The 57,671-nt window shown below is 38.8% G+C and carries 44 protein-coding genes (1 of these 44 running past the window's edge); 23 read left to right on the top strand and 21 right to left on the bottom strand.

What is annotated here, in order from left to right; translation table 11 throughout:
- Both ASE92_RS00220 and ASE92_RS00215 read right to left on the bottom strand, forming a co-directional pair.
- Positions 1 to 167, bottom strand: the start of a protein-coding gene (locus ASE92_RS00220; RefSeq protein WP_056848115.1) for a rhamnogalacturonan acetylesterase. The gene continues 616 nt to the left of window position 1, outside the view; the window shows 167 of its 783 coding nt (coding positions 1-167); the start codon lies at positions 165 to 167; its stop codon lies off the left edge, out of view.
- 352 nt (positions 168 to 519) lie between these two features.
- Entirely contained in the window at positions 520 to 2,151 is a 1,632-nt protein-coding gene (locus tag ASE92_RS00215; protein ID WP_056848114.1) for a glycoside hydrolase 43 family protein, read from the bottom strand.
- 291 nt (positions 2,152 to 2,442) lie between these two features.
- Between ASE92_RS00215 and ASE92_RS00210 the strand changes: the two genes are divergently transcribed.
- The 11 genes from ASE92_RS00210 (at position 2,443) to ASE92_RS00160 (ending at position 18,259) form a co-directional block, all read left to right on the top strand.
- On the top strand, positions 2,443 to 3,399 hold the full coding sequence (locus tag ASE92_RS00210; protein ID WP_056848113.1) for a pectinesterase family protein: 957 nt from the start codon (positions 2,443 to 2,445) through the stop codon (positions 3,397 to 3,399).
- A gap of 159 nt (positions 3,400 to 3,558) precedes the next feature.
- Complete coding sequence (locus tag ASE92_RS00205; protein ID WP_056848112.1) at positions 3,559 to 5,232, top strand: glycoside hydrolase family 28 protein; 1,674 nt, start codon at positions 3,559 to 3,561, stop codon at positions 5,230 to 5,232.
- Between the two features lie 5 nt (positions 5,233 to 5,237).
- Positions 5,238 to 7,169, top strand: coding sequence for a glycoside hydrolase family 88 protein (locus tag ASE92_RS00200; RefSeq protein WP_056848111.1), 1,932 nt, complete (start codon positions 5,238 to 5,240; stop codon positions 7,167 to 7,169).
- Between the two features lie 106 nt (positions 7,170 to 7,275).
- Positions 7,276 to 8,292, top strand: coding sequence for a pectate lyase (pelA, locus tag ASE92_RS00195; protein WP_056849225.1), 1,017 nt, complete (start codon positions 7,276 to 7,278; stop codon positions 8,290 to 8,292).
- A gap of 51 nt (positions 8,293 to 8,343) precedes the next feature.
- Positions 8,344 to 9,840, top strand: coding sequence for a tagaturonate reductase (locus ASE92_RS00190; RefSeq protein WP_056848110.1), 1,497 nt, complete (start codon positions 8,344 to 8,346; stop codon positions 9,838 to 9,840).
- 15 nt (positions 9,841 to 9,855) lie between these two features.
- Entirely contained in the window at positions 9,856 to 11,502 is a 1,647-nt protein-coding gene (locus ASE92_RS00185) for a UxaA family hydrolase (RefSeq protein WP_056848109.1), read from the top strand.
- Positions 11,503 to 11,758: 256 nt separating this feature from the next.
- Positions 11,759 to 13,159 (top strand): glucuronate isomerase, encoded by a 1,401-nt coding sequence (gene uxaC, locus ASE92_RS00180; RefSeq protein WP_056848108.1) that lies wholly within the window; start codon positions 11,759 to 11,761, stop codon positions 13,157 to 13,159.
- Between the two features lie 184 nt (positions 13,160 to 13,343).
- Positions 13,344 to 14,399 (top strand): sugar kinase, encoded by a 1,056-nt coding sequence (locus ASE92_RS00175; RefSeq protein ID WP_056848107.1) that lies wholly within the window; start codon positions 13,344 to 13,346, stop codon positions 14,397 to 14,399.
- The gene (locus ASE92_RS00170) at positions 14,392 to 15,054 is read left to right on the top strand and encodes a bifunctional 4-hydroxy-2-oxoglutarate aldolase/2-dehydro-3-deoxy-phosphogluconate aldolase (RefSeq protein WP_200926300.1); all 663 of its coding nucleotides are present in this window, start codon (positions 14,392 to 14,394) and stop codon (positions 15,052 to 15,054) included. The genes ASE92_RS00175 and ASE92_RS00170 overlap by 8 nt, the downstream gene beginning before the upstream one ends.
- A gap of 21 nt (positions 15,055 to 15,075) precedes the next feature.
- Positions 15,076 to 16,515 (top strand): MFS transporter, encoded by a 1,440-nt coding sequence (locus tag ASE92_RS00165; protein WP_056848106.1) that lies wholly within the window; start codon positions 15,076 to 15,078, stop codon positions 16,513 to 16,515.
- 118 nt (positions 16,516 to 16,633) lie between these two features.
- Entirely contained in the window at positions 16,634 to 18,259 is a 1,626-nt protein-coding gene (locus ASE92_RS00160; protein ID WP_056848105.1) for an NADP-dependent glyceraldehyde-3-phosphate dehydrogenase, read from the top strand.
- Positions 18,260 to 18,760: 501 nt separating this feature from the next.
- On the opposite strand, the gene ASE92_RS00155 is transcribed toward ASE92_RS00160, so the two are convergent.
- The 5 genes from ASE92_RS00155 to ASE92_RS00135 all read right to left on the bottom strand — a co-directional run bounded on the left by ASE92_RS00155 (position 18,761) and on the right by ASE92_RS00135 (position 27,178).
- Positions 18,761 to 19,504, bottom strand: a complete 744-nt coding sequence (locus ASE92_RS00155) for a rhamnogalacturonan acetylesterase (RefSeq protein WP_056848104.1) — start codon at positions 19,502 to 19,504, stop codon at positions 18,761 to 18,763.
- Positions 19,504 to 20,526, bottom strand: coding sequence for a pectinesterase family protein (locus ASE92_RS00150; protein WP_056848103.1), 1,023 nt, complete (start codon positions 20,524 to 20,526; stop codon positions 19,504 to 19,506). The genes ASE92_RS00155 and ASE92_RS00150 overlap by 1 nt, the downstream gene beginning before the upstream one ends.
- Before the next feature lie 79 nt (positions 20,527 to 20,605).
- Positions 20,606 to 22,171: a DUF4957 domain-containing protein gene (locus ASE92_RS00145; protein WP_056848102.1), complete on the bottom strand. Its 1,566-nt coding sequence runs from the start codon at positions 22,169 to 22,171 to the stop codon at positions 20,606 to 20,608.
- 10 nt (positions 22,172 to 22,181) lie between these two features.
- Positions 22,182 to 23,978, bottom strand: coding sequence for a RagB/SusD family nutrient uptake outer membrane protein (locus ASE92_RS00140; RefSeq protein ID WP_056848101.1), 1,797 nt, complete (start codon positions 23,976 to 23,978; stop codon positions 22,182 to 22,184).
- Positions 23,979 to 23,989: 11 nt separating this feature from the next.
- Positions 23,990 to 27,178, bottom strand: coding sequence for a TonB-dependent receptor (locus tag ASE92_RS00135; protein ID WP_056848100.1), 3,189 nt, complete (start codon positions 27,176 to 27,178; stop codon positions 23,990 to 23,992).
- Positions 27,179 to 27,443: 265 nt separating this feature from the next.
- Here ASE92_RS00135 and ASE92_RS00130 point away from each other — a divergent pair, with 265 nt between their 5' ends.
- Both ASE92_RS00130 and ASE92_RS00125 read left to right on the top strand, forming a co-directional pair.
- Positions 27,444 to 28,478, top strand: a complete 1,035-nt coding sequence (locus ASE92_RS00130; RefSeq protein ID WP_056848099.1) for a LacI family DNA-binding transcriptional regulator — start codon at positions 27,444 to 27,446, stop codon at positions 28,476 to 28,478.
- 149 nt (positions 28,479 to 28,627) lie between these two features.
- Positions 28,628 to 29,812 (top strand): class I SAM-dependent rRNA methyltransferase, encoded by a 1,185-nt coding sequence (locus ASE92_RS00125; RefSeq protein WP_056848098.1) that lies wholly within the window; start codon positions 28,628 to 28,630, stop codon positions 29,810 to 29,812.
- 227 nt (positions 29,813 to 30,039) lie between these two features.
- Here the strand turns inward: ASE92_RS00125 and ASE92_RS00120 are convergent, their stop codons facing one another.
- Both ASE92_RS00120 and ASE92_RS00115 read right to left on the bottom strand, forming a co-directional pair.
- Positions 30,040 to 30,291, bottom strand: a complete 252-nt coding sequence (locus tag ASE92_RS00120; RefSeq protein WP_056848097.1) for a DUF6814 family protein — start codon at positions 30,289 to 30,291, stop codon at positions 30,040 to 30,042.
- 11 nt (positions 30,292 to 30,302) lie between these two features.
- Positions 30,303 to 31,826 (bottom strand): MFS transporter, encoded by a 1,524-nt coding sequence (locus tag ASE92_RS00115; protein ID WP_056848096.1) that lies wholly within the window; start codon positions 31,824 to 31,826, stop codon positions 30,303 to 30,305.
- 138 nt (positions 31,827 to 31,964) lie between these two features.
- Between ASE92_RS00115 and ASE92_RS00110 the strand changes: the two genes are divergently transcribed.
- Positions 31,965 to 32,855, top strand: a complete 891-nt coding sequence (locus ASE92_RS00110; protein WP_056848095.1) for a bestrophin family protein — start codon at positions 31,965 to 31,967, stop codon at positions 32,853 to 32,855.
- Here the strand turns inward: ASE92_RS00110 and ASE92_RS00105 are convergent.
- The 5 genes from ASE92_RS00105 to ASE92_RS00085 all read right to left on the bottom strand — a co-directional run bounded on the left by ASE92_RS00105 (position 32,852) and on the right by ASE92_RS00085 (position 36,802).
- Positions 32,852 to 33,457, bottom strand: a complete 606-nt coding sequence (locus tag ASE92_RS00105) for a Pr6Pr family membrane protein (protein ID WP_162237733.1) — start codon at positions 33,455 to 33,457, stop codon at positions 32,852 to 32,854. The genes ASE92_RS00110 and ASE92_RS00105 overlap by 4 nt on opposite strands.
- Positions 33,458 to 33,568: 111 nt before the next feature.
- Positions 33,569 to 34,111, bottom strand: a complete 543-nt coding sequence (locus tag ASE92_RS00100; protein ID WP_056848093.1) for a peroxiredoxin family protein — start codon at positions 34,109 to 34,111, stop codon at positions 33,569 to 33,571.
- 162 nt (positions 34,112 to 34,273) lie between these two features.
- Complete coding sequence (locus ASE92_RS00095; RefSeq protein ID WP_235527248.1) at positions 34,274 to 35,560, bottom strand: hypothetical protein; 1,287 nt, start codon at positions 35,558 to 35,560, stop codon at positions 34,274 to 34,276.
- A gap of 146 nt (positions 35,561 to 35,706) precedes the next feature.
- A complete protein-coding gene (locus ASE92_RS00090) occupies positions 35,707 to 36,252 on the bottom strand; it encodes a hypothetical protein (RefSeq protein WP_235527247.1) in 546 nt (181 codons plus the stop codon).
- Positions 36,245 to 36,802, bottom strand: coding sequence for an RNA polymerase sigma factor (locus ASE92_RS00085; RefSeq protein ID WP_082454863.1), 558 nt, complete (start codon positions 36,800 to 36,802; stop codon positions 36,245 to 36,247). The genes ASE92_RS00090 and ASE92_RS00085 overlap by 8 nt, the downstream gene beginning before the upstream one ends.
- 220 nt (positions 36,803 to 37,022) lie before the next feature.
- On the opposite strand from ASE92_RS00085, the gene ASE92_RS00080 reads away from it, so the two are divergent.
- Positions 37,023 to 39,260 carry a S41 family peptidase gene (locus tag ASE92_RS00080; protein ID WP_056848091.1) on the top strand — a complete coding sequence of 746 codons (2,238 nt, stop codon included), beginning with the start codon at positions 37,023 to 37,025 and terminating at the stop codon, positions 39,258 to 39,260.
- 41 nt (positions 39,261 to 39,301) lie between these two features.
- Here the strand turns inward: ASE92_RS00080 and carB are convergent, their stop codons facing one another.
- Together carB and ASE92_RS00070 are read right to left on the bottom strand one after the other, a co-directional pair.
- Complete coding sequence (gene carB, locus ASE92_RS00075; protein ID WP_056848090.1) at positions 39,302 to 42,139, bottom strand: carbamoyl-phosphate synthase large subunit; 2,838 nt, start codon at positions 42,137 to 42,139, stop codon at positions 39,302 to 39,304.
- 214 nt (positions 42,140 to 42,353) lie between these two features.
- Positions 42,354 to 42,671: a hypothetical protein gene (locus tag ASE92_RS00070; protein WP_056848089.1), complete on the bottom strand. Its 318-nt coding sequence runs from the start codon at positions 42,669 to 42,671 to the stop codon at positions 42,354 to 42,356.
- A 470-nt stretch (positions 42,672 to 43,141) separates the two neighbouring features.
- On the opposite strand from ASE92_RS00070, the gene ASE92_RS00065 reads away from it, so the two are divergent.
- From ASE92_RS00065 to ASE92_RS00045, 5 genes are all read left to right on the top strand, one after another.
- Complete coding sequence (locus tag ASE92_RS00065) at positions 43,142 to 43,672, top strand: AAA family ATPase (RefSeq protein ID WP_056849221.1); 531 nt, start codon at positions 43,142 to 43,144, stop codon at positions 43,670 to 43,672.
- Positions 43,673 to 44,277: 605 nt separating this feature from the next.
- A complete protein-coding gene (locus ASE92_RS00060) occupies positions 44,278 to 46,617 on the top strand; it encodes a TonB-dependent receptor (protein ID WP_056848088.1) in 2,340 nt (779 codons plus the stop codon).
- A gap of 143 nt (positions 46,618 to 46,760) precedes the next feature.
- The gene (locus tag ASE92_RS00055) at positions 46,761 to 47,393 is read left to right on the top strand and encodes a thiamine phosphate synthase (RefSeq protein WP_082454928.1); all 633 of its coding nucleotides are present in this window, start codon (positions 46,761 to 46,763) and stop codon (positions 47,391 to 47,393) included.
- Between the two features lie 60 nt (positions 47,394 to 47,453).
- A complete protein-coding gene (locus tag ASE92_RS00050; protein WP_056848087.1) occupies positions 47,454 to 48,014 on the top strand; it encodes a hypothetical protein in 561 nt (186 codons plus the stop codon).
- The gene (locus ASE92_RS00045; protein ID WP_056848086.1) at positions 48,011 to 48,505 is read left to right on the top strand and encodes a GNAT family N-acetyltransferase; all 495 of its coding nucleotides are present in this window, start codon (positions 48,011 to 48,013) and stop codon (positions 48,503 to 48,505) included. The genes ASE92_RS00050 and ASE92_RS00045 overlap by 4 nt, the downstream gene beginning before the upstream one ends.
- Positions 48,506 to 48,620: 115 nt before the next feature.
- Here ASE92_RS00045 and ASE92_RS00040 read toward each other — a convergent pair whose 3' ends face one another.
- The 3 genes from ASE92_RS00040 to ASE92_RS00030 form a co-directional block, all read right to left on the bottom strand.
- Entirely contained in the window at positions 48,621 to 49,928 is a 1,308-nt protein-coding gene (locus ASE92_RS00040; protein WP_056848085.1) for a M20/M25/M40 family metallo-hydrolase, read from the bottom strand.
- 4 nt (positions 49,929 to 49,932) lie between these two features.
- Positions 49,933 to 51,771 carry a M61 family metallopeptidase gene (locus ASE92_RS00035; RefSeq protein WP_056848084.1) on the bottom strand — a complete coding sequence of 613 codons (1,839 nt, stop codon included), beginning with the start codon at positions 51,769 to 51,771 and terminating at the stop codon, positions 49,933 to 49,935.
- A 110-nt stretch (positions 51,772 to 51,881) separates the two neighbouring features.
- Positions 51,882 to 53,006, bottom strand: a complete 1,125-nt coding sequence (locus ASE92_RS00030) for a DUF4407 domain-containing protein (RefSeq protein WP_056848083.1) — start codon at positions 53,004 to 53,006, stop codon at positions 51,882 to 51,884.
- Between the two features lie 125 nt (positions 53,007 to 53,131).
- Between ASE92_RS00030 and ASE92_RS00025 the strand changes: the two genes are divergently transcribed.
- Positions 53,132 to 53,449, top strand: a complete 318-nt coding sequence (locus ASE92_RS00025) for a rhodanese-like domain-containing protein (RefSeq protein WP_056848082.1) — start codon at positions 53,132 to 53,134, stop codon at positions 53,447 to 53,449.
- A 79-nt stretch (positions 53,450 to 53,528) separates the two neighbouring features.
- Positions 53,529 to 53,774, top strand: coding sequence for a DUF6358 family protein (locus tag ASE92_RS00020; RefSeq protein WP_235527246.1), 246 nt, complete (start codon positions 53,529 to 53,531; stop codon positions 53,772 to 53,774).
- Here the strand turns inward: ASE92_RS00020 and ASE92_RS00015 are convergent.
- On the bottom strand, positions 53,752 to 54,783 hold the full coding sequence (locus tag ASE92_RS00015) for a dipeptide epimerase (RefSeq protein WP_056848081.1): 1,032 nt from the start codon (positions 54,781 to 54,783) through the stop codon (positions 53,752 to 53,754). The genes ASE92_RS00020 and ASE92_RS00015 overlap by 23 nt on opposite strands.
- 80 nt (positions 54,784 to 54,863) lie before the next feature.
- Here ASE92_RS00015 and ASE92_RS00010 point away from each other — a divergent pair, with 80 nt between their 5' ends.
- The gene (locus tag ASE92_RS00010) at positions 54,864 to 56,000 is read left to right on the top strand and encodes a hypothetical protein (RefSeq protein WP_056848080.1); all 1,137 of its coding nucleotides are present in this window, start codon (positions 54,864 to 54,866) and stop codon (positions 55,998 to 56,000) included.
- Positions 56,001 to 56,377: 377 nt separating this feature from the next.
- Here ASE92_RS00010 and ASE92_RS00005 read toward each other — a convergent pair whose 3' ends face one another.
- Entirely contained in the window at positions 56,378 to 57,385 is a 1,008-nt protein-coding gene (locus ASE92_RS00005; RefSeq protein WP_056848079.1) for an IS110 family transposase, read from the bottom strand.
- Positions 57,386 to 57,671 lie beyond the last annotated feature (286 nt).

Raw genomic sequence — 57,671 nt, 5'->3', positions numbered from 1 at the left:
CAACCCATCAAAGGGAAACGCTTTTGTGGATAATTATTTTCCAAAGAATAATCGGCAACGGTAGAATCGCCAATGAGGTAAACTTTTACAGGGTTTGGCTTGGAGCTAAATGATATCAACGTTATTGCAATGGCCGTTGCGGAAATTATAAATTTATATTTATTCATGCTTTCATAAATATGTGTGTGGATGAAAACTTTGTTATTTGCAGCGTTTATTAAATTTTATTCCGTGATCTATGTCCACACAGATCGCCTTACTATTTCAGTTGGTAAGAAAAAAAACAGCGTCAAGCCTATAATTTGCTCTGAATTTACAAAGATTTCTCGGCTGCGATCGAAATGACAACGAATCTATTCCGTGGTCCTTGTCCACACAGATCACTTTACTATTTCAGGTGGTGAAACAAACAAAATTTATCAAGCCCCCAATTTGCCTCTTGAAATGTAAAGATTTCTCGGCTGCGCTCGAAATGAGGACGAGTTTATTCCATGCTCTCTTTCCACATAGATCGCTTTACTATTTCTCTACTCTAAACCAATCGTATTCAGCAATTCCTGAATCATTAATCTGCGTGTCCCTTATGGCAAACAAACCCACTTTTGCGCCAATCCATTGCCCTGCAGTTGCCTGAAATTCATCGCCAACATTGCTGTAATTACTTCCATCTTCACTATAACTAAACTGGCATTTGGCGCCTTTTGAAACCTTAACTTTAAAATGAACAACACCAGATTTAAGCTTTGCAATTTCCTTTTCGTTCTCTGTTTTCCCTTTGTCGGCACTTTGGCAAACACAATAAACTAAATAAATACCATCTTTTTTACTTTTGATACTCAATTTAGCATAGCTTCTGCCCATTACAACCAGCCCGGTTTGCTCGTTTTCCAACTTCGGGTTTGGCTTAAAGTTTACTTTAGTGTTAACTGTAAATTCATCAGCCGGAAATTTTTGCATTAACAAGTTTGGCACATCCCATAAGTTTTTAGCTTCGTCTGGAATTTTTGCTGTGTAAAGCTTTAGAACACTTTTATTGGCATCTGTGAAAAGCCAGTTAGCTTGTGGATTTGCCTGCCATTGCCATTGCAAGCCCAATTGCCAGGAATTAAATTCATCGCTTTCGGCAGGTGTTTCTATGGGATAAACCTTGCCAACGTTCGGCTTTTTGTAGGTAAGCACAGGTTCGCCAATCCCATCACCATCTTTGTCTGCACCAATAACCGGCCAATTGTTTATCCATTTCATGGGTTGCAAATGAACTACCCTACCATAAGCATCTTTATCCTGAAAATGCAGAAACCAATCTTCGCCATTTTGAGTGTTCACCCAGGCGCCTTGATGTGGTCCATTTACCGTAGATTTTCCTTCGTCCATCGCCACCTTTCTTTCGTAAGGACCATAGATATTTTTGCTCCTCAATATCAATTGCCAACCTGTAGAAACTCCTCCTGCCGGTGAAAATAAATAATAATATCCATTGCGCTTATAAACCTTAGGCCCTTCAATGGTTGGATCTAATTCATGGCCATCGTAAACAATTCTTCCCAATTCGGTAGCTTTTAAGCCATCGGCAGTTAGGGGCATCACAGCCAAAACACTTTTAATTCCAGCCCTGCTTCCTGCATACGCATAAGCCAAATAAGCTTTCCCATCTTCATCCCAAAACGGACAAGGGTCGATCAAACCTTTGCCAGTTGCAACCAATTTTGGAGCAGACCATTCTCCAGTTATCGTTTTGGATTTAGTTACATAGATTCCGAAATCGGGATCAGGATAGTAGATATAAAATTCTCCGTTCCGGTACCGGATCGAAGGTGCCCAAACGCCATTTCCATGTTGGGTTTTTTCGAAATGTTCAAATGGGGGTTGGCGTTTTAGCGCATGACCAATGATTTTCCAGTTCACCAAATCTTTTGAATGTAAAATGGGAATACCTGGAACAGCATCAAAGCTGGAAGCAATCATGTAGAAATCATCTCCAACCCTAATGGCATCCGGATCAGAATAATCGGCATTGATCACCGGATTTTTATAGGTTCCATTTCCCCGATCCGAAACCCAAACTTTAGAAACATAAGTTGCCTTCGGAGCCTGTGAGAAACAATTCAGGCAAAAGTAAGAAGTAAAAATAAGGGTAAATAAGAATTTCATGATCAATTACATTTTGGTTAGAAAAGCAATCTCGTCTTCGGAAAGCACTAAATATTTGCCTTTAAATAACGACTGCTCAAGCGCTAAGAACAAGATTAAACCTTTTTTTACTTTATCGCAACCCTTTACTGTGCAATCGTTCCCGACATCGTTTGCGGCATTTATAGTTCAGATTAGTTCGTTCAGAAAGCGATTTAATGTTTAAACTTGTTCATCACATTATTTAAAAAACGGCACTTGGAAATTTTATCCCAGCAGTGCCCCATTATAATTTTAGCTAACCAAATCTTTATGAAAGTATTCATCTTATTTCTATTAAATGTGGTTTATTTAACAGCAGTTGCCACCGAGTTTAAGCCCGATTTCACAGTAGCGACTGATGGGAGCGGAAATTTCAAAACCGTGCAGGAAGCCATTAACGCAGTGCCTGACTTTAGAAATAAGCTTACTGTGATTTTTATTAAAAAAGGAATTTATAAAGAAAAATTAATTCTGGCAGCTTCGAAGAAAAATGTAAAGTTTATTGGCGAAAACTTGAACGAAACCATTTTGACTTACGATGATTATGCTCAAAAGAAAAATGCCTTTGGCGAAGATAAAGGAACATCAGGTTCATCGAGCTTTTATATTTACGGTGAAGGATTTTCAGCGGAGAATATCACATTTGAAAATTCATCCGGTCCGGTTGGACAAGCCGTAGCGGTTTGGGCTGGTGGAGATAAATCGACCTTTACGAATTGCAGGTTTTTGGGATTTCAGGATACGCTCTATACTTATGGAGCAAACAACCGCCAGTACTACAAAAATTGTTACATCGAAGGTACGGTTGATTATATTTTCGGTGCCGCAACTGCTTGGTTTGAAAACTGTACCCTTTATTGCAAAAAACAAGGTTATATTACCGCTGCATCTACATCCGATACCACAAAATATGGCTATGTTTTTAATAAATGTAAAATTACTGGCGATGCCGCAGCCAATAGCTTTTATCTTGGTCGCCCGTGGAGGCCTTACGCTAAAGTTGTTTTTCTAAGATGTGAACTTCCAGAAATTATTCGCCCCGAAGGTTGGAATAATTGGGGTAAAGAAAGCAATGAGCAAACAGCTTACTACGCCGAATACAAAAGTACAGGAAAAGGTGCAAACGCTAAAAAGCGGGTAAATTGGTCGCGCCAACTCACCGAAACCGAGTATAAAAGTTACATTTTGGAAAACGTTTTCCGAGGATGGAATCCGGAAGGGAAATAGCTAAGCTAAGTAGCTGATTTACAGCCTATAAATTGCCTTTTAAATATTCAATCTTGCTTTATTCTCCGGCAACGTTTGCATAGATTTCTCTTCGCTTTTAGCGGCAAACAACGTACACTTGTTATTACGATAACCAAGTATAATTTAACAGCATAAATAATGAAACATATTTCTGGTAGTTTATACCGTTTTAAAATCGCCCTCGCATGTATTTGTTTGTTTTCAGTAAGCGTATCTATGGCGCAACAGAAACCCAGCATGCCCGTTATCCAACAGGTAAATATTAAAGCTGACACCACCAGTATTGTAAGTTTTGGTGCCAAAGGCGATGGTGTTTCGTTAAATACAGAAAGCATTAACAAGGCCATTGCGGCGGTTAGTCAAAAAGGCGGCGGTGTGGTTTTAATTCCTGGGGGTTTATGGTTAACCGGCCCTATCGAACTTAAAAGCAACGTAAATTTACACCTCAAACGCGATGCTCTGCTTCAGTTTACTGATGATTTTAATCAATATAAATTAGTAGAAGGCAACTGGGAAGGACAGCCAGCATGGCGTAACCAAAGCCCTATTTCAGGTTTTGATTTAGAAAACATAGCCATCACAGGCTCTGGGATTATTGATGGAAACGGCGGCGCCTGGCGCATGGTTAAACGTGATAAACTGACCGAATCGCAGTGGAAAAAATTAGTGGCTTCTGGTGGCCTGGTTAGCGAAGACGGAAAAATGTGGTATCCTTCAGAAAAAACACTAAAAGGATCGAAAACCAAAAATGCAGGGGTAGTTGCCGCAGGCCAAAGCACTGCCGATTTGCAAAGCATAAAAGATTTTCTTCGCCCGAATTTGCTGGTACTAACCAATTGCAAAAAAATCCTTTTAGAAGGTGTTACTTTTCAAAACTCTCCGGCTTGGAACCTACATCCTTTGCTTTGCGAAGATTTAACCTTGAGAAATTTGCAGGTTAAAAACCCATGGTTCGCACAAAATGGCGATGGTGTTGATATTGAATCTTGTAAAAATGTATTAATAGAGGGCAGCACTTTTGACGTTGGTGATGATGGAATCTGCATTAAATCGGGTAGAGATGAAGCTGGCCGCAAACGTGGCAAACCGACCGAAAACGTAATTATCAGAAACAACGTGGTTTATCACGCACATGGCGGTTTCGTTGTGGGAAGCGAAATGAGCGGTGGCGCTAAAAATATTTGGGTTTATGATTGCTCATTCATTGGTACTGATATCGGCATTCGCTTTAAAACAACCCGCGGTAGAGGTGGTGTGGTAGAAAATATCTACATCAATAACATCAACATGATTGATATCCCTGGCGAAGCAATTTTGTTCGACATGTATTATGCTGCCGTTGATCCAATTGTTTTGGCTGGCGAAAAACGCGAAGCTATAAAAACAGTTGTGGTGCCGGTAACTGAAGCCACTCCTCAGTTTAAAAATATATATATTAAAGATGTAGTGGCCAATGGCGCTGAAAAGGCCATTTTCGTTCGTGGTTTGCCTGAGATGAACATTAAAGATATTTATATGGAAAATGTAACCATCCAGGCGAAAAAAGGTGTGGAAATTATTGAAGGTACCGGCATTTATTTAAAAAATGTAAACGTAATTACAGAAGATACTAATCCAGTAGTGAAAATTCAGAACGGCAACAACATCAACTTAGATGGTTTTAAATATAAAGAAGGTTCGGCCTTATTGTTCGATATTTCTGGTGAAAAAACCAAGGGCGTTAAAGTTTCTGGAACAAACGTTTCGCAAGCCAAAAAACAAGCAAATATTGGTGCTGAAGTAGCTAAAAAAGCTTTGGAAATCTCAAAATAACAAACATGAAGAAATCACTTTTATATATCGCCATTGCATTTTTAGGTTTTTCAATTCTATCTCAAAGTGCTTTTGCTCAAAAGAAACTTTCTGAGCAGTTAACCTTAACCGCAATGGAACAATTGTGGCAGGATACCACTATCTTAAAAGGCAAAAAAGGGCCAAAATGGTCGTACGACATGGGTGTTGTTTTGGAAGGTGCTGCTGCCGTTTGGCGCAATACCGGCGACGGAAAATATTTCAAATATATCCAAAGTTCGATGGATGCCTATTTGGATAAAGATGGAAACATCACTACCTATAAAGCAGAAGATTTTAATATCGATAACATCAAAAATGGCCGTGCCTTATTACTGTTGTACAAAGTTACTGGTCAGCAAAAGTATTTGCTAGCAGTTAATAAGTTATACGATCAAGTTAAAAAACAGCCGAGAACGAAAGAAGGCGGTTTCTGGCATAAAAAGATTTATCCTAACCAAATGTGGCTGGATGGACTTTACATGGCTCAACCTTTTTACGCAGAATACGCAAAGCTGATGAAAAAAGATGCTGATTTCGACGATATCGCAAATCAGTTTATCTGGATGGAGAAAAATGCCCGGGATGTAAAAACAGGTTTGCTTTACCATGGTTACGATGAAAGCAGAGAAGAAAAGTGGGCAGATAAAAAAACAGGTCTTTCGCCAAACTTCTGGGGCAGGGCAATGGGCTGGTATATTATGGCACTCGTTGATGTGTTAGATAATTTCCCTAAAGATCACCCAAAATACAAAGAATTGTTAGCCATTTTAAACCGCACAGCAACGGCAACCGTAAAATATCAGGATGCAAAATCTGGTGTTTGGTGGGATATTTTAGATATGCCTACCCGTAAAGGGAATTACCTGGAAAGTTCAGCATCGAGTATGTTTATTTATGGTTTAGCCAAAGGGGTGCGCAACGGCTGGTTGCCACAATCTTTTATGAATGCAGCCAATAAAGGTTATAATGGTTTAAAAAAAGAATTTGTTGAGAAAGCTGGTGAAGAGCGCATTAATCTCACCAAAACCGTTTCTGTTTCTGGTTTGGGTGGAAAACCACGTTACCGCGACGGAAGTTTTGAATATTACATCAGTGAAAAGGTAATTACAAATGACCCGAAAGGAATGGGTGCTTTCATTTGTGCTGCTGCAGAAATGGAAGTTGCTGCCTTGCCAAAACCTGGAAAAGGTTTAACGGTTACGGTAGATAATTTCTTCAACAATGAGTACATGACTGGCCCAACGGGCGATAAAATTCCGTTCCATTATTTATGGGAAGAGGATGATAACAATGGCTTCTCTCTATTTGGCAAAGTATTTAATGATGCAGGTGTAAAAACCGCGACATTGAAAACTGCCCCTACAATGGCAAACTTAAAAGGTAGCAACATCTATATCATTGTTGATCCGGATACGCAAAAGGAAACTGCCAACCCAAATTTTATGAATGCTGAGCATGCCAAACAAGTTGCAGAATGGGTAAAAGCGGGAGGCGTTTTAGTATTGCTTTTAAATGATGTGGGTAACTGTGAAATTACCAAATTCAACGCATTGCCAGAGCTGTTCGGAATCAAGTTTAATGAAGATAGCCGCAATAAAGTTCAGGGACAGAATTTTGAGCAAGGCGCAGTTAAAATTCCTGCAGGAAATTCGATTTTTAAAACAGCAAAGAAAGTTTACATCAAAGAGATTTCGACAATTGCGGCTAAAAGCCCTGCGGTTTCTGCATTGACGGACAATGGAGATGTACTCATCGCGACAGCAAAATATGGTAAGGGAACTGTTTTCGCAGTTGGCGATCCTTGGTTTTACAACGAATATATCGATGGAAGAAAATTGCCGGAGGATTTAGAGAACTATAAAGCCACTAACGATTTAGTGAACTGGCTGATCAAGCAAGTGCCTGGTAAGAAGTAAATAAACCACAGATAAATAGGATGAACGCAGATAACATAGGACTCAAATACCCTGGTTTCAATTTGTGTTGATCTATGTAAATGTGTTGTTGAATAACCAAACAAAAATGATAAAAATCAAAACATTATTCACCATTGCTTGCAGCATTCTATTGGCTTCTTGCTATGCGCAAATGCCCACAGATTCTACTGCAGAAAAAATGCTGGTTTACCAACTGGGTAATGGAGGCTGGCCGAAACAGCTGGAAGATAAAAGTGTGGTTAATTATGGCGCCACTTTAACACCAGAACTGTTAGCAAAAGTAAAAGCGACTACTGATAAACATGCTACATTTGATAATAAAGCAACAAGTAGAGAAGTTGTTTATTTAATTGGCGCTTATAAGAAAACACAGAATAAAGCCTACTTAAAGGCTGCAGAAAAAGGCCTCGATTATATTTTGGCAGCACAATACCCAAATGGAGGCTGGCCACAATATTATCCCGACCAATCTTTATATCGATCGCAAATTACTTTTAACGATGATGCGATGATCAATGTTTTGAACATCCTGCGGGATGTAGCGGAGAAAAAAAATGATTTTGATTTAGTGGATCAAAGGTATGTTGGCAGAGCTGAAAAGGCGATTGCGAAAGGTATCGATTGTATTCTAAAAACTCAGGTTAAACAAAAAGGAGAATTAAGCATTTGGGCGGCTCAATATGATAAGGATACCATGCTGCCTGCAAAAGCCAGAAACTTCGAACCCGCCTCATTAGCTACAAGCGAATCAGTTGGTATTATCCGCTTTTTAATGGGTATTAAAAGTCCATCAGCAGAAATTAAAAAATCTATTGCAGCTGCAGTAAAGTGGTTTGATACCTACAAAATATCGGGTTATCGTTTCGACAGAGAAAAAGGCAAAACCGCGGCATTGGTTCAAGATAATAGCAGCATGGCTTGGGCCCGGTTTTACGATCTGGATAAAAATGTTCCCATTTTCGGCGATCGCGATAACTCAATCAAGTTAAAGTTAGAAGAGTTGATTCCAGAGCGAAGAAATGGCTACGCCTGGTACGGTAGCTGGGGCCAGAAATTAATTGAAAAGGAATACCCGAAGTGGTTAGCCACTAAGGAAAAATAATAATTAAAATCACACTTCGTGCCTTGGCGCTTGGTGATTAAACAATAAAACATGCTTTTAAACAAAGAAAATCTAAAAAACATCAGCGGAGAAAAGGTGATTAAACCAACTGCTGAAATGTTGGAGTTACCAGAGAAGGTAATTCAGTTTGGCACTGGCGTTTTGTTACGCGGTTTACCTGATTATTTTATCGATAAAGCCAACCATCAAGGCATTTTTAACGGAAGAATTGTTGTGGTTAAAACTACTTCGAAAGCTGGAGTTGATGATTTTGCTGATCAGGATAATTTGTATACGCTAAGTGTTAAAGGTATTGAGGATGGCGTTGAGGTTGAAGAAAACATGATCAATTCATCAATTAGTCGTGTTTTATCTGCAACATCAGAGTGGGCAGAGATTTTAAAAACAGCACATCAGCCAGAATTGAAAGTGGTAATTTCGAATACCACAGAAGTTGGAATTGTGAAAAGCGAAGATAAAATTACTGATACCCCACCACAATCTTTTCCGGGGAAGTTATTGGCCTTTTTGCATGAAAGATATAAAGCCTTCAACGGATCGGAAGAAAGTGGAATGGTAATCGTACCAACTGAATTGATCAGCGATAACGCAGATAAGTTGAAAGAAATTGTGCTAGACTTAGCCATTCAAAACAAGTTGGGTTGGGATTTCGAAAACTGGTTAAGAACTGCTAATCATTTTTGCAAAACGCTAGTAGATAGAATTGTTCCGGGAAGATTGCCTGAAGCATCGCAAAAAGCATTGGAAGCAGAGTTGGGTTACACCGATGGCTTAATGATTATGGCAGAACCTTTCAGACTTTGGGCCATCGAATCGGCGAGCGAAAAAGTGAAAGAAGTATTGTCATTTGCTTCGGCTGATAAGGGTGTTTTCATCGTTCCTTCCATCGATAAATTTAAAGAACTTAAGCTTCGCTTGCTTAACGGTACACATACCATTAGTTGCGGATTAGCCATTTTAGCGGGTTTCCATACCGTTAAAGAGGCCATGGCAGATAAATCATTCTCTAATCATGTTTTAAAGTTGATGAAAGAGGAAATTGTTCCTGTGGTAGAAAGTGGCGACATTACCAAAGAAGAAGCATTAGCTTTTGCCGAAAGTGTTATCGATCGTTTCAGCAATCCATCATTAGCACACCAATGGCATGCCATTACCTTAAATTACACGCAAAAATTGCAGATGCGTAATATGCCTTTAATTAGAAGATATTATGCATTGAAAAATGAAGTACCTCAATTAACTGCACTCGGCGTTGCTGCTTACATCATTTATATGAATGCTGCCAAAGATGGCGATACTTATACGTCGACAATAAATGGAAAATCATTCCCGATACAAGATGAATTTGCAGAAGTATTACACAATTACTGGAAAAACCCAGAAACTGTAGTAGACAGTACGTTGGGTGATAGAAGGCTTTGGGATAAAAACCTGAACAACTATCCTGGTTTTAATGCTGCGGTAAAATCTTATGTAGATTTATTACAAAATAAAGGTGCAAAAGAAACTTTGAGTAACTTGCACTAAGAAAGAACAATTAAAATGGTTACTAGAATTTTAAAAATCCATCCTAACGATAACGTACTTGTTGCCCTGCAAGATCTTGCAAAAGGCGAAACCATTATACACGATGGGCAAGAATATACTTTACAGGATGATATTAAGGCCAAGCATAAATTTTTTATGCAGGATATGAATGCCGGAGATCACATCATTATGTATGGTGTTCTGGTTGGGAAGGCGCAACATTTTATCCTTAAAGGCGGCTTAATGGATACTGAAAATACTAAACATGCTTCAGATCCTTACGAGTTTAGACCTTACCACTATGAATGGCATGCGCCAGATGTATCCAAATTTGAAGGCAGAACTTTCAATGGTTATATCCGCAATGATGGTCGCGTAGGAACTGCCAACTACTGGTTATTTATTCCTACCGTTTTTTGCGAAAACCGCAATCTTGATGTAATTCGCGAAGCCTTACATAATGAATTGGGTTATGCCGTAACCGATAGGTACAAAACTTATGCGCATCACCTGGTAGAAGCTTACAAAGCTGGTGAAATTCTGGAAGAAGCAGATTCGAGCTCAATCGGACAAGCGAATCCTGAGGCTAACCGTATTTTCAAAAATGTTGATGGGATAAAGTTTTTGAACCATCAGGGTGGTTGTGGCGGTACACGTCAGGATGCTGCTGTGTTGAGTAAACTCTTAGCCGCTTATGCTGATCATCCAAATGTTGCAGGCGTTACCGTTTTAAGCTTGGGCTGCCAGAATTTGCAGGTAAAAGATTTTGTTGATGATTTGAAATTGCGTTCACCAAATTTTGATAAACCCTTATTCATTTTCGAACAACAACAATCGCAAAGTGAAGAACAATTAGTTAAAGAAGCCATTAGAAAAACCTTTATCGGTTTGACTGAAATTAATAAAATCGAGCGTCAGCCAGCGCCATTAAGCAAACTGGTTTTGGGTGTGAAATGTGGTGGTAGCGATGGTTTTAGTGGCATTAGCGCTAACCCTGCAGTTGGCTATACTTCTGATTTATTGGTAGGCCTGGGCGGAACTGTTCTTCTAGCCGAGTTTCCAGAACTTTGTGGCGCTGAACAACAATTGATTGATCGGACAAAGGATGAAACTGCAGCACGTAAATTTATTCAGTTAATGACGGCTTACAACCAGGCAGCAGAAAACGTTGGCTCTGGATTTTTTATGAATCCGTCTCCCGGTAATATCAAAGATGGTTTGATTACCGATGCCATAAAAAGTACTGGTGCCGCTAAAAAAGGCGGAACATCACCAGTGGAAGATGTGTTGGATTATACCGAACCTGCTACAAAACCCGGTTTAAATCTGGTTTGTACACCTGGAAACGATGTAGAAGCGACTACAGGAAAAGCGGCGTCAGGCGCAACATTGATTTTATTTACCACAGGCTTAGGTACACCAACAGGCAATCCGGTTTGCCCCACCATAAAAGTTTCTACCAATAATGCTTTAACTAAACGCATGGGCGATATTATCGATATCAACTGCGGGCCGGTAATTGAAGGTGAGAAAACCATTGAGCAAATGGGTGAAGACATTTTAGAATATTGCATTAAAGCAGCCAGTGGCGAAGTAATTCCGAAAGCTGTACTCTTAAATCAAGACGACTTTATTCCTTGGAAAAGAGGCGTTAGTCTTTAGTTGGGGTTTGGAGTCGGAAGTCTTTAGTCCGAATTCCAAAGTCCAGTTTTCACAAACTATTGTTGCTTGCCTGGCCGCAGGCAGGCGAGGCACGAAGTAATCTGATTCATAAGATTGCTTTGTTCCTTTGAATAACGAGGGATATAAAACAAAATCCGTGGTCTGTGTCCTCACAGGCCACATTAAAAAATACGATATAAAGATCGGCGTTTTGAAAATCTCAAATCTCGTATCTAATGTCTCAAATCTCAAAAGAATGAAACCTTTTTTAGACGAAAATTTCCTTTTGCAAAATGAAACAGCTGAAAAGCTTTACCATGATTTCGCAAAATCGTTACCTATTATTGATTATCACAATCACTTAATTCCGGAGCAAATTGCCAACGATAAGCAGTTTGAAAATATTACACAGGTTTGGTTAGCAGGCGATCACTACAAATGGAGAGCTATGAGAGCCAATGGGGTAGATGAAAAATACATCACCGGTGACGCATCTGACTTTGAAAAATTCGAAAAATGGGCTGAAACTGTACCTTACACTTTGCGCAATCCTTTATACCATTGGACTCATTTAGAGCTGCAAAGGTATTTTGGAATCACCGATATTTTATCAGGCAAAACCGCTCGTAAAATTTACGATGAATGTTCTGCAAAGTTGCAAACTCCAGAATATTCCGTTCGCGGCTTATTGGCTAAAATGAATGTAGAAGCGGTTTGTACAACTGATGATCCGCTGGATAGCTTAAACTTCCACCAGCAATTGGCCGCTGAAGGTGCAGCCTTAAAAATGTTGCCGGCTTTCCGTCCGGATAAGGCAATGAACAGTGATGATGTTGCCGGCTTAAACGATTATATTAACAAATTGGAAGGCGTTGTGGGTAAATCCATCTCCAGCTTGCAAGAATATATCGACGCTTTAAAAAGCCGCCACGATTATTTTGCCGAAAACGGTTGCTCGGTTTCAGATCACGGTCTAGAGCAAATTTATGCCGAAGATTATACGGATGAAGAAATCAGCTCAGTTTTTGACAAAATCCGTAGCAATCAGGAGATTTCCTACGAGGAAAACTTGAAATTCAAATCAGCTATGCTGATCTATTTTGCAGAATGGGATCATGAAAAAGGTTGGGTTCAGCAATATCACTTAGGCGCTTTGCGGAATAACAATGCCAGGATGTTGCGCCAGTTAGGTCCTGATACGGGATGGGATTCCATTGGCGATTTTAGTCAGGCGAGAATGCTTTCTAAATTTTTAAACCGTTTAGACAACCAGGATAAACTGGCGAAAACCATCATTTACAACTTAAATCCTGCAGATAATGAACTTATTGCTACAATGATTGGAAATTTTAATGATGGTTCTGTTGCGGGCAAAGTTCAGTTTGGTTCTGCCTGGTGGTTTTTAGATCAAAAAGATGGCATGATTAAACAATTAAATGCACTATCAAATATGGGACTTTTGAGCCGTTTGGTGGGGATGTTGACAGATTCGCGTAGTTTCTTGTCTTTCCCACGTCATGAATATTTCCGCCGGATTGTTTGCAATTTGTTTGGCGAAGATGTGGAGAATGGAGAATTGCCAAATGATATTGAGTGGGTAGGCAAGATAGTGCAGGATATTTCTTATTTTAACGCAAAAAATTACTTTACGTTTTAAATATAAATGGCCTGTGAGGACACAGACCATGGAGAGAGATTCAAATTAATAATTGTAGTCATACAGGCTGTGGAATGAATCCATAACGTTAGAAATTAGATTAACCTCGGTGTGTGGGTATTCAAGAATAAACCAAACATATTGATGAGCTGTGGCAACACAGACTACAATAAGAAATACAAAAATGAGTGACCAGATATCATCCTTGGTAAAAAAAGGAGAAAAAGTTTTAAGTTTCGGAGAGATCCTTTTGCGCATTTGCCCTGATATGGATGGGCAATGGTTAAAAGAAAGTAAGTTACCTTTTTACGTTGGTGGCGCTGAATTAAATGCGGCTACTGCATTGGCGTTGTGGAATGTTCCATCTGCTTATTTATCGGCTATGCCAGATAATTCTGTTACCCGAGAGATTGAAGAGTATTTAAAAGTTAGAAATATTGATACCTCGCCAATGGTTTTTGGCGGCGATAGATTGGGGCTATACTACCTTCCAAAAGGGAAAGATTTAAAAAATGCCGGAGTAATTTACGATAGGGCAAATTCTTCTTATGCAGAATTGAAAGTTGGTCAGATTGATTGGGATAAAGTTTTTCAGGGGATTACCTGGTTCCATTTCAGCGCTATATGTCCTGCTATTAATCAATCGATAGCTGATGTTTGCCTTGAGGCCTTAAAAGCAGCAAGTGAAAGAAATATTATTATTTCGTTAGACTTAAATTACAGAGCTAAGCTTTGGAAATATGGCAAAGATCCGATAGATGTTTTACCTGAACTGGCACAATATTGCACTTTAATCATGGGCAACGTTTGGGCAGCTAATAAAATGTTAGGTACTGCTCTTCACGAAGATTTAAAGCCAACAGAAGGTTATGCAAAGGAAACGTTACTGCAACAAGCAACGGATACCTCTAAAGAAATATTAAGTTTGTTTCCAGCTTGTAAGGCTGTAGCCAATACCTTCCGTTTCGATAACGGAAAAGGAATAAAATACTATACCGCGATATACACAGCAGACAAACTAACCGTATCTGAAGAATACGTTTCAGATGAAATTTTAGATAAAGTAGGCAGTGGCGATTGTTTTATGGCAGGATTAATTTATGGTTTTTATAACCAGTTACCTGTGGAAGAAACTTTAAATTTTGCAACCGCTGCAGCATACGATAAATTATACATTCCAAGTGATGCCACAACAAGTACCGTAGCAGACATTGAAAAAAGAATAATACGCCATGATTAGTAACAAACACAAAATTTTAGATGCCATTTTAGAACAAGGGATGCTTCCGCTTTTCTATCAGGATAGCGAAACCGGAAGTGTAGAAATTTTACGCACTTTGTATAATGCAGGTGTCCGCGTTTTTGAATACACTAATCGTGGTAAATCGGCTTTGCCTAACTTTAAAAAGTTAAAAGAAGTACGTGATGCTGAAATGCCTGATCTTTATTTGGGTATTGGCACCATCAAAACAGCTGCTGATGCAAATGCTTTTATTGATGCGGGAACAGACTTTATTGTGGCGCCAATCGTAAACCCCGAGGTAGCTGAAATAGCGAATAAAATCGGGATGCTTTGGATTCCTGGATGTATGACGCCGACGGAAATCAGTGTCGCGCAACAGCACAAAGCTATGTTAATCAAGATTTTTCCTGCTAATATTTTAGGCCCAGAGTTCGTATCATCAATAAAAGATTTATTCGCAGGGCAATTATTTATGCCTACAGGCGGCGTTGAAATTGATGCTGACAACTTAAAAACCTGGTTTAAGGCTGGCGTTTGTGCGGTAGGCATGGGCAGTAAGTTAATTAGCAAAGATGTAATGGCAAAAGGCCTGTATGAAGAACTGGCAGACAACACAAAACTCGCACTCGACTTAATTAAGCAAAGCAAGTAAAATTTAAATACCACTAACCAAATGAATCAACCAAAAATAGGCAAATACCGATGGACGATATGTTTACTCCTGTTTCTTGCCACCACAATAAACTACTTAGATAGACAGGTACTTTCGTTAACATGGACAGATTTTATTAAACCAGAGTTTCACTGGGATAATAATGATTATGGAAATATTACTGCATTGTTCTCGATATTTTATGCCATTTCAATGCTTTTCGCTGGTCGTTTGGTTGATAAACTGGATACCAAAAAAGGCTTTTTATGGGCAATTGGTGTATGGTCGGTTGGTGCTTGTTTACACGCTTACTGTGGTATCGCTACTGCCGGAATTATCGAAGGCAATTGGTTTGTAGGTTTTGAAGGAGCAAAAGAAATTATTGGTAGAGTTAACGATACCGGAATGGTTGTTTCGGTAAGTGTTACTTTGTTCATCTTTGCAAGATTTGTTTTGGCAGTAGGTGAAGCCGGGAATTTCCCTGCGGCAATTAAAGCCACAGCAGAATATTTCCCTAAAAAAGACCGTGCTTTTGCAACCAGTATCTTTAACGCAGGTGCTACTGTGGGTGCTTTGGCTGCTCCGATTACCATTCCTTTTATTGCAAAAGCTTATGGCTGGGAAATGTCTTTCATCATCATCGGGGCTTTAGGTTTTGTATGGATGGGCCTTTGGGTTTTCGTTTATAATAAACCAGAATTGCATAAAAGAGTAACCGCCGAAGAGTTGGCTTACATTCAACAAGATTTAATTGCCGATAGAAAATTGGCCGATTATGTAGAAGAAACCAAAGAAAAAGTATCGTTTATCGATTGCTTCAAATACAAACAAACCTGGGCTTTTGCCTTTGGTAAATTTATGACAGACGGCGTATGGTGGTTCTTCTTATTCTGGACACCAGCCTACCTTAAATCGGTTTACGGAATGGACTCTACCCAGAGTGCTTTACCTTTATTTGTGCTTTACATGATTACGTTGCTGTCCATTATCGGCGGTTGGTTGCCAACTTATTTTGTTGATAAAAAAGGCATGAACCCTTACGAAGGCAGAATGAGAGCCATGTTGATTTTTGCTTTCTTCCCGCTTTTAGCTTTGGCAGCCCAACCTTTGGGTCATATCACTTATTGGATTCCAGTAATTATTATCGGTATTGCAGGGGCAGCACACCAGGCTTGGTCAGCAAATATTTTTTCTACCGTGGGCGATATGTTTCCTAAAAAAGCCATTGCAACTATTACCGGTATCGGTGGTATGGCAGGTGGTATCGGCTCTTTCATTATCAATAAAGGATCGGGTTTACTGTTCGATTATACGGGTAAAAATCAAATCGTTTTTATGGGCTTCAAAGGCGAAGAAGCAGGTTATTTCATTATCTTTTCTATCTGTGCGGTTTGTTACTTAATCGGCTGGACTGTAATGAAAACTTTGGTACCGAAGTATAAAGTTATCGAATTAGCATAATTATCAGGCTGAAGGTTTTGCGAACTAACTACGCTAAATCTTCAGCCTTAAAAATAAAATTAATCTATACTTAAACTATAGATTAACACAATTATAAACCCTAACAACCAAACCAAAATTGAGCACCACGCTAAACCTCGAAAGTATTTTCGTTGAAGAGAGCCAGATTCCAGATGAATTTAGGCTCAAAGAAGAAATCAATCAAAAAGAGTTTCTATCTAATGGAGAAATGAAACCGTGGAACGGACCTTTTAATGAGGTTTTTTCTCCAGTTTGCATCAAAACTCCCGAAGGATACAAAAGGAAGCGCATCGGAAGTTTTCCGGTATGTACCGAAAAAGAATCCACCGAGGCTTTAGATGCAGCCGTAGCAGCTTACGATAATGGTCGCGGGCAATGGCCAACCATGAGCGTAGCCGATCGCATTACCTGTGTAGAAAACTTTACGCACAAAATGCTGGAGCAAAAGGAGATTGTGGCTAAGCTCATTATGTGGGAAATAGGTAAATCTTACGCCGATTCTATCAAAGAATTCGATCGTACGGTTGAATATATTTATGCAACCATCGATGCCCTGAAAGACATCGATAGGCAATCATCACGTTTCGAAATTGAGCAGGGAATTGTAGCGCAGGTACGTCGTTCGCCCCTGGGCGTTGTGTTGTGCATGGGACCATTTAATTATCCCTTAAATGAAACTTTTACCACTTTAATTCCGGCTTTGATTATGGGCAATACGCTTTTATTTAAACCACCTAAACATGGAACGTTATTGCATTATCCCTTGCTTGAAGCTTTCCGTTCGAGCTTTCCAAAAGGAGTTGTAAATACCATTTACGGTCGAGGAAATACCATTGTTCCAGGCTTAATGAAATCAGGGAAAATCAACGTATTAACCCTGATCGGTTCGAGCAAGGTGGCGAACGAGCTTAAGAAGTTGCACCCAAAAGTAAATCGTTTAAGAGCTATTTTAGGCTTAGATGCTAAAAATGCAGCCATTATCACTAAAGATGCTGATTTGGATTTGGCAGTTTCTGAAACCGTTCTAGGCTCACTTTCCTTTAACGGCCAACGTTGTACGGCTTTGAAAATAGTTTACGTACACCGCAGCCTTGCACAAGAGTTTTTAAAACGCCTTTCAGCTGAAGTAGAAAAACTAAAGTTCGGAATGCCTTGGGAAAAGGGCGTAAACTTAACGCCGCTACCTGAATTAAATAAACCTGAATATTTAAAGGATTGCATTGATGATGCCATTGCCCATGGCGCTAAAGTGGTAAACAAGAATGGCGGTCAAACTTTTGAAACGTTCGTTTATCCTGCCATTGTGTATCCGGTAAATAGCAACATGAAACTGTATCGCGAAGAGCAGTTTGGACCAATTGTTCCTGTTGTTCCTTTTGATGACCTGGAAGAACCCATTGAATATTTAATCGGCTCACCTCATGGACAGCAAGTAAGTATTTTTAGCAGCAATGCGAATGTCATTTCATCATTAATTGATCCTTTGGTTAATCAGGTAAGCCGGGTAAACATCAATTGCCAATGCCAACGTGGACCAGATGTATTTCCTTTTACAGGTCGAAAAGACAGTGCCGAAGGAACACTTTCCGTTGTGGATGCTTTACGTTCATTTTCTATCCGCTCATTGGTGGCCACGAAATTTACTGATGACAATAAAAAACTATTAAATGAAATTGTGAATGGAAATGATTCTAATTTCTTAAGCACGAAGTATATTTTTTAGGAGATAATTAATAAAAAGTTAGCCGCAGATTCACAGATTAGTCTTGGGAATTTGCGGCTTTTGTTTGCCTTAACAATAAATGATCAACTTGATATGAATAGTCATCATGCTGAATTTATTTCAACACCTTTAATGATATTAACACTAGAAAAACCTTCATTCGTCTCGTAAGGACGTATCCTCGGTAGAAAAAAATAATAATTTCAATTTCGTTCCGTAAGAACGTTTATGATCTTCATTTTGAATTAATTAACACGCGTTAACCGCCCTATTTGTTACATCGTTTTCCTTCATAAAACGTTCCTACGGAACGATGGCATAACGATTATCATGTTCTACCGATGAATCGTTTCTACGGAACGAAATTTATACGGGTGGCAATTGGGTGTTTGGTAACTTAAAAGAATATTCCATATTAATAAAACCCAAACATGATTCCGATTAACAACTGAGCAAAGATATTAGCAAAGCAGTCTCAATCCCAAATAGCTGGAGCCACCTCTATTTCAATTTCTTCACCAAACTCAATTTGTTTTCCTTAATTCCTTGCACCACCAGGCCAGCTATTTGTTTTGCACCATCTGGACTTAAATGTGTATCATCTTTTTTCCCTTTAGGATAATTTACATGTCCGGAATCAACATGCAGAAACAATTTTATAGATGCCTGATCACCTAATTTGTTCAATAAATTTTCTGTTTTGGCAAGCATATCGATCAGTGGCACCTTCAACGAATCCGCAACCAATCTCGTGACTTTTGGATAATCGCCATGCGAATCTACCAGTACGCCATCCTTAAAGCTTCTCCTCGAAATTGGTGTAAGCAATACGGGAATGGCCTCTTTGCTTCTGGCTTCATTAACATAATTAACAAGGTTAATTTTAAAATCAGCCAAGGAAACGCCAACTGTTGGCTTATCAATTTTTTCATCATTGTGCCCAAACTCAATAAACACGTAATCCCCCGCTCTCAAATTATCCAAAACCGGTTGCCAACGCTTTTCAGCACGGAAAGATTTAGTACTTCTGCCATTTAAAGCCCTGTTGTCTACTTTTACTTCCTCCTTAAAGAAAGGCTGCAATTCCATGCCCCAACCGGTTTCCGGGAACTTATCTGCTGCTTTATTTGCCGCAGTAGAGTCGCCAATAATATATAGAACCGTTTGTTTCTGTTGAGATTTGAAGGCAAATAATAGCACAAGGAGGGCCATGCCAAAGCCGGCATAAAATTTTGGTTTATTCATTATAAATTGGTTAAAGGGTTCCATTGATCAGATCCACTGAGAATATTTTTAAGGATGTATTTTTTAACTTCTTTATCTGATAATTGTTTAGTCCATGGAAGTCGTGTTGATGGCGAAGCGCCCAAACCTGCGCTTTGATATTCGGCGTAAAGTGTGGTTTCTTCTTTATCGGGAAACATTTTGTCACCTTTCCAGGGATTCCATCCGACAGGTAAAATGTGCCTCCCTAATTCGCAGTGGATGAAAACCGTTTTGGCGTACGGCCGCCATGGGCGTCCTAAATAAGCTTTGGAAACGGAAGGATCTGCAATGATTTTGCAATTCAAAAACACAAAACCGAAAGTTTGATTTTGTGAGGTTGAGGCTGCTGTAATGTAAGAATCGCTTAAATTTTTGATGGTACAATTCTGAAAAACTACGGTCGATTTCCCGAAAATAAAATCGGTTGTTCCTTCAATAAAGCAATCCTGGTAAAACTGGCGACTGCTTTCTGTTGCTGCATACAACGTATCCTGATTGCCTGAAATGTTACAGTTCTTCGCTATAAAACGGTCGCCTTCTACATGTAATGCCACCGCCTGCCCAACACGACCAGCAGCGTTCACAATGCTTAGGTTTTCCAACGAAACATCACTGCCCTGAACTAAAATTGTGTAAGAAGTATAAGTAGACATTTTCTCCAAACCAAATGCATCTTTGCCTCCAGAAACCGGTTTCCCTGAATAATCATTGTTGGTGATGATGGTATGTTCTTTACTTTCTCCTATTAGTTTCAGGTTTATCTTCCAGGAGGGAATAACGATTTTTTCCTGATAGGTACCATTTTTAATTTTAATGATTACCTGTTTTTCTCCTAAATCACGAATGGAATTAATAGCTTCCTGAATGGTTTTGTAGTTTCCAGCGCCATCCTGAGCAACCGTAATTTCTGCTGGGTATTTAGGATCCTGAGCATTTGCCTGAATGAAAGTAAGTGCTAGAAAAAGAATAATGAAGTATTTAAAGAATGTGGGCTGACTCATGCTATAAATTTAAATGCTAGAATTTAAAATCCAATAAAAAAGGGCAGATAAAATCTGCCCTTGAATATAAATAGGGATATTAATTTCTCCACCTCGGATCTCCGACCCCGTTGGCTCTCAAATCTGACTGGCTAATGGTAAAGTTACCTGCAGCTGCATTGGTAAATCCAGGATTCAAGATTGTAAAGGTTCCTGTATCGTACTTCGCACCCGATGTTGCACTACCAGCCATATAAGTTGCTGCGTTAAAATAATTGTTTGCAGTAAAGTTTGCTGGCACAATAATAGTTGAAGCCTGGTTGGTTAAAATCCCTCCAGAATTAGCTAGAATATTTTTAGAAGAATAGATTTCATGCTTAGCCAAACGAACATAAAATAGTCTATTTGCAGCACCGTTGCATATTCCATTTAACGTGTTTGTTGCCACATTAATAATCGAGGTAAATGCTGGGAAGTTCGTAGAACCTGTTGGATCCATCCTGAAGAAATCTCTAGCGATAACAGAATTATAAACCGTATTATTTGAAAAATTTAGCGTTTTGGCCAAACCAGTTCTGAAATCGATAAAATCACCTCCGTTACATTCAATATTGCTGATTAAATTTCCTTTGATCGTTACTGATTCAATTAGCGCTTTAACATTTACATAAATAAATCCTTTCACGTAGTTTTTGATATTGCTATTTTCAATCGATAGGTTTCCGTAAGCTGCGTCAGATGCATCGGTATAAACAATGGTTTGATTACCATCCAATGCACCTGTTCCATCAATATCTAGGTCTTTTAACGATAAGCCTGCATTAGCCTTCATTCTAAATACAGCTCCTTTTATAATTGGCTTATCTGAAGGTTTTGCCCCTTTTATCGATATCGTTTTTGTGATCAACAAATCTGCATTGATATTGTAGCTACCCGGAAAAAGGGCAAAAACATCACCAACATTTGCGTTAGCAATTAGGGTAGCCAAGTTATCTGCAGGTGTTACGGCAATAGCGCCACCTAAATCAAGTGGAGTTGTAAAAGTAATGGTTCCACGAACTTTCGCACCATTCAGAAGTTTTGCAGTGTATAAATTTTCGCCTGTTAAACCGGTAATCATGGCTTCGCCAGCGGCAACTTCGGCGGCAGTGATGTTGCGGGTAATATTGCCTGGAGTTAAGGTGATGGTGGTAGCTGCTTGTCCGGCTGGCCAGTTAAGTGCTACTGATGTTGCCGTTAATTTAGCCGTATTTACAGTCTGAAAAATTTGTTCTGCATCAGTTTTGGCTGTAGCCGTAACATATTTTGAATCTGTTACCCCTTCGCCAACAGCCTTTACACGGATGGAATATTGCGTATCACCAGCCAAACCTGTTAACGTATACGGAACTTGCAGAAACGTAATGTTATCAACTGTTTTTGTTGGCGTTCCTGAGAAATCTGCAGTTTCAAAAACTTCTATTGTATACGTTTTTGCATTATTAACTGCCTTCCAGGTCAATCTAACGCCAGTTTTATCTACAATAGTAGCAGTTAAGCCTGTTGGCGAAAATGCCCTGTCTACTTGCAGCTTTGTAATTTCTTCTGTTACATCATCTTTACAACCCAATAAACTAATTGAGGTCAATACACAGAAAATGCTGGTATATAGTTTATTTCTATTCATAACCCTGTTCTTATAAGTTCAAGTTTTTGTTGTTCAACAATCCGTTAGATGAGTCTAAGAAAACCTGCCATATCGGCCAAACTTGTTGTGCGTTTGGATCTTTAACCGCTAGCGCATCCCAATAAGTAGAAGCATCACCGGTGGCCGCCATCGTCCAGGCTTTATTAGCAGTATAACCTAAAGCCACGCCCTGGGCATCGGTATCGCCAAAATTTAAACCATAAATCTCTACAGTTTCTCCATTGGCAGCTGTTCTATAATATATTTTAAGTGGAAGTGCTGCATATTTACCTTGCCTGTTTTCTAATTGTTGCAACTTCGTTTTTGCTTCAGCAATTTTTGTATTCAGCAAATTCCAGCGAATCAAATCGCCTTTCCTCAACATTTCGCCTGTAAATTCCAATGCTCTTTCGTTTACAATCGCATCAAAAAATGTTTGCTTAGATGCAGTTGCAGATGCCATAAATGAAGTTACTTTTGCTGCATTGCCAGGGAAAGCACGATCGCGGATCATTTTTAAATATGGAGCTGCAGCAGCTGGTCCATCCAATTCATTAATGGCTTCAGCGGCCATTAAAACTACATCGGCATAACGCATATACATCCAATTCAAGCCGTCATCGTTGGTTGAGGTTACGCGTCTTTTCATCCATTCGTAACGGTACTTACCAAAGTATAAACGGCCTAAACTCGAAGGAACCTGATATCCGCCTGTGTCGCCGGTGCCACCATCCCATTCGTAAGGCACCACGGTAACGTCTCTTCTAACATCACCCGTTTCATACTCATAAAGCATAATTGGGTTAGGCCCGTTGGTGCCACCTTTATTCTGACCGGTGTATTTATCTGTTTTTAAATGCTTCACTCCCAAATCAAAAATCACGCGGCCTCTACCTTCACTAAAAGGAATTTCCCAAATAGATTCCAATCCTGCTGCACCGGCCTCTTCATTAAGTTTTCTAAAAACTTCCTCGAAACCCAACAAGCGAAGTTTGCCGCTATTAATAATATCCACGCATTCTTTTTTGGCAATGGCATACATTTTATCTTTTGATAACTCGGCATCGGTGCTTAGGCGAACCGTACCATCCAAGCGTTGTGCATAACCTCCTGCGGCCAAGGCCAAACGTGCTCTTAAACCTTTAGCAAAAGCCTTGCTTACACGCTCTACTTTAGCAGTTGTAGCATTTTCATTTGGCCATGGCAGATAACCTGCTGCTTCATCCAAATCTTTTAAAAGTTGTTTATAAATTACATCTCTATCATTTCTGGCCAGATAAGTTGTGGCTGTTGTAATGGGTTCGAAACGGGCAGGAACATCGCCCCAACCTTTAATTAAATCATTATATAAAACGGCACGAAGCGTTAATATTTCGCCTAGAATTTGCGCCATTTGAGGACTACTTGAAATGTTACCATAAGTTCGGATACCTCTAATTGCTAAGTTTGCTCGTTCAATGCCTTCATAAAATTTCGCCCAGGCATTGTTATCTGTATTCATTTGCCCGTTATTTACATTGGCGTTGTAATTTGAAAGCCGCGATTTATCATCAGCCGTTGCTTTTAAACCATTATTTACTTCAGTATCGTTGTTGATGCCATAGAACACTAAAAAACGACCGCGATAAGAATTGGTTTCGCCAAAAGACTGGATAATTCCAGCAACTGCTCCTTCTGCTAAACCTGGCGTAGAAAAAATTACTGATTCATCCAAAGATGATTTAGTTGGTGCTTCCAGTGTCTTTTTACAACTATTTAAGGTAGTTATCCCTGCAATAACAAACAGGATATATATAATCTTTTTCATATTCTTAAAAATTAGAAATTAACATTTAAACCAAATACAAACGACTGGCTTTTAGGGTAAGCCGAGTAATCTACTCCCGGCGTAAGGTTGGTTCTACGGCGGGTAGAAACCTCTGGATCGAAACCTGTGTAATTTGTTAATAACCAAAGGTTATAGGCAGATGCATAAAGTCTCAATTTTTTCATTTTCAGCTTCTCAGATATTCTTGATGGCAAAGTATAACCCAATGTTAATGTAGATAAACGCAAGAAGGATCCATCTTCTACAGCCCAATCGCTTAAAACGAAAGTTTTCATATATGGCGACCATAAAGTAGTATTCGCATTCATCGCTGTAAGTTCCGCAGGGTCGTTACTGATGGTTCCATCTGCACGAAGATTATTCCAGCGGCTGCCGCTTTCCATAATGGAAATCATATTTCTGGAACTGTATTTACTTGTTGATGTATATTCAATTTTATTGGCATTATAAATATCATTACCGTAGCTCCAATTGAAGTAAGCACCAATATCAAAGCCATAAATTCTGGAATTAACAGAAAAACCTCCGGTATTTAATGGGTTTGCATTTCCAATAACCGTTCTGTCTGAAAGATCTATTTTGCCATCGCCAGAAAGGTCTTCAATTTTCATTGTACCTGGACGAATCGTTCCTAAAAATTCCTTGCCATCAACTACTCCTGGTTTTAAGGTCCAGGCACCCGTGGTTACATTGTATCCAGAGAAATCAGAAACTTCATATCTTCCTGCATTGCGATAACCATAAATTCTTCCAACTGATGATCCTTCTTCTACTAAATAATCGACATTAATTTCTGTTGATGCCCAATTGGATGTACCGTTGATGTTTTTAATTGCCCCTAATGAGATGATTTTGTTTCTGTTGAAGTTAATGTTGGCACTGAAACTCAAATCAAAATTTGTTTTTTTAATGGCATTCCAGTTCAATGAAAACTCCAGTCCTTTGTTCTGTGTTTCGCCAATATTACGGTATTGAAAATCGTAACCAGTACCAGCAACCGGAAATTGAAGCAATAAATCTTTCGTACGGTTTAAGTAAGCATCAATGGTACCGGTAAGTTGATAATTGAATAATGAAAAATCCAGTCCGATATTTTTAGTTACCGTAGTTTCCCATTTCAAATCGGGGTTAGCCATTGTTTTTGATGCTGCCCAGTAGTTATTAAAGCCATTAACCCATGTGGTTACAGAGTTTTGGAAAGTCTGGTTCATTTGGCCGGGAGGAATATTATTGTTACCAGCCGTACCATAACTTGCTCTTAATTTCAAATCTGTTAACCATGCTTTAGTTCCTTTCATAAAGTCTTCTTGCGAAATTCTCCAGGCACCAGAAACTGAAGGAAAATATCCCCATTGATTTTCCGGAGAAAATTTAGATGAACCATCTGCTCTAAATGTGGCGCTTAACAAGTATTTTCCTTGAAAATCATAGTTTGCCCTTCCAAAAAATGAAAGTAACTTATCATCTGGAGAAAAGTTATTGTCAATTGAGTTGGCTTTTCCTTGCGTTGATAATACTCTTGCTTCCTGGAAACCAAAAGATTTTGGAAATCCATGCACCACGTTGGTTAAAACACCTAATTCTGTTTTAATAAATTCCTGGCCCAATAACATATTCAGGTTATGATCTTTACCTAATATTTTACTGAAATTATAATTTAAGGTATTGGTGTTTCTGATGCTGTTTCTATTGGTATTGGTGAATATAATTGCCGGAAGATTCTGGTTCTCCGCTGACGGCACATTTCTAACGTAATAAGTTGTGGTGCCATAAAAGCGATCCATATCGTTTCTAAAACCATCATAGCCCACTTCAGACCTCAATCTTAAATTTTCAATGATATCATAACTAATTGCCCCATTAATGTTGTAGGTTTTACGGTGTACATACTGATCATTATCAGATATAGAAATCAATGGATTGTATAAATTAAATTCATCGTCCGTTTCGGTAGTAGTGGTTAATCCCGGCACTGGAAATGATGGATAAAGCATGGCATTTTTTAAGCGAGAATCGGCAGAAGAAACTTCATTTTGTTCATTTGCGCCACCACCTTTTGTTTTAGCATCTGCGTATCTCAAACCAAAATCAAGGGTTAGGCCTTTGTATAATTTGTGATTTAATTTGAAGTTAATATTCTGTCTTTCAAAGTCTGAAAGCTGCATAATGGCTTTGTCTTTCACAAAGCTATGACTTAAGCTGTACTTCGTTTTTTCGCCACCGCCGCTAATGTTTAGGTTTTGGTTAAACGTAGTTCCGGTGCGACCGAAGATGATTTCCTGCCAATCGTTAGCAGGTACATTTCTATACAAATCAATATCTTGATAGTTGCCAAAATACTGCGTGTAATCATTTGGCGTTTTGTCTAAAAGCGCCCTTTCATACTGCCAGGTAACATAGTCAATTGGCGTTAAAACATCCAGTTTATTAGCCAACTGCTTAACGCCGGTAAAAACATTGTAGCTTACCGATGTTTTGCCATCTTTACTATTTTTGGTAGTAACCAAAATTACTCCGTTTGCACCTCTCGACCCATAAATGGCGGTAGATGATGCGTCTTTTAATACATCAATAGTCTCGATATCTTGCGGCGCTATATCAGCGATCGAAGCAACCGGGAAACCATCAACAATATAAAGTGGAGAATTATCACCAGTGATTGAACCGCCACCGCGAACACGAACCACTAAATCTGCGTCAGGCGAACCTTCAGTAGTGGCAATGTTAATCCCGGCTACCCTACCTTGAATGGCTTCTAATGCTGAAGAAACGGGCGCCGCTGCAATTACATCTGCACCAACGGAAGAAACTGCTCCGGTTAAATCTTTCTTCCTAACCACGCCGTAACCAATATTAACGGTTACTTCTTGCAATGTATTGGCATCTTCTTCTAAAGTGATATCCAATTTGCTTTGGTCAGCAAGTGTGATGGTCCGGGTTTTATACCCAATGTAAGTAAACGTAAGCACACCGCCTTTTTGAGGTACGGTAACTTTAAATACGCCATTTGCATCGGTACTGGCACCGGTTTTCAAATCTTTTACAGTTACACTAACGCCCACTAAAGGTTGTCCGTCTGCCTTGTCTTTAACCGTTCCCGTAAACTGTTTGGTTTGTGCCCTGGATTCAGAAAACACAAAAACAGATAGAAATGATAAAACGAGTAGAAATTTGCTCATAATTATTAATTTTTATTGAATAGTTAATTGCTAAAGAATTGGGTAATTCATTGCAGAAAGAATATAATTCTACTGCAGCATGTTTTTGTTGGTTAATATTTGGTTAGATTGATGTAACAATTTTACAAACTTAAAATGGTTTGAAACCAGATTTAACTAAAAAAGTGTGCAAACGTTCCCAAAAACGTCGTTTTAACGGTTATTAATATAGCTTTCAAGAATGCCATAAAATATATTTTTTGTAACTTGTACGCATTACCATAAAATGAGATTTGAAACTTCTACCATAAAGGACATTGCCAAGGCGCTCGGACTATCAACCTCGACGGTTTCAAGAGCTTTGCGAGATCGTTATGAGATTAGTGAAGAAACCAAAAAGCTTGTTTTAGCTTATGCGGAAAAGGTAAATTATCGGGCCAATCCCATAGCCCTAAGTTTAAAGGAAAGGCGAAGTTATTCCATCGGCATTATTGTGAGTGAGATTGCCAACAACTTCTTTTCACAGGTAATAAACGGTATAGAATCCATCGCCTATGATCGCGGCTACCACGTAATTATTTCTCAAAGTCACGAGTCGCACAAACAGGAAAAACTTAACGTGGAGCATCTTGCATCAAGATCGATTGATGGTTTGCTCATCGCACTTTCTTCCGAAACACAAGACATCACGTATCTCCGGAATTTATATTCAAAAGGACTGCCGATCGTTTTTTTTGATCGCGTACCTGAAGATTTTGACACACACAAAGTGATTGCTAACAACTTCAAAGGTTCTTTTGACGCTACTGAACACCTGATTTTATCGGGGAAGAGAACGATTGCACATTTGACGAATTCTGAAAATTTATCCATCACCAAAGAGCGTTTAAAAGGCTATCAGGCGGCTTTGGCAAAATATCATATCGAATTTAAACCTGAATTAGTAAAATATTGCCAGCACGGAGGAATGCATTCTGCAGAACTGGAGCAAGCAGTAAAAGAACTTTTGCCTTATAAACCTGATGGTATTTTTATCTCCAGCGATAGACTAACCACCGGTTGTATCATGGCTTTGAAAAAAACCAATCCCGAGGTGGCCCATAAAATTGCCATTGCCGGTTTTACTAATTCCAACCTGGTCGAATTATTTTCTCCATCCCTAACATCGGTTAAACAGCCCGCTTTTGAAATGGGGCAAGTAGCTACTGAACTTTTAATTTCGATGATTGAGGCCAAGAGGGAAATCACTGAATTTGAGACTAAAATTCTTGATACTGAGCTGGTAAGAATGCAGAAAAACATCGGAAACAGATTTTTGTAAAGCGGATTGCTTTGGGCGTTTTGCGGTAAGCGATTCCAAAGTTCAATTTTTCCGGCTACACAACTTAAAGGCTTGCGTAATTCACGAATCGAGACTTATGACTCACGACACCGAACTCCCAACTCCAAACTAATTATTACCTTTGCTGCATGGTAGAAATCGTATTAAAAAAGGGGAAAGAAAAAGCTGCACTACAAAGACATCCATGGGTATTTTCGGGTGCACTTGAAAAAGTAAAAGGAAAGCCTGAAAATGGTGAAGTGGTTAAAGTTTCCGCCTTTGATCATGAATTTCTGGCCTATGGCTATTTCAACAGTAATTCTAGAGTTGCCGTTCGTTTATTAGAATGGGATGAAACACAAATCATCGACAAAAAATGGTATGAAAACCGTTTAAAGCAGGCCATTGCTTCCCGTCAATCTATCCTTAGCGAGGAAACCAATACCTGCCGTTTAGTATTCAGCGAAGCTGATTTTTTACCGGGTTTAATCGTCGATAAATATGCTGACTTTCTCTCTCTACAAATTTTGAGTTCCGGAATTGAGAGCGTTAAAAATGATATAGTAGAAATTTTAAAAGCGGAACTTCAACCTAAAGGAATTTTCGATAAAAGCGATGCTACTGCCCGTACTCATGAGGGTTTACCAGTTGAAAACGGTTTGCTCTGGGGTGAAAATCCACCAGAGTTTTTAGAAGTTAAAGAGAACGGTATTGCTTATCATATCAACATCGCCGAAGGTCAAAAATCTGGCTTTTATTGCGATCAACGCGATAACAGAAAAATATTAGCCAGTTATACCAAAGGCAAAAAAGTATTGGATTGTTTTAGCTATAGTGGCGGTTTCAGCTTAAATAGTTTAGCAAGTGAGGCAGCAAGTATTACCAGTGTAGACAGTTCTGGCTTAGCCGTAGATACCCTTAAACAAAATGTATCGCTTAACAAATTTGATCCCGCTAAAGTTACAGCCATCCAATCTGATGTAAATAAACAGTTGAGAGTTTTTAAAGAGTCGGGCGAATTATTTGATGTTATTGTACTCGATCCACCAAAGTATGCACCATCTCGTTCGGCCTTGGATAGAGCGGCAAGAGCCTACAAAGATTTGAATAGATTAGGTATGCTTTTGCTCGAGAAGGGTGGTTTACTAGCGACTTTCTCTTGTTCTGGCGCCGTAGATATCGAAACTTTCAAACAAATTATTGCCTGGGCAGCGCTTGATGCAGGTAAAGAAGTTCAAATCATTAAACAGTTTTGTCAACCTGAAGATCACCCAGTTAGAATTTCTTTTTCTGAAGGAGAATATCTGAAGGGCTTGTTGTTACGGGTTTTATAAAAGTTCACCTGTAAGTCAGGCGCTGTGCCGCCTGCGCTCGTTTTTAACGGGCGCAAAATAGTTTAGCGATTGCATCGCATAAAATACCTATAACAAAACAGCTATTAACACGCTCGTTAGAAACGAGCGTGGGCTGAATTGTAAAAAATTATTAGCCACTGAAACATAGAAATCACGGAGCTTGAATGTTATTTTTCCGTGTCAATCCGTGTTTTCGTGGCAAAATGCTATATATCCTCCGAATTTTCGGGCAATTGATCATACTCGCCCTTCCAGGCATAAAACCCGAAAATCATCAAACCCAAACTAATCGGCAGGAAGATAAAAAGAATAATCCCCCACTGTAACATGGTATTTGTTCGTTCAATATCAGTATGGGTTAAGCCCACTTTTTCTACCGCCTGAATAAACAAAAAAGTCATCGCAACCGGTCCTAAAATCATCCATACTAAACCTAAAAATTTCTTTAACGCGTTCATTTGTAAAATATTTAATCGTTAATACTTTCGTCCTTTTTGTTTGATAGATAAATTGTTCCTATGATCAAGCTTAATGTCGCAATTCCGATGGGATACCATAAACCAGATAATGGCGTTGAGCCAGCAAAACTGGCAATTAAAGTAGCAATAAAAGGTACTAATCCCCCGAAAACACCATTGCCAATGTGGTATGGAAGCGACATAGAAGTGTAGCGGATTTTTGTTGGGAAAAGCTCAACCAGAAATGCAGCAATTGGACCATAAACCATGGTTACCAGTAAAATCTGAAAGAAAATCAGGCCTACAAATTTCCAAAAAACAGGTGTTGGCAGCACCTTATCTTTTACCATTTCGCCTCCTGAAATGATGCCACGCTGGTTCGATACCGTATCCGTTTTTACCACGTTAAAGCTCGCTCCATTTTTCAGAATTACCTGAGTAGCCGAAGTTCTTAAGCTATCAGTGCTGTTGCCAATTAACAAGGCGCTTGAAGGGAGCGCTTTTGAGGTTAAAATATCGCTTTGTTCTACTTTGCTAAAATCAGTATCATCTAAAAATGTTTGATAGATTGGGCGATAAAAAACGATGCCTAAAAGCATTCCACTCAACATAATCCACTTCCGGCCAACTTTATCGCTCCAGGCTCCGAATATTACAAAAAATGGTGTTGCAAAAGCAATTCCCCAAAGTAAAATATAGCGTGAATCGTTAAAATCGAGCTTACAGGTGTTTTCTAAAAACGATTGCGCATAAAACTGACCCGTATACCAAATTACACCTTGCCCCATAGTGGCTCCAAAAAGGGCAAGAAGCACCATTTTAAAATTGGCTTTGTTGTTAAAACTTTCTTTCAAAGGATTTTTAGAGATGTTGCCTTCCGCCTTCAGCTTAGAAAACATGGGCGATTCGTGCATCTTCATCCGGATATAAATAGACACTACAACCAATAAAATAGAAAGGAGAAATGGGATTCTCCAGCCCCAGTCGCCAAAAGTTTCGGCGCCTAAAATGTTCTTGGTAATCACGATAACGCCGAGCGACAAAAACAGCCCTAATGTAGCCGTAGTTTGGATCCAGCTGGTAAAAAATCCGCGTTTATCTTTTGGGGCGTGCTCCGCTACATAGGTTGCGGCACCACCATATTCGCCACCTAGCGCCAGGCCTTGAATTAAGCGTAAAATCAGCACTAAAATAGGCGCTGCATAGCCGATGCTTTTGTAAGACGGTATTAAACCAATAAAAAAAGTAGATCCGCCCATTAATACCAGGGTTAACAGGAACGTATATTTTCGGCCAATCAAATCGCCCAGGCGCCCGAAAACCAAGGCCCCAAATGGGCGGACGATAAAACCAGCCGCAAAGATGGCTAATGTATTAATCAAAGCTGAAGCGCCTGCATCCTCCGGAAAAAGTTGATGGCCAATAATAACGGCTAAGCTGCCGAAAATATAAAAGTCGTACCATTCGATTAGTGTGCCGAGTGATGAGGCACCGATTACTTTAAAGATATTGTTCTTTGGTAAAGTTTCGCTCATAAGATGTTAGGAATATTTGGTTTCCCAATATAAACATTTGCATGACAATCGGCAACCTGCACTCTTTGTAACTATATTTGTTACACAAGCAAACATTTCAGCATTTGTTTTGTATTTTCAATCTCCATTAAACATAATATGCTTTTAATACAAAACATTAGACTTAGTAGAATTTTAAGAAATACCTGGCATGTTGATCTGATCATGATCGCTTCCTGCACCGCAGCATACTTCGTTAGAGAATATTTGATTGCACATCACTTCGTGATACCCACCATTATACCAACTGTTTTGGGTACCGCGATAGCTTTTTTTATCGGTTTTAATAATAACCAGGCTTACGACAGGTGGTGGGAAGCTCGCAAAATTTGGGGTGCACTGGTAAATGATTCACGGTCTTTTACAAGGGCTTTGCTTAATTATGTTGATGATGACCCGGCTACCGCAAAGCGGATGATTTGCAGGCATATTGCATTTTTATATGCTTTGAAGGCTAGCCTGAGAGGAACCATTGATGAGATATACATCAAGTACCTACCCGAAGAAGATCTGAAGGAAATTGAAAAGCATAACAATACGCACAATGCAATTTTAAATATTCAATCACGAGACCTGCAAAGGTTGTCCAAAGGAAACCATATTGATGGGTTTAGATTTATTGAGATTAACGAAATGTTAGTGCGTTTCTCGGATTCTATGGGCATGAGCGAAAGGATAAAAAACACCATTTTCCCAACTACCTATTCCTATTTAACAAAGGTTTTTATTTGGTTATTCGTGGTTACTTTTACTTTGGTAATCAGTCAGGATGCAGGACCGGCGTCAATATTTTTAGGTTGGTTAATTGGTTTTGTGTTTGTATCCACTCAAATCAATGGAATGAGCCTGGTTGATCCGTTTGAGAATAATTCTGCAGGAATTCCATTAAATCAGATTACCAGAACAATTGAAATTAATCTGCTGCAAATGATGGAGGAAAATGAAATTCCAGAGCCTATTAAACCAATTAATGAAGAATATGTACTTTAGCTTTTAGCTAGCTTCTTCCCAATCCAAATTAATAATAAGGAAAGTATCCAAAAAAGAAACAGGCAGCCAAAGGCATTCAATAGTGCTTTTGGATAGCCCAAATCAACCACATTAATAAATGGGTAAGGATATTGGTTGATTAAATATCCACGGATTACAATAAATACAATGTAAGCTAATGGATAAAGCAACCAAATGAAAGCATCTCTATATTGCAGCGTTTGCTTAATGACGAATAACATCCAAAATCCTAGAAATATTAGTGGGTTAACAACATGGAGCAACTCGTCAGCAACCCTGGCCCATCCCACAGGACTAAGTAAACCCCGTAACAACACGTTGTATATAATGCCTACTACAAAAATGTAAACTGTTATTGCTGTTTGGGTGGATGGCTTGGAAAAGAAAACTCCTAATTTAGTCTTGCTAAACAGAATTATTGTACCAAAGCAAATGGCAACAATAATATTTGTAGTGATGGTAAAAAAGGATAAGTATAATTTAGTAGTTGAAAGAAAATCATAGTCAGCAGCTTTTAGACTCACTATAAATTGCAAAATTAAAGCAAACCAAACCACGGCGGCGCCGAATGCTAAATACATTTTTATAGCAGGAGATGATTTCATATTAGGGATGTGTTAATGGTTAAGCAAGGTAAGTATTTACCCACAATGCTTGGCAATAAGGAACATCGAATTTTAAGTCATCACCGATTATTTACCGAGTGCTTGTAGCAGGCTCTGTTCAAATAGAACTGATTTTTCTTTGAATTCTTGATCAACATAAGAGATATTGGCCATTGCGGCGATGATTTTACCGTTTTTATCCACAAGAATATTTGAAGGAAAGCCGTGGTTAATATTAAGCTTTGCGATATCAACCTTGCTTAAACTTACAATTTCGTATTGATAATCGTTCTTCGTTTGAAAATGTTTTGCTGAAATTGGAGCATCGTGGGTAATGCCTATAAAACGAACGCCTTTCTTAGCATATTTCTCCACCAATTTATTGAGTTCTGGCATCTCTGCAATACACGGCGGGCAGTTTTCAAACCAGAAATTAATCACCACGATTTGATTGTTCAAACTTGTTTTTGAAAACATTTTACGATTTGTTCTCAAGCCTTTGAAATAGGGTAAATCTTTTCCTATCAATTCTTCGAAAAAAGTTTCCTGAGTAGCCCATTTTACTGAAGCCTCTTGTGCTTTCGTGGTGAAGCCAAGAAGGAGAATAAAACAGAAAAAATAGATTTTCATAATCACCAAAGATAAATCAAATATGCCAATGCAACTATACAAAAAAGTCTCGCCAGAAAATCCGGCAAGACTGATAGTTTGGTTGGTTATTATTTTTTGTTGTGCAAAGATTCTCCGCTTAGCCCGAAATCACCATAATTTTAATACAGGTAAGCTTTAAACCTATTTAAAAGTAATTGAACCGTATTCGGTTTTGACGTTAACATTTGCTCCACCGCCGCTGCCGATTTTGCCTGCATATTTTCTGGTTTCGTCATCTTTACTCACTAAACTGGAACTAACATTAGCGCCATATTTAAAGCCTGCGTACGAAGTTGAAACATTGAAATTTCCATTAAATCGATCGGCGAAACCAAGTCCTACCGAAACATATTCGCCACCGAAAGTGAAGCTTTTGCAGGCTGGAGTAATTTCGTTTACGTTTAACCTATTGTAATCCATATTGATATTGGCATCGCCGTTAAGCGTACCCAAATTTACGTTTGAATATTCTGCATTAACGGCTATTTTGCCCGCTGCAGCAATATTTAAATCGCCATAAGCCTGTTTAACTACAGTATTCCCTTTTACAGTGTTGATGTTTACTTTAGCATATTCGGCGCTTAGCAGCAGGTTTCCGCCAATGTTACCTACTGTTAAACCTTTACCATACTGAACTTTGATATCAGCCGATTTTCTAATGGTATTGATATTTACGCCTACATACTCTGCATCTAACTCTAAAGTTCCTACCGCACCGATCGTTACTGGGCCGTTGTACTCATGTTTAACTACAGCAGCATTCATATCCTGAATATCGCACTTGCCGTACTGAACATTAATGTAATTGTTGCTGTTACTTAGATTTCCTGCCACCAAATTTCCATATTGTAATTTTAATGAGGTTGGTCCGGAGAAATTCCCTACTTCAACATTACCATATTGTTGCAAAACAGATAGCGGGTTTGAGGCTGGCATGTATACCACATAATTAATTTTCACTTCTCGTCGCCAGGTTGTTACCCCGTTTCTTACACCTCTTCCCCAACGGCCACTTCTATCAGCCAAATTGGTTTTTATCGAAACCACATCACCACTTTTAGTAGCATCAATATTTACAGCATCCAGCAATTTTTGCACCTCACTATCCGAATTGCTAAACGCTTTTATGTCTATATCTACTTTAACTTCCTTCCTATCCCAGGTTTTTACCACGATAGAACCGTATTGATTGTTCAGGTTTACTTTATCACTATTATCAACGCTAAAGCTTTTTGAAAAACTTTTCGACCGTTCGGCATCCGCACCCGATTGAACATCGGCGTTCACAGTTACATTGGTGTTAAGAGATACCGAAGTTTTATTCACTGCATAGGTATTGTTTGACGCTGTTACCACTACAGTTTGTTGCGCATTCGCTTTTCCGGCAATGAAAGCCACTAAGGCTAAAAATATTTTAATTGTTTTCATGTTGTTAATTGTTAAACATTTATTTGGCTCAACCTGCCGACCGGTTCAGCCTTGAAATTGTGAGCGTATTTTATTAGTATCAAGTAGTTAGTATCAAGACTGGGTTCCAAAACTTTGAACTCTTTACTTTTTACTTTCTACTTTTTCTAAATCTGATTTACTTTTTTATAATCGTCTACCTGATTGATAATTAGCAATTGTTGTTTTAAAAGTTGTAGTTGGATTTCGCGGTTTTTAACCATTGCTTTAACTACAAAAGTTTGGTTTGGCGATGTTGGAAGCTCCAATCTTAATCGTTCATATTCTTCATCTAATTTGGCCAAATCAGCAGTAAATTTTTTATAAAGCTCTGGGTTTGCCGAAGCGAAAATGGCCAGGCTGTCTCTTTTTTCGGTGATTAATCCCGTAAAATGAACCTCTTTCTGTGCATAAGCTTCGTTAACATCAGCGATTTCTAAATCTTTGTTTTGCAACCTTCCGGCGTACAACCACACTAAACCGAAAACCACTACCAAACTTGCGGCTACACTCATCCATAAGTATAGCTTTACCGGCTTTTTTTTATCTTGTTTTACCTGATTTTGTTTTGAATCTAACTCTAGCTCTATTTTGGCCCAAAGCCCCACTGGCGGCTCCATTACATCAAAAGCCTTCCGGTTTTCTTTAACAAAAGTTTCTAATCTGTTATTCATCTCTCATCCCTTTCTGTTCTAAAATACTTTTTAACTTTTTCTTCGCCCTCATGTATTGTGTGCGACTTGTGTTTTCACTTATTTTTAAAATATGTGCAATTTCTTCGTGGTCGTAACCTTCTAATAAATACAAACTTAATACCACTCTATAACCATCTGGAAGTTCTGAAATGGCATTCCTAACTTCCTCGGCCTGCAATTTAACTTCATATTCATCTGCAGAAATTTCATCAGGTATTTCTGATAACTCTTCCGTTCCAACAAATTCGAATTTACGCTTGCGCAGATAATTGATCGATTTGTTGATTACAATCTGCTTTAGCCAAAGCCCGAAAGTAGTTTCCTGTCTAAAATCTACAATCCTGGTAAATGCATCTAAAAACGATTCTTGTAAAACATCTTCAGCTTCTTCTTCATAATTCAGAATTCGTAACGCCACATTATACATCGCCTTTGCATACAGTTTGTACAAATCAAACTGTGCTGCCCGGCTGCCCTGCATGCATGCTTTAACTAGCTCTAGGTTTTTATCTACGTAAACGGTTTCCAAAATTTTGAATATTCTGATTATAAGACAGGCGGGATTTTAAAACGTTGCATCAAGGTATAAAAAAAATTAACATCCCTTCACAAAGTGATATTTCATATCATTTTGATATCCAGGTTTTATAATAATATAACCGACTAAAAAATAACGAGAATGGTTAAGCAATTATAAATTCAAGCGTTTATATTTACTTAATCATCCTAAAATTCAAGCATCTAAATTTATGAAACACTACTTACTTTTTGCGTTCTTGCTTATCTCTTGCAAAATTCATTCACAATATCAAATCAATGGCAGTTTCGAGAAACTGAACGATACTCATATTCCAGAAGGATGGTCTTTCTCCTTCTTTGCTTCACAAAAAACTGCCTATCCTGCACTGCTTGATAGCGTTACTAAACAGCATGGCAAGTTTAGCATCCTGTTGGAAAAAAAAGGAACTGGCGCTGATTTTGGTGTGATCGACTACCCGATTACTCAGAATTTCGAAGGTAAAAACATAGAATTGAGAGGTTATATCAAGACAGAAAATGTTAGTAAAGGCTATGCAGGCTTATGGATGAGAATTGATGATAAAAACGTCCAATCTATTGGTTTTGATAATATGCAAGACAGAGGTGTGATTGGCACTAAAGATTGGCAACAATATACCATTAAGCTTGATTATAATAGCAAAGAGGTGAGGGCTTTACACATTGGCGGTTTACTGGTGGGCGAAGGAAAAGCCTGGTTTGATAATTTTGAGATTTTTATAGATAATAAACCTATAAAAAAGGCAGCGTTTAAAAAGATAATTGCAGTTAAGGCCGATCTTGACACCGCATTTGCAAACAGTTCGGGCATAAAAGAAATTAATTTAAGCGATCAGCTATCAACCAATTTAATAGTTGCCGGGCAGTTTTGGGGTTTTTTAAAATATCACCATCCGGCTATTGCTCAAGGAGATTATAATTGGGATGCAGAACTCTTCAGAATATTGCCTTCTGTTTTACAAGCTAAGAATAACAAAGAACTAAATGTTGTACTGGAGAATTATCTCGAAAAACTTCCAAAACCCGATGTTTGTAAAAGCTGCAAAAAAATAGCCGAAGAGCAATACCAGATTAAGCCCGATTACGGATCATTATTTGACAAGTTGATAATAGAGGAGCCGCTATTAACTAAACTTAGCTTTATAAGAGATAACCGAAACACTGGCGATAGTTATTACATTGGCATGGCTCCAGGAGTGGGCAATCCGATTTTCAAAAATGAAAAGCCTTATTCAAAAATGACTTACCCAGATGCGGGCTATCGCCTACTATCGCTTTTTCGTTACTGGTCAATGATTAACTATTTTTTTCCTTACAAAAACGTTATCGGCCAAGATTGGAATCAGGTATTAAAAACTTCGTTACCCGAGTTTGTAAATGCAAAAAACGAGCTCGACTATGGAAAAGCAGCCTTGAAATTAATTGCTTGTGTAAATGATACCCATGCCAATTTATGGGGCGGTAGCACAGCGATTACTAATTTTAAAGGCAAATATGCACCACCCTTGCAAACAACCTTTATAGAGAATAAACTGGTGATAACTGATTTATATAAAGATACACTTGATGTAAAAAGTAAATTAAAAGTAGGAGATGTAGTTACAGCAATCGACGGGAAAGATGTCGGTTTACTTATTAAAGAATTTCTTCCATTTACGCCTGCCTCAAATTATGATACGCAACTGCGTGATCTGCCAAACAATTACCTCTTGAGGGCAAATAAAATAAAAGTGAATTTAAATATAAACCGCGATGGAGAGCAGTTTAGTTACGATTTACCCATGAGAATATATGGCCGTGGAGGTAAGGATTCTGACTTTGAAAAAGCGGAACCATTTAAACTCATTAATGAAAATACGGGATATGTTTTCCCCGGGAAATATAAAAATGCAATGCTTCCCGATATCAAGAAACTTTTTGCCAATACCAAGGGAATCATTATAGACATGCGTTGTTATCCTTCAGAGTTTATGCCTTTCACTTTTGGCAACTATATTAAGGATGTATCTACACCTTTTGTAAAGTTTACAATGGGTAGCGTCGCTTATCCAGGCTCATTTGCATTTGGGGCAACAGTTCGCAATGGTAAAAAATCGTCTGATAATTATAAAGGGAAAATTGTCGTAATTGTAAATGCTATTTCTCAGAGCCAGGCAGAATATACAACTATGGCTTTCCAAAGTTCGCCCAACGTGAAAGTAATTGGCAGTTCCACTGCAGGTGCCGACGGAAATGTGAGTGATATTATTTTACCAGGCGGATTGAAAACCATGATTTCTGGCATTGGTGTTTTTTATCCTGATGGAAAACCTACACAAAGAGTGGGGGTAAAAATCGATGAGGTGATTTATCCTACTATCAATGGAATTAAACAAGGGAAGGATGAGTTGCTTGAGAAGGCAATGGAAATCTTGAGCAAAGGATGGTAGACAATTGAAAAAAGGGCGATGTTTCCATCGCCCTTTTGCTATTATTTACTCAAATACATTGATTTATCTTTGTAAAGCTTGCGGAAGTAAGGATCTTCCAAATCTTTAATGAAACGGATCGCTTCACCGGTAGATTTCATTTCCGGACCTAACTCTTTCGTCACCTCAGGGAATTTCTCGTAAGAGAAAACCGGTTCTTTAATTGCATAACCTTTAAGTTTACGCTCGATGGTGAAATCTTTCAGTTTCGCCACACCTAACATAATTTTAGCAGCGATATTAATGTAAGGAACATCGTAGGCTTTTGCGATGAAAGGAACCGTTCGTGAAGCTCTAGGATTTGCTTCGATTACATAAACTTTCTCATCTTTAATGGCGAACTGAATGTTTAACAATCCACGAACATCTAAAGCCTTCGCAATTTTGATCGAGTATTCTTCCATTGATTGCGTTACCTTTTCTGGTAAGCTGAAAGTTGGCAACACAGCGAATGAATCTCCGGAGTGAATACCTGCAGGCTCAATGTGTTCCATCATCCCTACAATGTGAACGTCATCACCATCAGAAATTGAATCTGACTCTGCTTCTTCTGCTCTATCTAAAAAGTGATCGATTAATACACGGTTGCCCGGTAAATCGCCCAATAATTTCACCACTGCTTTTTCAAGGTCTTCATCATTAATTACGATGCTCATGCCCTGTCCACCCAAAACATAACTCGGGCGAACCAAAACCGGATAGCCCACTTCGTTTGCAACAACGATGGCTTCTTCTGCATTTTCTGCTACACCGTATTTTGGATAAGGAATATCTAATTCTTTTAACAAGTCAGAGAAACGTCCACGATCTTCGGCGATATCCATATTCTCAAAAGAGGTTCCAATGATTTTGATACCTTTTTCAGTTAGTTTTTCAGCCATTTTCAGAGCGGTTTGTCCACCTAACTGAACGATAACACCCTCTGGTTTTTCTAATTCGATAATCTCGCGAACATGTTCCCAGAAAACCGGCTCGAAGTATAATTTATCGGCCATGTTGAAATCGGTAGAAACCGTTTCAGGGTTACAGTTAACCATGATGGCTTCAAAACCTGATTCTTTGGCTGCCAATAAACCATGTACACAAGAGTAATCGAACTCAATACCCTGGCCAATACGATTTGGACCTGAGCCTAAAACGATTACTTTTTTGCGATCTGATGAAATAGACTCATTTTCTTCATCGAAAGATGAATAATAGTATGGCGTCTTTGCCGGGAATTCTGCCGCACAAGTATCCACCATTTTATATACCCTGTTTATACCCAAAGCTTTACGGCGGTCGTAAACTTCATCTTCGGTAACGTTGCCCAATAACCATGCAATCTGAATATCAGAGAAGCCTTTGGTTTTAAGCGTGAAGAAGAAATCTTGAGGGATATTGTTTAGCGAGTAACGTTTCAATTCAACTTCTAAAGCAACAAGCTCCTGAATTTGATTTAAGAACCACTTATCAATTTTCGTTACCTTACGGATAGATTCCAAAGGCACGCCCATTGTCATGGCATCTTTTATTAAGAACAAACGGTTCCATGAAGCATGCTCCAAACCGTCCATAATTTCATTAATGTTGCGGTTCTGGCGACCATCGGCACCTAAACCTGCACGGCCAATTTCTAAACTCTGACAAGCTTTTTGCAAAGCTTCGATGAAGGTACGACCGATAGCCATTACCTCACCAACAGATTTCATTTGTAAACCTAATTCTTTGTTAGCGCCCTTAAACTTGTCGAAATTCCAACGAGGGATTTTAACAATTACGTAATCTAAGGTAGGTTCGAAATAAGCTGAAGTTGTTTTTGTAATCTGATTTTCGATTTCATCCAAGTTGTAACCAATGGCTAATTTTGCCGCAATTTTAGCGATTGGATAACCGGTGGCCTTACTTGCTAACGCTGATGAGCGGGATACACGTGGGTTAATTTCGATGGCAATAATATCATCATTTGCAGGATTGACCGAGAACTGAACGTTACAACCGCCAGCAAAAGTTCCGATGGCTCGCATCATTTTAATCGCCTGGTTACGCATATCCTGGTAACAACGATCAGACAATGTCATGGCTGGCGCAACCGTAATAGAGTCGCCGGTATGAATACCCATTGGGTCAAAGTTCTCAATCGAACAGATGATAATTACGTTATCGTTGCTGTCTCTTAGTAACTCCAATTCGTATTCTTTCCAACCTAAAACAGCTTGTTCTACTAAAACTTCGTGAGTTGGAGAAGCCTCTAAACCGCGTTTTAGTGCGGCATCAAATTCTTCCTTTTTATGAACAAAACCACCACCAGAACCCCCCAAAGTGTATGATGGGCGAATTACCAATGGAAAACCGATTTCCTGAGCCGCTTCTTTACCTTCTAAAAATGAATTTGCAATTTTAGATGGCGCTACCCCTACACCTATATCAACCATTAACTGGCGGAAGGCTTCACGATTTTCTGTTTTTTCGATGGCTGCAACATCAACACCGATCACTTTAACGCCATATTTTTCCCAAACACCACGCTCAGAAGCTTCTACACATAAGTTCAATGCAGTTTGACCCCCCATAGTTGGCAATACTGCATCAATTCTTGGTAAATCTGGCGAATCAATGTGTTCTTGAAGAATAACTTCAATTGAATCAACAGATAAAGGGCGAAGATAAACGTGGTCGCCGATAACTTTATCCGTCATGATAGTTGCCGGATTTGAGTTGATGATTGAAACGGTGATTCCTTCTTCTTTCAAAGAAAGTGCCGCTTGAGAACCCGAGTAATCAAATTCACAGGCCTGGCCAATAATAATTGGTCCCGATCCGATAATTAATACTGAGCTTATGGAAGTGTCTTTAGGCATGATAAAGTTTAATACAATAATTAAAATTCTAAAGTTTTTAACCTGTTAAGGCTGAAGAAGCAAGGAGGTGTTTTGCTTTTTGAGGAGGAAAATCCCAACTGTTCTGTCGGGATGCAAAGATAGGTTTTTCGTATCGTTTTTAAATTACTTTTTTAAAATAAAAAAGAGGAGTTTGTAAGCTCCTCTTTTTAAAATTATTCTTCCGAAATATTCATTATTGTTGCAATTTAATTTCGCCTAAATCAGTTGTTGCACTATCTTTCACGGCAACCTTTTCTATCAAAAAATCCTTGTAAGGAGCATTAGCCTTAACAGCTATAGTATAAACTCCTTCTTTTAAATTAGTAAAAGTAAAAGCACCTTGACTCAATTGCGCCTTAACTGTATCTGTTCCAGCAATAAGCGAAATGCCTGCAACCGCATCGGTTGGATTAATCCGCCCAACTATCCCTCCTTGTCTAATCAGTACAAAAGCAAAAAAGAAAACAGTTGATACCATTAATGCGATTAAAAAAACTCCTAGCTTTTTCATTTTGATACATTTTAATAGTTAGAATCCAATTTTCCTCAACAAACGTATGACACGCAACAATTGTTTGTCGCAGAATTAGCACAGTAGACAAATACTGCGCTAATTCCTTGTCTGAATTTTTGTACAACATTTAAGAATTTACCGCTTACAGAAGTTAACAAAGCGTTAAAACCTGATTAGAATGTAACATATCTATAGTGTTAAATACACACGAAGTCATGTTTTCGTCATGAAAGCATAGTATCGAAAAAATTGGCAATAATGTTGTAATAAGCAGAACATATATGCGTTTTGTATATACTTTAGAAAAAGATCTAAAGCTTCCTCCGCGGAGTAGTTAACCGCAATGAGGATTTCTTCATAAATAGTTTGTTTGGTTTATTATCCGGTTAGAGGAGCCCTCCTCAACCGGATTTTTTCTTTTTCAGCCATTTTCCTTTACATTTGATTTGATTGTAAAAAATTTTAATGTGAGTCGATCCATAAGAAAAATTGCCATTGTAGGCCCTGAAAGCACAGGAAAATCAACCATGTCGCAACTGCTTGCAAAATATTATAAAGTATCATGGGTACCAGAATATGCCCGCTACTACTGCGAAAATTTAACTGCGCCTTACACTTTACAAGATGAGGTAAATATGTATTATGGTCAGGTAGCCTTGGAAGATGCGATTTTAGTGACAACAGAAAGTGGGTTCATTATCTGTGATACCACATTTGTAACGGTAAAAATTTGGAGCGATGAAATGCTTGGCGAAACGCCACAATTGGTTCTGGATGCTTTACCGAAAAGACCATATGATCTTTATCTGCTGATGGATATCGATTTACCCTGGCAGGATGACCCCCTGCGTGATTTCCCGAATCAACGGGAATATTTCATGGAGGTTTGGCATAAGGAACTGCAGGCTCTAAACGCTAACTATAAAGTGATTAGTGGTTTGGGTGATGTTAGGATACAGCATGCTATTGCAGCAGTAGATCAATTTTTAGCTTTATAATTTGGAAAGCAATGGTAGCGGTTCTAGGGCAAATTGTTCCCGCCCCCGCTTCTGCCACAATGAAAAATTGTGGGCATCTCGCTAGGGTCGGGTTTAGGTGGCAACCTAGCAGCACAACTTGAGGTTAACTAAACCCGATTAAAATGAAAATCCTTTTTATATTTTTCAAGTTACTAACTCTTCTAGCGAAATTTAAATAGGGTTAGTAACTTGAAGTAAAAAGATTGAAGTGTAAGCGGGACTGCAAATTCCGATGAAGCACTGAAATTGCTTTTCTAAAAAAGTAAAAAAGATAAATCTTTGAATATATTTTCTACATTTGCCCCATCATTAGGGGTGCCTTGTTTGTTATAAACACAAAAACGGGCTGAGATCATACCCATTTTAAGTAGAAAGTGAAAAGTAAAGAGTGAAAAGTTTGGTCAACCATCGAACTTTCAACTTTTAACCCTAAACTTTAAACTTGAATGCACCTGATCCGGGTAATGCCGGCGTAGGGATTGGAGTTATGGAAGTTTAACTGAAATCGGGAGTACCCCTATTTCCGATGGGTTTAACTAAAAACAAAAACATTGAAAAATTTACTTTTTGCAGCCCTTGTTGCAATGTTGCCTTTATTTTCATCGGCACAAAATTCGGTTACCGGAAAAGTTACCGATAACAATCAAAACGCCTTGCCTGGCGCAACCATTAAAATCAAAAATCAGCGAACAGCGGTACTGAGCGATGCCAATGGAAATTACACATTGGCAAATTTAGCTGGCGGCAATTACGCCATTGTGGTCAGTTATGTAGGCTACAGAACGCAGGAAAAAGCGGTAAATTTAAATGGCAATGCTAACTTAAACTTTGCGCTGGTTCAACAAAACTTTCTGGCCGATGACGTTGTGGTTAGCGCCACCCGTGCATCAAAAAACTCTGCTACAACTTTTAGAAACTTGGACAAAGCGGAGCTGGCAAAAAATAATCTGGGCCAGGATTTACCTTATTTATTAAACCAGACACCTTCAGTTGTGGTAACTTCCGATGCCGGCGCTGGCGTAGGTTATACAGGCCTTCGCATCAGGGGTAGTGATGCTACACGGATCAACGTTACGCTTAACGGCATCCCTTTAAACGATGCAGAAAGTCAGGGAAGTTTTTTTATCAACCTCCCAGATTTAGCTTCATCAGTTGATAACATTCAAATTCAACGTGGTGTGGGCACTTCTACAAATGGTGCAGGCGCTTTTGGCGGGAGTTTGAATATTCAAACCACTACCCGCCGAGATTCTGCTTATGCCGAACTGAACAATACCTACGGTTCTTACAATACCTGGAAAAACACGGTGAGTGTAGGCTCTGGCTTAATTGCAAATAAGTTTACGTTTGATGGTCGCTTATCACGGATTAAATCTGACGGTTATGTAGATCGTGCATCGTCCAACCTAAAATCATTTTTCGTTTCTGGCGCTTATTACGGTAAAAAAGATATCCTTCGTGCCAACGTGTTCAGCGGTACAGAAAAAACCTACCAGGCCTGGAATGGGATAAGCGAAGAAATGCTGCTTACCAACCGCAGACATAACGATTTTACGTACGACAATCAAACCGATAATTATCAGCAAGATCATTATCAGTTATTTTATACCAGAAATATAACAAACCAGCTGGTAGCCAATGCCGCCCTGCATTATACTTACGGACGAGGTTATTATGAAGAATATAAAGAAGATCGAAACCTCGAAGATTATGGAATTCCTCCTGTGGTTTTAGGTGGTGTTACACAAAACACATCCGATTTAGTTCGCCGCTTGTGGTTGGATAATGATTTTTATGGCGTAACCTACTCCCTAAATTATACACCAAAAAACGACCTGAATTTTGTTTTAGGTGGCGCTTACAACGAATATAAAGGCCGCCATTTTGACGAGGTAATTTGGGCACAATTTGCCAATTACGACGGAAGTGGATCCATCCGCCACCGATATAATGATAATGACGCCTTTAAAACAGATTTCAATATTTTCGGCAGAGCGAATTATCAGATTGGAAAATTCAATCTTTTTGGCGATCTGCAATATAGAAGAGTCTATTATTCTTATTTTGGTATAGATCCAAATGGCGATCCAGCTCAGCAAAATGCAACATTAGATTTTTTCAATCCGAAGGCCGGAATAACTTATAATTTCAACGACAAGAGCAATGTTTATGCATCAGTTGCTGTTGGGAACAAGGAGCCAAACCGGAGAGACTTTACCGATTCTAATATTAACAGTCGCCCGAAACCAGAAAACCTAACAGATATTGAAGCGGGTTACCGTACGCAATTTTCTAATTTCAATATTGGCATAAACGGTTTTGCCATGTTCTATAAAGATCAGCTAATCAACACAGGAAAATTAAATGATGTTGGAGGACAAACCCGTCAAAATGTTCCCGATAGCTACAGAGCAGGGATTGAAGTAGATGGCAAATGGCAGATTTTCAAGAATTTATCGTGGGCTGCAACGGCAACTTTTAGTCGGAACAAAATTAAGGAGTTTACAGAATTTATTTATGATGACGCCAACGGCGCTTTAACTACTTTTAGTTATAACAATACCAATATCGCTTTCTCACCTTCAATTATTGCATCAAGCGAGATTAATTATACTGTTTTACCAAATGCAAGCATTGCGTTTTTAAGCAAATACGTGGGCAAGCAAAATCTGGATAACACCTCTGCCGATTCACGCATTCTTTCTAGTTTTTTTGTGAATGATGTTCGTTTAATGTACAATACGCCTTTGGCCGGAATAAAAAATGTAGGCCTAAGTTTACTCATCAACAATGTGTTCAGCACTTTATATGAAAGTAACGGCGGCACTTATCCTTATTTATATGCCAGTGCTTTAAGCAGATCAAATTATTATTATCCGCAAGCTACCCGCAACTTTTTATTGAGTTTAAACGTGAAGTTTTAAAAATATAGGGCATAAGGATGGGCTTAAAATTAAAAGTAACACGGCAACCAGTCGCAAAACTTTAGTACATTCGTCATTGCGAGGCACGAAGCAATCTCTATTATCAGATTGCTTCATGCCTCTCAATGACGATTTTTTTGATCATGAAATACATCGAGAAGCTTCAATATATTACCCACGACATTCCTGATTTATCTCATATCGAGCAGGTGCAACTAGCTTGCGAAGCCGGGGCAAAATGGATCCAATACCGTTGTTTTAGTAAAAACGAGGAGGAACTTCTAAACGACATCAATTCGGTTACAGAAATTTGCGATGATTGGGGAACCACACTCATCGTTACCAATCACATTCACCTCAATGGAAAGGCAGACCTTCAGGGTTTTCACATCGAAGATAGCAAAGCTGATTTCCTCGCTTTGCGAAAATTAGTAGGTGATGATATCACCTTAGGAGGCTCAGTAAATAACGTGGAGGATGTAATTCGTTTGGCAGAGCAAGGCGTTGATTACGTTTTCTTAGGTCCATCCTCGGCAGTTCAAACCAACATAAATAGTTCTCCGTTTTTAGGAATTGATGGCTATTTAAATTCAATAAATCTACTTAAAGATTCAAACATCAGTATCCCTGTTTTGGCCGCTGGCGGGATTAAAATTTATGATGTAGAACCGCTAATGCAAACTGGAATTTTTGGCATCGCAGTTTCTGAAGCCATTTATTCCGCTGATGATTTCATTCAGGCTTATCAAGATTTTTATGATTTGGTGAAAGGATAGCATAGCTCAAAAAATCTAAAATCGTCATTCTAAAACCTTAAATTACTTTATCTTCGCAACATGTCTTCACACCACATTGTAAAAGAAAAACAAGAGCCTGCCTTATATATTGATGAGCTTGGCAATTTTAATGAAGAACTTTTAGGTCAGCTTTTAGAATGGAGCCCGACGCTTTTGGTCAACGGCGAAAATTATGATAAAATCGTTTCGTTGGGGCTGAAAGTAGATGTTTTGGTTAATGGAAGCAATCAGGAAGTACAGGAAGATACCAGGATTGTACAAGGCCCTGTTGATGCGCTAATGGTCGCTATTAATTTTCTTTATGAACAAAGATACCCGGCAGTAAATGTAATTACCAGAAAGTTCGATCTGGAGAAATTTGCTGGTTTTGAAGATAAGATTAACATTGTCGTTTTTACTGAAAGAGCAAAACATTACCCCATTAAATCTGGCTTTTCTGTTTGGAAACCGGCCGGAAGTCAGTTTCTCATCCATGGAAACCGATATCTGGAAGTTACTAATCTCATGCAGAATGAAGAAGAAGTTTTCGAAGTGGTGAATGATGGATTTGTGGAGTTTTCTTTTTCAGGACAACCTATTTTTATTAGTGAGCCGATATGATTACGCTAAGAAAAGCCAAAGAACAGGATATTGAGGTGATCAGAGCTATTGCCGCTGCAACCTGGCCATCAACCTATCTTGACATTATAGGCCAGGAACAAATTGATTACATGCTCGATAAAATGTATAGTAAAGGGGAGCTACTCGGACAATTATTGGAGGGCCATATTTTCATCATTGCCGAAGATAACGAGAATCAATTTGGTTTTGCAGGCTACTCGATTATCGATCATGAAGAACGAATTTACAAATTACACAAGTTGTATGTTTTGCCTTCGGCACATGGAAAGGGTGTTGGTAAAATCTTAATTAACGAAGTTTTTAATCAGGTAAAAGATGCCGGCGCAACTGCCTTGCAACTTAATGTAAACAAACACAATAAGGCAAAAGACTTCTATTTAAAATGCGGGTTTAGCATCAAAGAATCTGTAAAACTGGATATCGGTGAAGGATATTTTATGGATGATTATGTGATGGAGTATCGGTTTTAGATTTCCTTGATATAAAAAAAATAGGCCACAGATTTGCAGATCATTAATCTTCAAATCTGTGGCCTTCCTTTTTTCAAAGATTTCTCTACTTCTGTCGAAATGCCGGTTTTATATCCTACTGCTTCAACTTCGGAATCCTTGTCGGTGCATCCGTTCCGTTTACAATGGAAGTTGCACTCTTGGCGATTGCTTTAATAGTTGAAAGAATATTTTCTACGTCCAAAGTGCTGTATTCATCCTTAACCGTGTGGTAAAATTTATCTACATCAATTTGATCGGTACTGATGGTATGCGCCGGAACCCCTAAAGCAGCTAATGTTGCGTTATCACTTCTGTAAAATAAATTTTGTTCCGTATATGGATCAGGGTGAAAAGTAAATTCTGTTCCTGCTAAGTTCTTTTGCAAAATTTTTCCAAAATCAGATTTATCGTAACCGGTAATGAATGCTGTATTTTTCCCGAATTTAGAGTCTTTACCGATCATTTCGATGTTGAACATGGCTACAACTTCATCAGGATTTAATTTGCTTGAAAAATACTTGGCACCAAAACCTCCGATTTCTTCTGCTGTAAAAGCCACAAAAATCAACGTACGCTCATTATTTTTTTGTGCTTTGTAATATTTAGCCAAGGCAATCATCGCTGTTGTTCCTGATGCATCATCATCGGCACCATTCGCTATACTATCGCCGTTTACCGTTTTGATCACGCCTAAATGGTCATAGTGACCAGAGAAAACAACCAGCTCTTTGCCTTTTGATTTGCCTGGAATCATACCGGCTACATTAAACAAAGCCATTTTATTAACTTTTCCTTTCAAATCTACAGTAAACTCATCGGCTTTTTTAGCGCCTAATACAAAAACCTGAACAGCAGATTTGCCGGCTCCCATATCTTTTTCATCCAAAGTTGTCGGTTTATCAAAGTAAGTTTTATAGCGTTTGAAGTTTTCGGCAAACTTATCATCAACTAAAATAATTTGATTCTTGCCTGCTGCCAACATAGTTCTAAACTGATTTACGAAAGGCTTCTCTGGATCCAAAACCACAACTGTAGCATTTGATTTATTAAGCGTGATATTTTCTTCATTGGCGCCGGCCAGAATTACATTCTCAGGAGATATTTCGCTGCCATCTATTTTGATGCTTTTGCTCGCATTGGCTACCTGGTATTTATAAAAAGTCTGACGGAAACCTTTCTCACTAGCTAAAGGTTGTAAGCCTATTTTCTTAAATTCTGATTCGATAAACGTGGCTGCTTTATCTATTCCCGGCGTAAACGTACCGCGACCCTGCATTTCATCGCCACTTAAAGTTTTGATTAAATGATCAGTGTATTCTCTGGTAATTATTTTATCAATGTTTTGCGCCTTAAGCTGCAAACCTGCCATAGCAGCAAGGGTAAAAAGGAATATTTTCTTCATTTTATTATTTCTGTTTAGAATCTACCTGCGAGTTTAACCAATTATCTCTGAAATTTTGCATTGCGGGAGTTAATGTTCCACCCATTTTCTCTATCGAAACAATTTCCAAAGCTGGGTTTTCGGCAAATGTTAGTTTTGTTGTTTTATTTTCGCCGCGATATTGATATTTAATTTCTACCACATCGCCTGGCTTATGCGATTTGGTAATGTTGTCAACAACAGATGCATCCGTTACATTTTGTCCGTCGATGCTCAAAATGACGTCACCCACATCTAAACCTGCCTGATAAGCCGGTGTTCCCTGCAATGTTTGCATTAGCGTTACTTTGCTATCTGCCTGATTAAAGTTGCCGAAACCTGTGAAAGCATGCCCGGGCTTTGCTTTGCGCAAAACAAAGCCAGCATTTAACAGCAACTTTGAATAGTCGTTTTTCTCTTTGCCATAAATGTATCTGCCAAAAAAATCCTTTGCAAAAGCTTCATTTTTGGTTAAAGAAGCCAAGGTTTTTTCCAAATCGGGAATGGTGTATGGAATTTCTGGTTTGCCATAAGCTTTCCATAAAGCCCGCATATAATCATCAAGCGTAAGTTTAAACTCTGAACGCAAGCGAAGATCTAGTGCCAAAGCCGTAGCGGCGCCATAAGTGTAATAGGAAAGGAAAATGTTTCCCTTGTTGGTTTGATCAATCGCCACACCGGCGTCAGCAAAAACAGCATATCTGCTAGCTTCTATGGGTGAAAAGTTTTTGGCTCCAGGCGAAGTGAGTACAGCGTTTACCATCCCATTAAAAGCCTGGACAGCATTATCAACCGTTTTTAAACCAGCCCGGGTTAAAAGCAAGCCACCATAATACTGCGTAAAACCTTCTGCAAGCCATAATTCATCACTGATATTTGAATGCTCAAAGTTAAATGGTTCTAATGTTTTGGGGCGCAACCGCTCTACATTCCAGCTGTGAAAATATTCATGAGAAAAAGTGCCTAATAAGTTGGATTCGTAACCCTCAATTTTTTCAGTGCGCTGCACAATGGACGTAGAGTTTCTATGCTCCATTCCATCGCCGGCATTGGTAGGATACACATCTTCCAAAAAGTAATAGTTGCCGTAATCATAAGTTGGAAAATCCCGCCAAACGGCGTAATGTTCATCAACCATTTTTTTCAACATGCCAGCATAATTATCAATCGCCGCCTGTGTATCGTTTGAGTGGGCAATTAAATGGATGGTTTGCGTTTTGCCATCATGGTTTTTAACCTCCCATTTAGCCGTTTTATAATTAGCAATTTCTATGGGGCTATCCATAAAATATTGAAGATTGGCGGCATAAAAAGTATTTTGCTCTATTGGTTTGAGCTGAGTTGCTACTTTCCAACCTTGCTTTTTAGGGTATTTAAACTGCACTGTTCGGGGCCGTGTATCCATCCCAACAGGGAAAGCAAAAGTTGCAGGGATATTCATATGGGCATGGGTTTCATCAAAGCCTGCGTAAGTGCCATCAATCCAGTTTCCAAAAACCGTGTAAGTAATTTTAACCTGATTTCCATGTGAAGGAATTTCGTAAACATCGCCCGCTGTTTGATTAATCTTTAGCGGTTTTCCTCCATGATCAAAGGCTTTAAAATGATACACGTTTTTACCAAATTCGTGCGTGGCATATCTTCCAGGAGATGATCTGCTCATTCTAACCTTTAAATTTCCGGCAGGAACATTGGTGATGCTCATGGCAATTTCAGCTTCGTGGTGGATTGCATTTGGAAATGAAACCACATAACTTATTTCATTCTGAGCAAACGCAGAAAGCAACAACACACTAAACAAAGCGGCACCTAAAAATTTCTTCATAAAAAAGGGTTTTGTGGTGGAAAAATACAAAAAATGAAACAGGTAAGATGTAAAATGGTTGATGGGTTGCTTATTTTCCATTCCCAATTTCCTAGTCCCCATTTCCTAATCTAATCCTTATCCCAATCGTATTTTTCCAGATCGCGGTAGGCTTTACCCTTGATAATTTCTTTACGTTTTGATGCTTCTGCATCCACCCGGGTTTCATGAATATGATCCGCCACTTCGAAATGGAAATCTTTGTCTTTTTTAGATTGATAGATGGATACGTCATCGCCGTCGGCCGTAGCGAAATCATAAGGACCACGGGCACTCATTAGTTTCACAAACACAGGCAAACATTCGAAAAAGATAAACAGCAACCCAATAAAGGTAACTGCAATTGCCGTGTTATCATCTTTAGTACCATCAACGTTAAACTTCAGCTGACCTAAAGCCCAGTTTCGATCGGCAAAACCTGCAAGATCGGCCAAACTATCCAGCTGCTTTTTGGTGTATAATTTTTCATTAAACAAACCGTCAAATTCCTTTCGTTTATCAACAAAAGTTTCGGCTTTATTTATATTTGCTTTCAACGAATCGAGTTCAGCTTCCCTCTGTTTGATCTCCACCTCCTTGCGTTTTGCATACGGACCGTAACCCATAACGCCAGAAGTTTCGTTAGTTTTATTTCCAAAAATTTCGAAGTTAAGTTTCTGTCGATCGGCTTTGATTCCTTTCTCTAATGAATCTCTCGTGGCTTTTTGCTGGTTCAGTCTTCCAAACTCTACCTGGTATTTTTTTTCAAAAGCTTTGTTTAGGGTATCAATTTTTGAGCGTTGCCCGTTTAAATAACTTACTTTCAGCCGTTCTTTAATTTCCTTATCAAAAATTTTCAACTCAATCGGACGAGAAATGACCATACCAATCATTATGGCCAATAAAATCCTTGGGGTAGCTTGCAGAAGCTGTTTATTAGTGCTTGCGCTTTTATTGATGCTCGAAACAATGTACCTGTCCATATTAAAGATTGCGGCACCCCACAAGAAACCGAAAATGATGGCAAAAACAACAGCTAAATCATCGCCTTTAAAAACGAAATACATGGCATAACCACCAGATAAAGCGGCAAATAAACCTGTAAAGAAGATAGTGGCACCAATGCCAGTATATTTATTTTGTTCTGTAGGATACTTTTCCAGCGTAGGAATGTGAGCGCCAGAGCAAAACCAAAAGAAACGGTTCAGTTTGTCCATTTGTAATGTTTATAATTAAACGCCTAAGGGTTTGATATGTTACAGATTTTTGAGAAAATATATGACTCCACTTTGTTCATTCTACTCAAATCGATTTTCTTATATTTGCATAAATAATTTTCAAGATGAAAGAAATATCAGTACAAGAATTAAAAGAAAAAATCGATAATAAAGAAGATTTTCAATTGATTGATGTTCGCGAAACATTCGAATATGAGGTTTCTAACCTTAACGGTGAGAACATTCCTTTAGGCGGGATTTTAATTGAGGCTGATAAAGTTGAAAAAGATAAGCCTGTAATTATTCAGTGCCGCAGCGGAAAAAGAAGTGCAGCAGCAGTGATGCAACTTGAAGCGCAATATGGTTACGAAAACCTATACAATTTAAAAGGTGGGATTTTAGCTTGGCAAGAGGCTTATGATCCGAATATGCCAGTTTACTAAGAATCATTCGTCATTGCGAGGTACGAAGCAATCTCTATTAAAATCAGATTGCTTCAGCTCGCTTAAACCTGGCTTCGCAATGACGACTTCTTACATTCAAAATTCACTCATTTCAATCATTTCCACTATGGGTAAAAAATTTGCTTTAAATATCTTCTACAATCTGGCCATCATCCTTTCTATTTTTGGAATAGTTTGGTGTTACAACAACCACAAACCTTTACCAGGTGGTTTTTTAGTTGGTGTTGCGGCTTGCCTTGCCTATTTTAAATATCAGCTTGTGAAAGATCTGCGGAAGAACTTTAAAGAAAAAGATCAGAAGTAACACCTTCCAGTCCAAGCCCAGGTAAGTTTTTCAAGCTGTATTTTCCATTTTCAAAAGGCGGATCTGTAAAAGGATTATTTTTAGTTAACCAGGGGCCATCTAAATCTGCCCAGTTACATAAAGGCGCTAAAGCCGCTGCAGCAAGGGTTGCACAACTCGTTTCGCTCATGCAACCAATCAATACTTTCATACCGAAAGATTGCGCTTTCAAAATCATTTGATGACCTTCATACATTCCGCAACTTTTCATCAGTTTTACGTTAATGCCATGGTAAGCACCTTTCAGCTGATCCATATCGGCTAAACGCTGCACTGCCTCATCGGCTAGCAAAGGAACCGGACTACGTTCCGTTAGCCAGGCATTGCCCTCCAAATCGTTTTTATCCATAGGCTGTTCGATTAAAACCACCCCTTGGTTATGCAGCCAATAAATTAAATCGATGGCCTTAATTCGATCACTCCAACCTTGGTTAGCATCCACGTAAAGTGGCACATTTGTCAAACTACGGATGGTTTCAATAATCTCCCGGTCGTTATCTCTCCCCAGTTTAACTTTTATCACCTTGAAGTTCTCCGCGTCTTTCAGTTTTTCGCGGATCACTTCAGGGGTATCTATCCCAATAGTGTAAGAAGTTACCGGCATTTTTGCTGGGTCGGCACCGTAAATTTCGTAGCAAGGTTTGTTTAAAATTTTTCCATTGATGTCATTTAAGGCAATGTCTATCGCTGCCTTTATCGCCGGCTGACCAGGAGCAATACGATCGAGGTAACTAATAATCTCTTCGAAATTAAAAGGGTAGACGAATTGGCTCAAATCTACCTCTTTTAAAAAAGCAGCTGCAGTTTCAAAACTCTCTCCCATGTATGGCACCATGGATGCTTCTCCATAACCCATCACATCTTCGTACTGGATTTTTAAAAGCATTAACGGTGTGCTTGTGCGGGTAAATTTGGAGATCGAAAACGGGTGTTTTAATTCTAATTCGAATTGCTTGCAACTAATCTTCATTGTCTATCGTCTAATAAGTAAATAGGGCGGATATCGCTTTACAAAAGTATATTTGTTTATTAACGCAAACCACTCCTGCCATGAAAAACATTTCAAGATTACGGTATTTTATTTATTTATCCCTAATAATTTTAGGAGGATGTACCACAGGAAAAAATGCCTTACAAAAAGGCGATTACGATGCATCAGTTGCAAAGGCGGTAAGCAGATTGCAAAATTCGCCAAAAAACAGCGAGGCCATGCAGGTTTTAAAAACCGCTTATGATTTAGCCCTTCAAGATCATTTACGCAGAATCAACGAGGCAAAAATGTCGAACGATTTGTTTAGATGGGAATCTGTAATGTACGATTATCAGAAAATAAATCAGCTGGCAGATGAGATTAACAGTTGTCCGGCTTGTTTGGCAGTTGTTCCAACACCATCAAAATATATTAATGAAGTTGCAGAAAGCAAATATAATGCTGCAGTTGCGAGGTATAACTTGGGGATCGGTTATTTAAATGAGCGCAACCGCTTAGCTGCAAAAAAGGCATATTACGAATTTGAAAAAGTGCAAAATCTACAGCCAAATTATAAAGATGTAAAAGCAAAAATGGATGATGCCTATTGGACCGCCGTAACCCGTGTAGTTGTTCAACCTATTATTTTGAACGGAGGGCCGTATAAGTTGAGTGCTAATTATTTTCAGCAGCAAATTGATGAATATATTGCCAACTATTCGCGGAATAAGTTTGTGATATTTTATGGCGAAGAACAGGCAACTACTCAAAAAATTATACCCGACCAGGTTTTAACTTTAAATTTTGATGATTTCGTAGTTGGCCAAACTTATGTGAAAGAAAGGGTAGAAAAGCTTAAACGCGATAGTGTGGTAATCGGCGAAACCCGCGAACGTAAACCTATTTACGGAACGGTGAGCGCTACACTGAGTATTTTTGAAAAGAATATTTCTTCATCAGGTTTGCTAGACATGACGATTATGGATTGGCAAAGCAAAAAAATTGTTCGTCAGCAGAAGTTTCCCGGCACTTTCGTTTGGCGAGACAGTTGGGGAAATTACAAAGGAGACGACAGGGCGCTGAACAAAAATCAGTTAGCCATAACGAGAAAAAGGGAGGTTCTTCCGCCACCGCCAAGCACGATGTTTCTAGAGTTCACAAAGCCAATTTACAGCCAGCTAATTGATAATTTAAGCGGATTTTATAATAGTTATTAAAAAGCAAACGAGAACATTTGTCATCTCGAACGAAACTTATTTTTATTGGGTTGAGGAGAGATCTTTTTAACACAAGTACTGAATGAGATCTCTTCGACAGTAAGGATGTCGTTCAAGAAGACTACCTTGACGAGCAACCATCATCTCGAACGAAACCCATTTTTCTTGGTTTGAGGAGAGATCTTTTAAAAAGAATTACTGAATGAGATCTCTCCGACAGGAAGGATGTCGTTCGAGAAGATTGTTATGATCAAAACAACTTTTATGCTACTATTTTATAATTATTTTTAAAAGGCATTYGGCTTTTTACAACAGCAGCTACTCTAAGTATTATTTTGTTCCTGACTGCATTCAGTACAGCCATACTATGCTTGCCTTCATCTTTTTTTCTGTGGTAGTTGGCTTTTTACAACAGCAGCTACTCTAAGTATTATTTTGTTCCTGACTGCATTCAGTACAGCCATACTATGCTTGCCTTCATCTTTTTTTCTGTGGTAGTATGTTTTCAGTTCTTGATTGTATTGGATTGCCGACAAAGCGCACAGATGTAATAATTTTTTCAGTTCCTTGTTGGCCATTCTATGGATCCTGGTCTTACCTTTTATACTAATTCCGCTACTATGTTCAAAAGGAGCTACGCCTGCATAACAGGCCAATTGTTTTCCGCTTGGGCTACCTGCAAAATTAGCAGTGCACCCTATAAGGTAAATGGCAGTTATATGTCCTATCCCTGGTATGCTAACCAGTAGCCTATAATTGTTCTTAAAAGCTTGGTTTACTTCTATTATTTTCTTGATCTCCGTCTCAATGTTCCTGATGGACTTGGCTATCCCATCAATCGCTGATTTTAGTGTTTTCTMAATCAGCTTCTGATGTGGTTTCTCATTTACATTTCCCAGTTCTTTAATGGAAACCCTCAGGCCTGTAATCTGTTTTAGGAGCTTTGTTCTGGTAGAGATAAAGTCTTTCAAGTGCAGCAGAACAGGGTCTAGAGGGGCTGTGGCTTTTAAAGAATCTGATTCTTTGAAAGCATAATTACATAAACGGATACTGTCTATTTTATCATTCTTCCCACGGGCTATACCAAAGCTCCACTTGATGTGGGCTGCATTTCCAATGTGGATCGGCAGGTGTTTTTTGCTACAGAAGGACCAGATCAGACGATGATAGATACCCGTGTTCTCGATCACAACAAGGGAGTTTTCATCAAAGCTCACACTATGGGATTTAAGCCACTTCTCGAATACCTTTATGCCGGGAGCGGTGTTTTCGAAGCGGGCAGTTTCAATCGCCTGTTTTACATGGCTAATCACGCCCATCAGCGAAACATCAAAGTAAGGTTTTGAAACATCGATACCGATGAAGAATTTTGTACTACCAATCATCCTGTTATTTTTTAAGTTTGTAACGGTTACCTAATTTCCAACCCATCGATCCAAGTCCTTAATAATGKGGAATGCCCTAATTGTTATCTGGTCACTAAGGGAGAAAATCGGTAGCGGATTGCATCATCTCATAGGCATAAAAACCTTGACGAACCATTAATGTGCCGCTACCGATTAGGTAATCTTTTAAATATATTATTCTAAACCAAACTAATTGTAATATCAATTAATCCCTAAATAAAATACTGATACAAATCTAAAGGACGGATACAAATCTAAAGGACGG

Origin of the sequence: Pedobacter sp. Leaf41 (genome assembly GCF_001422545.1) — a bacterium.
Classification (GTDB): Bacteria; Bacteroidota; Bacteroidia; order Sphingobacteriales; family Sphingobacteriaceae; genus Pedobacter.
This window is presented reverse-complemented; position numbering and strand designations above follow the sequence as displayed.

What these genes read in the sequence shown, in the direction of transcription:
- ASE92_RS00200 (WP_056848111.1), top strand. Translation starts at nt 5,238, where the DNA reads ATGAAGAAATCACTTTTATATATCGCCATTGCATTTTTAGGTTTTTCA.
- ASE92_RS00040 (WP_056848085.1), bottom strand. Translation starts at nt 49,928, where the DNA reads ATGAAGAAAATATTCCTTTTTACCCTTGCTGCTATGGCAGGTTTGCAG.
- ASE92_RS00025 (WP_056848082.1), top strand. Translation starts at nt 53,132, where the DNA reads ATGAAAGAAATATCAGTACAAGAATTAAAAGAAAAAATCGATAATAAA.
- ASE92_RS00165 (WP_056848106.1), top strand. Translation starts at nt 15,076, where the DNA reads ATGAATCAACCAAAAATAGGCAAATACCGATGGACGATATGTTTACTC.
- ASE92_RS00210 (WP_056848113.1), top strand. Translation starts at nt 2,443, where the DNA reads ATGAAAGTATTCATCTTATTTCTATTAAATGTGGTTTATTTAACAGCA.
- carB (WP_056848090.1), bottom strand. Translation starts at nt 42,139, where the DNA reads ATGCCTAAAGACACTTCCATAAGCTCAGTATTAATTATCGGATCGGGA.
- ASE92_RS00070 (WP_056848089.1), bottom strand. Translation starts at nt 42,671, where the DNA reads ATGAAAAAGCTAGGAGTTTTTTTAATCGCATTAATGGTATCAACTGTT.
- ASE92_RS00175 (WP_056848107.1), top strand. Translation starts at nt 13,344, where the DNA reads ATGAGTGACCAGATATCATCCTTGGTAAAAAAAGGAGAAAAAGTTTTA.
- ASE92_RS00170 (WP_200926300.1), top strand. Translation starts at nt 14,392, where the DNA reads ATGATTAGTAACAAACACAAAATTTTAGATGCCATTTTAGAACAAGGG.
- ASE92_RS00010 (WP_056848080.1), top strand. Translation starts at nt 54,864, where the DNA reads ATGAAAAACATTTCAAGATTACGGTATTTTATTTATTTATCCCTAATA.
- ASE92_RS00015 (WP_056848081.1), bottom strand. Translation starts at nt 54,783, where the DNA reads ATGAAGATTAGTTGCAAGCAATTCGAATTAGAATTAAAACACCCGTTT.
- ASE92_RS00060 (WP_056848088.1), top strand. Translation starts at nt 44,278, where the DNA reads ATGTTGCCTTTATTTTCATCGGCACAAAATTCGGTTACCGGAAAAGTT.
- ASE92_RS00215 (WP_056848114.1), bottom strand. Translation starts at nt 2,151, where the DNA reads ATGAAATTCTTATTTACCCTTATTTTTACTTCTTACTTTTGCCTGAAT.
- ASE92_RS00140 (WP_056848101.1), bottom strand. Translation starts at nt 23,978, where the DNA reads ATGAAAAAGATTATATATATCCTGTTTGTTATTGCAGGGATAACTACC.
- ASE92_RS00145 (WP_056848102.1), bottom strand. Translation starts at nt 22,171, where the DNA reads ATGAATAGAAATAAACTATATACCAGCATTTTCTGTGTATTGACCTCA.
- ASE92_RS00100 (WP_056848093.1), bottom strand. Translation starts at nt 34,111, where the DNA reads ATGAAAATCTATTTTTTCTGTTTTATTCTCCTTCTTGGCTTCACCACG.
- ASE92_RS00115 (WP_056848096.1), bottom strand. Translation starts at nt 31,826, where the DNA reads ATGAGCGAAACTTTACCAAAGAACAATATCTTTAAAGTAATCGGTGCC.
- ASE92_RS00035 (WP_056848084.1), bottom strand. Translation starts at nt 51,771, where the DNA reads ATGAAGAAATTTTTAGGTGCCGCTTTGTTTAGTGTGTTGTTGCTTTCT.
- ASE92_RS00090 (WP_235527247.1), bottom strand. Translation starts at nt 36,252, where the DNA reads ATGAATAACAGATTAGAAACTTTTGTTAAAGAAAACCGGAAGGCTTTT.
- ASE92_RS00030 (WP_056848083.1), bottom strand. Translation starts at nt 53,006, where the DNA reads ATGGACAAACTGAACCGTTTCTTTTGGTTTTGCTCTGGCGCTCACATT.
- uxaC (WP_056848108.1), top strand. Translation starts at nt 11,759, where the DNA reads ATGAAACCTTTTTTAGACGAAAATTTCCTTTTGCAAAATGAAACAGCT.
- ASE92_RS00110 (WP_056848095.1), top strand. Translation starts at nt 31,965, where the DNA reads ATGCTTTTAATACAAAACATTAGACTTAGTAGAATTTTAAGAAATACC.
- pelA (WP_056849225.1), top strand. Translation starts at nt 7,276, where the DNA reads ATGATAAAAATCAAAACATTATTCACCATTGCTTGCAGCATTCTATTG.
- ASE92_RS00190 (WP_056848110.1), top strand. Translation starts at nt 8,344, where the DNA reads ATGCTTTTAAACAAAGAAAATCTAAAAAACATCAGCGGAGAAAAGGTG.
- ASE92_RS00155 (WP_056848104.1), bottom strand. Translation starts at nt 19,504, where the DNA reads ATGAATAAACCAAAATTTTATGCCGGCTTTGGCATGGCCCTCCTTGTG.
- ASE92_RS00050 (WP_056848087.1), top strand. Translation starts at nt 47,454, where the DNA reads ATGTCTTCACACCACATTGTAAAAGAAAAACAAGAGCCTGCCTTATAT.
- ASE92_RS00205 (WP_056848112.1), top strand. Translation starts at nt 3,559, where the DNA reads ATGAAACATATTTCTGGTAGTTTATACCGTTTTAAAATCGCCCTCGCA.
- ASE92_RS00020 (WP_235527246.1), top strand. Translation starts at nt 53,529, where the DNA reads ATGACGACTTCTTACATTCAAAATTCACTCATTTCAATCATTTCCACT.
- ASE92_RS00055 (WP_082454928.1), top strand. Translation starts at nt 46,761, where the DNA reads ATGAAATACATCGAGAAGCTTCAATATATTACCCACGACATTCCTGAT.
- ASE92_RS00120 (WP_056848097.1), bottom strand. Translation starts at nt 30,291, where the DNA reads ATGAACGCGTTAAAGAAATTTTTAGGTTTAGTATGGATGATTTTAGGA.
- ASE92_RS00045 (WP_056848086.1), top strand. Translation starts at nt 48,011, where the DNA reads ATGATTACGCTAAGAAAAGCCAAAGAACAGGATATTGAGGTGATCAGA.
- ASE92_RS00150 (WP_056848103.1), bottom strand. Translation starts at nt 20,526, where the DNA reads ATGAGTCAGCCCACATTCTTTAAATACTTCATTATTCTTTTTCTAGCA.
- ASE92_RS00095 (WP_235527248.1), bottom strand. Translation starts at nt 35,560, where the DNA reads ATGAAAACAATTAAAATATTTTTAGCCTTAGTGGCTTTCATTGCCGGA.
- ASE92_RS00125 (WP_056848098.1), top strand. Translation starts at nt 28,628, where the DNA reads ATGGTAGAAATCGTATTAAAAAAGGGGAAAGAAAAAGCTGCACTACAA.
- ASE92_RS00135 (WP_056848100.1), bottom strand. Translation starts at nt 27,178, where the DNA reads ATGAGCAAATTTCTACTCGTTTTATCATTTCTATCTGTTTTTGTGTTT.
- ASE92_RS00185 (WP_056848109.1), top strand. Translation starts at nt 9,856, where the DNA reads ATGGTTACTAGAATTTTAAAAATCCATCCTAACGATAACGTACTTGTT.
- ASE92_RS00130 (WP_056848099.1), top strand. Translation starts at nt 27,444, where the DNA reads ATGAGATTTGAAACTTCTACCATAAAGGACATTGCCAAGGCGCTCGGA.
- ASE92_RS00105 (WP_162237733.1), bottom strand. Translation starts at nt 33,457, where the DNA reads ATGTATTTAGCATTCGGCGCCGCCGTGGTTTGGTTTGCTTTAATTTTG.
- ASE92_RS00080 (WP_056848091.1), top strand. Translation starts at nt 37,023, where the DNA reads ATGAAACACTACTTACTTTTTGCGTTCTTGCTTATCTCTTGCAAAATT.